The sequence below is a fragment of the Streptomyces sp. NPDC094034 genome, assembly GCF_040303865.1.
Taxonomy (GTDB): Bacteria; Actinomycetota; Actinomycetes; order Streptomycetales; family Streptomycetaceae; genus Streptomyces.
In genome coordinates this window covers 1-56,545 of record NZ_JBEOUD010000050.1, presented here as the reverse complement: position 1 = coordinate 56,545, position 56,545 = coordinate 1, and the positions used below count along the sequence as shown (strand labels likewise).

At 70.6% G+C, this 56,545-nt stretch carries 47 protein-coding genes and 2 tRNA genes; 32 read left to right on the top strand and 17 right to left on the bottom strand.

Annotation, left to right across the window (positions count from 1 at the left end; translation table 11 throughout):
* Window positions 1–129: 129 nt before the first annotated feature.
* Window positions 130–203, bottom strand: a tRNA-Pro gene (locus tag ABTZ59_RS31655).
* Between the two features lie 103 nt (window positions 204–306).
* On the opposite strand from ABTZ59_RS31655, the gene ABTZ59_RS31650 reads away from it, so the two are divergent.
* Entirely contained in the window at window positions 307–789 is a 483-nt protein-coding gene (locus tag ABTZ59_RS31650) for a DUF309 domain-containing protein (protein WP_351421143.1), read from the top strand.
* Here the strand turns inward: ABTZ59_RS31650 and ABTZ59_RS31645 are convergent.
* From ABTZ59_RS31645 to ABTZ59_RS31635, 3 genes are read right to left on the bottom strand one after another with little or no spacing between them, the layout of a single operon-like run.
* Window positions 779–1,483, bottom strand: coding sequence for a LutC/YkgG family protein (locus ABTZ59_RS31645; protein WP_351421140.1), 705 nt, complete (start codon window positions 1,481–1,483; stop codon window positions 779–781). The two genes, ABTZ59_RS31650 and ABTZ59_RS31645, sit on opposite strands and share 11 nt — an antisense overlap.
* Complete coding sequence (locus tag ABTZ59_RS31640; RefSeq protein ID WP_351421136.1) at window positions 1,480–2,937, bottom strand: LutB/LldF family L-lactate oxidation iron-sulfur protein; 1,458 nt, start codon at window positions 2,935–2,937, stop codon at window positions 1,480–1,482. Before ABTZ59_RS31640 ends, ABTZ59_RS31645 begins: the two co-directional genes overlap by 4 nt.
* Window positions 2,934–3,653 carry a (Fe-S)-binding protein gene (locus ABTZ59_RS31635; protein WP_351421131.1) on the bottom strand — a complete coding sequence of 240 codons (720 nt, stop codon included), beginning with the start codon at window positions 3,651–3,653 and terminating at the stop codon, window positions 2,934–2,936. Before ABTZ59_RS31635 ends, ABTZ59_RS31640 begins: the two co-directional genes overlap by 4 nt.
* A 136-nt stretch (window positions 3,654–3,789) precedes the next feature.
* Here ABTZ59_RS31635 and cobF point away from each other — a divergent pair, with 136 nt between their 5' ends.
* Complete coding sequence (cobF, locus tag ABTZ59_RS31630; protein WP_351421128.1) at window positions 3,790–4,635, top strand: precorrin-6A synthase (deacetylating); 846 nt, start codon at window positions 3,790–3,792, stop codon at window positions 4,633–4,635.
* A 178-nt stretch (window positions 4,636–4,813) separates the two neighbouring features.
* Here cobF and ABTZ59_RS31625 read toward each other — a convergent pair whose 3' ends face one another.
* Window positions 4,814–8,101, bottom strand: a complete 3,288-nt coding sequence (locus ABTZ59_RS31625; RefSeq protein WP_351421124.1) for a family 78 glycoside hydrolase catalytic domain — start codon at window positions 8,099–8,101, stop codon at window positions 4,814–4,816.
* A gap of 293 nt (window positions 8,102–8,394) precedes the next feature.
* On the opposite strand from ABTZ59_RS31625, the gene ABTZ59_RS31620 reads away from it, so the two are divergent.
* Window positions 8,395–10,752 carry a galactose-binding domain-containing protein gene (locus ABTZ59_RS31620; protein ID WP_351421118.1) on the top strand — a complete coding sequence of 786 codons (2,358 nt, stop codon included), beginning with the start codon at window positions 8,395–8,397 and terminating at the stop codon, window positions 10,750–10,752.
* A gap of 69 nt (window positions 10,753–10,821) precedes the next feature.
* Here the strand turns inward: ABTZ59_RS31620 and ABTZ59_RS31615 are convergent, their stop codons facing one another.
* From ABTZ59_RS31615 to ABTZ59_RS31600, 4 genes are all read right to left on the bottom strand, one after another.
* Window positions 10,822–11,583: a cupin domain-containing protein gene (locus ABTZ59_RS31615; protein ID WP_351421113.1), complete on the bottom strand. Its 762-nt coding sequence runs from the start codon at window positions 11,581–11,583 to the stop codon at window positions 10,822–10,824.
* On the bottom strand, window positions 11,577–12,557 hold the full coding sequence (locus ABTZ59_RS31610) for a DUF6807 domain-containing protein (RefSeq protein ID WP_351421110.1): 981 nt from the start codon (window positions 12,555–12,557) through the stop codon (window positions 11,577–11,579). The genes ABTZ59_RS31615 and ABTZ59_RS31610 overlap by 7 nt, the downstream gene beginning before the upstream one ends.
* Window positions 12,554–13,765, bottom strand: coding sequence for a Gfo/Idh/MocA family protein (locus tag ABTZ59_RS31605; protein ID WP_351421106.1), 1,212 nt, complete (start codon window positions 13,763–13,765; stop codon window positions 12,554–12,556). The genes ABTZ59_RS31610 and ABTZ59_RS31605 overlap by 4 nt, the downstream gene beginning before the upstream one ends.
* A 236-nt stretch (window positions 13,766–14,001) precedes the next feature.
* A complete protein-coding gene (locus tag ABTZ59_RS31600; RefSeq protein WP_351421103.1) occupies window positions 14,002–14,469 on the bottom strand; it encodes an ATP-binding protein in 468 nt (155 codons plus the stop codon).
* Window positions 14,470–14,779: 310 nt separating this feature from the next.
* Between ABTZ59_RS31600 and ABTZ59_RS31595 the strand changes: the two genes are divergently transcribed.
* Complete coding sequence (locus ABTZ59_RS31595; RefSeq protein WP_351421099.1) at window positions 14,780–15,064, top strand: STAS domain-containing protein; 285 nt, start codon at window positions 14,780–14,782, stop codon at window positions 15,062–15,064.
* Window positions 15,065–15,135: 71 nt separating this feature from the next.
* On the opposite strand, the gene nhaA is transcribed toward ABTZ59_RS31595, so the two are convergent.
* Window positions 15,136–16,971, bottom strand: coding sequence for a Na+/H+ antiporter NhaA (nhaA, locus tag ABTZ59_RS31590; protein WP_351421151.1), 1,836 nt, complete (start codon window positions 16,969–16,971; stop codon window positions 15,136–15,138).
* A gap of 365 nt (window positions 16,972–17,336) precedes the next feature.
* Here nhaA and ABTZ59_RS31585 point away from each other — a divergent pair, with 365 nt between their 5' ends.
* Window positions 17,337–18,515 carry a CaiB/BaiF CoA transferase family protein gene (locus ABTZ59_RS31585; protein ID WP_351421095.1) on the top strand — a complete coding sequence of 393 codons (1,179 nt, stop codon included), beginning with the start codon at window positions 17,337–17,339 and terminating at the stop codon, window positions 18,513–18,515.
* Between the two features lie 196 nt (window positions 18,516–18,711).
* Window positions 18,712–20,163, top strand: coding sequence for a cytochrome P450 family protein (locus tag ABTZ59_RS31580; RefSeq protein WP_503003793.1), 1,452 nt, complete (start codon window positions 18,712–18,714; stop codon window positions 20,161–20,163).
* Window positions 20,164–20,263: 100 nt separating this feature from the next.
* Here ABTZ59_RS31580 and ABTZ59_RS31575 read toward each other — a convergent pair whose 3' ends face one another.
* Window positions 20,264–20,530 (bottom strand): hypothetical protein, encoded by a 267-nt coding sequence (locus ABTZ59_RS31575; RefSeq protein WP_351421091.1) that lies wholly within the window; start codon window positions 20,528–20,530, stop codon window positions 20,264–20,266.
* A 49-nt stretch (window positions 20,531–20,579) separates the two neighbouring features.
* Entirely contained in the window at window positions 20,580–21,782 is a 1,203-nt protein-coding gene (locus ABTZ59_RS31570) for a cytochrome P450 (RefSeq protein WP_351421087.1), read from the bottom strand.
* Between the two features lie 300 nt (window positions 21,783–22,082).
* Between ABTZ59_RS31570 and ABTZ59_RS31565 the strand changes: the two genes are divergently transcribed.
* Entirely contained in the window at window positions 22,083–23,516 is a 1,434-nt protein-coding gene (locus ABTZ59_RS31565) for a M20/M25/M40 family metallo-hydrolase (RefSeq protein WP_351421083.1), read from the top strand.
* Between the two features lie 127 nt (window positions 23,517–23,643).
* Here ABTZ59_RS31565 and ABTZ59_RS31560 read toward each other — a convergent pair whose 3' ends face one another.
* Complete coding sequence (locus tag ABTZ59_RS31560) at window positions 23,644–24,225, bottom strand: superoxide dismutase family protein (protein ID WP_351421079.1); 582 nt, start codon at window positions 24,223–24,225, stop codon at window positions 23,644–23,646.
* A gap of 190 nt (window positions 24,226–24,415) precedes the next feature.
* Between ABTZ59_RS31560 and ABTZ59_RS31555 the strand changes: the two genes are divergently transcribed.
* The 10 genes from ABTZ59_RS31555 to ABTZ59_RS31510 all read left to right on the top strand — a co-directional run bounded on the left by ABTZ59_RS31555 (window position 24,416) and on the right by ABTZ59_RS31510 (window position 35,857).
* Entirely contained in the window at window positions 24,416–24,850 is a 435-nt protein-coding gene (locus ABTZ59_RS31555) for a hypothetical protein (protein WP_351421076.1), read from the top strand.
* A complete protein-coding gene (cseB, locus tag ABTZ59_RS31550; RefSeq protein ID WP_351421073.1) occupies window positions 24,847–25,608 on the top strand; it encodes a two-component system response regulator CseB in 762 nt (253 codons plus the stop codon). Before ABTZ59_RS31555 ends, cseB begins: the two co-directional genes overlap by 4 nt.
* A 2-nt stretch (window positions 25,609–25,610) precedes the next feature.
* Window positions 25,611–26,921 (top strand): sensor histidine kinase, encoded by a 1,311-nt coding sequence (locus ABTZ59_RS31545; RefSeq protein ID WP_351421069.1) that lies wholly within the window; start codon window positions 25,611–25,613, stop codon window positions 26,919–26,921.
* A gap of 237 nt (window positions 26,922–27,158) precedes the next feature.
* Window positions 27,159–28,400, top strand: a complete 1,242-nt coding sequence (locus tag ABTZ59_RS31540; RefSeq protein ID WP_351421063.1) for a cytochrome P450 family protein — start codon at window positions 27,159–27,161, stop codon at window positions 28,398–28,400.
* Between the two features lie 112 nt (window positions 28,401–28,512).
* Window positions 28,513–29,442 carry an AfsA-related hotdog domain-containing protein gene (locus ABTZ59_RS31535; protein ID WP_351421059.1) on the top strand — a complete coding sequence of 310 codons (930 nt, stop codon included), beginning with the start codon at window positions 28,513–28,515 and terminating at the stop codon, window positions 29,440–29,442.
* Window positions 29,439–30,086, top strand: coding sequence for a methyltransferase family protein (locus tag ABTZ59_RS31530; RefSeq protein WP_351421055.1), 648 nt, complete (start codon window positions 29,439–29,441; stop codon window positions 30,084–30,086). The genes ABTZ59_RS31535 and ABTZ59_RS31530 overlap by 4 nt, the downstream gene beginning before the upstream one ends.
* A complete protein-coding gene (locus ABTZ59_RS31525) occupies window positions 30,083–31,081 on the top strand; it encodes an NAD-dependent epimerase/dehydratase family protein (protein ID WP_351421051.1) in 999 nt (332 codons plus the stop codon). The genes ABTZ59_RS31530 and ABTZ59_RS31525 overlap by 4 nt, the downstream gene beginning before the upstream one ends.
* A complete protein-coding gene (locus ABTZ59_RS31520) occupies window positions 31,078–33,768 on the top strand; it encodes a PEP/pyruvate-binding domain-containing protein (protein ID WP_351421047.1) in 2,691 nt (896 codons plus the stop codon). Before ABTZ59_RS31525 ends, ABTZ59_RS31520 begins: the two co-directional genes overlap by 4 nt.
* Window positions 33,765–34,703 (top strand): hypothetical protein, encoded by a 939-nt coding sequence (locus tag ABTZ59_RS31515; protein ID WP_351421043.1) that lies wholly within the window; start codon window positions 33,765–33,767, stop codon window positions 34,701–34,703. Before ABTZ59_RS31520 ends, ABTZ59_RS31515 begins: the two co-directional genes overlap by 4 nt.
* A gap of 113 nt (window positions 34,704–34,816) precedes the next feature.
* Window positions 34,817–35,857, top strand: a complete 1,041-nt coding sequence (locus ABTZ59_RS31510; protein ID WP_351421038.1) for a glycosyltransferase — start codon at window positions 34,817–34,819, stop codon at window positions 35,855–35,857.
* Window positions 35,858–35,941: 84 nt separating this feature from the next.
* Here ABTZ59_RS31510 and ABTZ59_RS31505 read toward each other — a convergent pair whose 3' ends face one another.
* Complete coding sequence (locus ABTZ59_RS31505) at window positions 35,942–36,400, bottom strand: VOC family protein (RefSeq protein ID WP_351421034.1); 459 nt, start codon at window positions 36,398–36,400, stop codon at window positions 35,942–35,944.
* Between the two features lie 259 nt (window positions 36,401–36,659).
* Between ABTZ59_RS31505 and ABTZ59_RS31500 the strand changes: the two genes are divergently transcribed.
* The gene (locus ABTZ59_RS31500) at window positions 36,660–37,943 is read left to right on the top strand and encodes a geranylgeranyl reductase family protein (RefSeq protein ID WP_351421030.1); all 1,284 of its coding nucleotides are present in this window, start codon (window positions 36,660–36,662) and stop codon (window positions 37,941–37,943) included.
* 31 nt (window positions 37,944–37,974) lie between these two features.
* Here the strand turns inward: ABTZ59_RS31500 and mptB are convergent, their stop codons facing one another.
* Window positions 37,975–39,513 (bottom strand): polyprenol phosphomannose-dependent alpha 1,6 mannosyltransferase MptB, encoded by a 1,539-nt coding sequence (gene mptB, locus ABTZ59_RS31495; RefSeq protein ID WP_351421026.1) that lies wholly within the window; start codon window positions 39,511–39,513, stop codon window positions 37,975–37,977.
* A 662-nt stretch (window positions 39,514–40,175) separates the two neighbouring features.
* On the opposite strand from mptB, the gene ABTZ59_RS31490 reads away from it, so the two are divergent.
* Window positions 40,176–40,973: an AfsR/SARP family transcriptional regulator gene (locus ABTZ59_RS31490; RefSeq protein WP_351421023.1), complete on the top strand. Its 798-nt coding sequence runs from the start codon at window positions 40,176–40,178 to the stop codon at window positions 40,971–40,973.
* On the opposite strand, the gene ABTZ59_RS31485 is transcribed toward ABTZ59_RS31490, so the two are convergent.
* Entirely contained in the window at window positions 40,957–41,964 is a 1,008-nt protein-coding gene (locus ABTZ59_RS31485; RefSeq protein WP_351421020.1) for a bifunctional lysylphosphatidylglycerol flippase/synthetase MprF, read from the bottom strand. The genes ABTZ59_RS31490 and ABTZ59_RS31485 overlap by 17 nt on opposite strands.
* Before the next feature lie 196 nt (window positions 41,965–42,160).
* Between ABTZ59_RS31485 and ABTZ59_RS31480 the strand changes: the two genes are divergently transcribed.
* The 7 genes from ABTZ59_RS31480 to ABTZ59_RS31450 all read left to right on the top strand — a co-directional run bounded on the left by ABTZ59_RS31480 (window position 42,161) and on the right by ABTZ59_RS31450 (window position 49,032).
* Complete coding sequence (locus ABTZ59_RS31480; RefSeq protein ID WP_503003792.1) at window positions 42,161–43,870, top strand: aldehyde dehydrogenase family protein; 1,710 nt, start codon at window positions 42,161–42,163, stop codon at window positions 43,868–43,870.
* A 77-nt stretch (window positions 43,871–43,947) separates the two neighbouring features.
* Window positions 43,948–45,087 carry an acyl-CoA dehydrogenase family protein gene (locus ABTZ59_RS31475; protein ID WP_351421013.1) on the top strand — a complete coding sequence of 380 codons (1,140 nt, stop codon included), beginning with the start codon at window positions 43,948–43,950 and terminating at the stop codon, window positions 45,085–45,087.
* A gap of 21 nt (window positions 45,088–45,108) precedes the next feature.
* Window positions 45,109–46,449, top strand: a complete 1,341-nt coding sequence (locus ABTZ59_RS31470) for an aspartate aminotransferase family protein (protein ID WP_503003794.1) — start codon at window positions 45,109–45,111, stop codon at window positions 46,447–46,449.
* Entirely contained in the window at window positions 46,442–46,957 is a 516-nt protein-coding gene (locus ABTZ59_RS31465) for a type II toxin-antitoxin system RatA family toxin (protein ID WP_351421006.1), read from the top strand. The genes ABTZ59_RS31470 and ABTZ59_RS31465 overlap by 8 nt, the downstream gene beginning before the upstream one ends.
* A complete protein-coding gene (locus tag ABTZ59_RS31460; protein WP_351421003.1) occupies window positions 46,957–47,472 on the top strand; it encodes a hypothetical protein in 516 nt (171 codons plus the stop codon). Before ABTZ59_RS31465 ends, ABTZ59_RS31460 begins: the two co-directional genes overlap by 1 nt.
* 64 nt (window positions 47,473–47,536) lie before the next feature.
* Window positions 47,537–47,776 (top strand): acyl carrier protein, encoded by a 240-nt coding sequence (locus ABTZ59_RS31455; RefSeq protein ID WP_351420999.1) that lies wholly within the window; start codon window positions 47,537–47,539, stop codon window positions 47,774–47,776.
* The gene (locus ABTZ59_RS31450) at window positions 47,776–49,032 is read left to right on the top strand and encodes a beta-ketoacyl-[acyl-carrier-protein] synthase family protein (protein ID WP_351420995.1); all 1,257 of its coding nucleotides are present in this window, start codon (window positions 47,776–47,778) and stop codon (window positions 49,030–49,032) included. Before ABTZ59_RS31455 ends, ABTZ59_RS31450 begins: the two co-directional genes overlap by 1 nt.
* On the opposite strand, the gene ABTZ59_RS31445 is transcribed toward ABTZ59_RS31450, so the two are convergent.
* On the bottom strand, window positions 49,019–49,765 hold the full coding sequence (locus ABTZ59_RS31445; protein ID WP_351420989.1) for a GDSL-type esterase/lipase family protein: 747 nt from the start codon (window positions 49,763–49,765) through the stop codon (window positions 49,019–49,021). The two genes, ABTZ59_RS31450 and ABTZ59_RS31445, sit on opposite strands and share 14 nt — an antisense overlap.
* A 187-nt stretch (window positions 49,766–49,952) precedes the next feature.
* Between ABTZ59_RS31445 and ABTZ59_RS31440 the strand changes: the two genes are divergently transcribed.
* The 6 genes from ABTZ59_RS31440 (at window position 49,953) to ABTZ59_RS31415 (ending at window position 56,448) form a co-directional block, all read left to right on the top strand.
* Window positions 49,953–50,051, top strand: a tRNA-OTHER gene (locus tag ABTZ59_RS31440).
* Window positions 50,052–50,262: 211 nt separating this feature from the next.
* Window positions 50,263–50,943, top strand: coding sequence for a class I SAM-dependent methyltransferase (locus ABTZ59_RS31435; RefSeq protein ID WP_351420986.1), 681 nt, complete (start codon window positions 50,263–50,265; stop codon window positions 50,941–50,943).
* Between the two features lie 17 nt (window positions 50,944–50,960).
* Window positions 50,961–52,397 (top strand): cytochrome P450, encoded by a 1,437-nt coding sequence (locus tag ABTZ59_RS31430; protein ID WP_351420983.1) that lies wholly within the window; start codon window positions 50,961–50,963, stop codon window positions 52,395–52,397.
* 93 nt (window positions 52,398–52,490) lie between these two features.
* Complete coding sequence (locus ABTZ59_RS31425) at window positions 52,491–53,510, top strand: hypothetical protein (RefSeq protein ID WP_351420978.1); 1,020 nt, start codon at window positions 52,491–52,493, stop codon at window positions 53,508–53,510.
* 80 nt (window positions 53,511–53,590) lie between these two features.
* Window positions 53,591–55,933 carry an MMPL family transporter gene (locus ABTZ59_RS31420; RefSeq protein WP_351420975.1) on the top strand — a complete coding sequence of 781 codons (2,343 nt, stop codon included), beginning with the start codon at window positions 53,591–53,593 and terminating at the stop codon, window positions 55,931–55,933.
* Entirely contained in the window at window positions 55,933–56,448 is a 516-nt protein-coding gene (locus tag ABTZ59_RS31415) for an SRPBCC family protein (protein WP_351420969.1), read from the top strand. Before ABTZ59_RS31420 ends, ABTZ59_RS31415 begins: the two co-directional genes overlap by 1 nt.
* Window positions 56,449–56,545: the final 97 nt, after the last annotated feature.

Below are 56,545 nucleotides of genomic sequence, written 5' to 3'. Positions count from 1 at the left end.
CCGCCACCCACCCCTCCGGCCGCCCCACCAACCCCCGCCCTCACACCACCCCCCAAACCCGCTCCCGTGAAACGTCTCAGGGGCCATCCGAAGATAGCCCCTGAGCTGCGAAAATATCCGACATCACTGTCGGGACGACAGGATTTGAACCTGCGACCCCTTGACCCCCAGTCAAGTGCGCTACCAAGCTGCGCCACGTCCCGATGCGTGGCCTCGATGGGGAGAATCCCCGGTCGGCCGCGCAAGAGAAGATTACCCCACTCCGAGCGGCGCGAAGACGCGCCCTGTCCGCGCGACAATCGGCGTATGAAGGAGAACAGGCGGGATCGTGACGAGGAGGGGCGGGCGCGGAGTGCGCGGCCTCGCGATGGGCTGGGGCGGCCGTTGGCGTATGAGGTTCCGGGGGTGGAGCGGGGGCCCGAGGGGGTGGTGCGTACGCCCGGGGAGACGCTTCGGGAAGCGCAGCGGCTGCTGGACGCGGGGATGCCGTTCCATGCGCACGAGGTGTTCGAGGACGCGTGGAAGTCGGGGCCCGACGTGGAGCGGACGCTGTGGAAGGGGATGGCTCAGCTCGCCGTCGGGCTGACGCACGCCGCCCGGGGTAACGCGACCGGCGGGGCGCGGCTGCTGTTGCGTGGCGCGGGGGCGATCGCCGCGTACCCGAATCCGTACGGTGTCGATGTGGCCGGACTGATCGCCTGGGCCCGGGAGTTGGCGGCGCGGGTGGAGCGCGGGGAAGAGGTGGACGCGGCCCGCGAGGCTCCTCGGCTGGTGCCGCTCACTCACTGAGCAGGATGACTTCGAGGGTGCGCGGGCCGTGTACGCCCTCCACGCGGTCGAGTTCGATGTCGCTGGTCGCGGACGGTCCTGAGATCCAGGTCAGCGGGCGGGTGGGGTCGAGCCTGGGCATGGCCTGCGGTACGGAACCGACCACCTGGTCAGCGATGCGTACGACACAGATGTGATGGTCGGGCACGAGTGTGATGCGGCGCCTTCCCTGGTCGGGGGCGGCGTCGAGAACGAGTGTGCCGGTCTCCGCGATGGCCAGGGCGCAGCCGGTGATCACGCTGTCCACGACATCGAGCTCCCGGGCGGTGGCGTGGGGATCGTCCTCGACCCTGATCAGATCGGTGCCCACGGAAGCGAGGGCGGAGAGCCAGCGCGCCGGGAGCAGTGGGGGGACGAGGACGGTACGGGCGCCCCGTTCCGCCAGGAGGCGCGCGATGAGCGCGGGGAGCCCGTCGCTGTCCGTCCGGTGGACGAGCGCGCGGTAGTCGGTGAGGTTCTCGGCGAGCAGGTCGATGACGCGTGCGTCGGGGGTGTGCGTGTCCAGGTAGTCGCGCGCGGCTTCCGGGGCGTCGGGGGCGTCCGCGACGGCGGCGCGGATCCGGGCGAGGATCCGCTCCCGGGATCCGGGGCCGGGGAGAGGGTCGGGGAGGGGGTCGGGGCCGGGTCGCGAGGTCGCGGCTGCGCCGGTGCTCATGTCCCTGTGTCCTTACGGTCGTGAGGGCTGTTGTGGTCGTCGTGGTGCTTCTTCCACCAGTCACGGAACGACTCCGGCGGCAGCGCGGGCAGCTCGCGCGAGTCGGTCCACGCCCCCGTCCCGGGAAGCTTCGAGGGATGGAGCCGGCGCGTCTTCGACGCGGCCCGCTCCCCCGCCGCCAGCACGCGCGGATGGTCGAACACCCAGCCCGCCGCCTTCATCGCGGCCTTCTCCAGCCGATGTCCCTTGCCTCCCTGGTCCGCGACCCGCTCGCGGAGATGGACCAGCACCTCGGGGATGTCGATGGCGACGGGACACACGTCGTAGCAGGCGCCGCAGAGCGAGGAGGCGTAGGGCAGCGACGCGTCGATCTCGCTCTGGGTGCCCCGGAGTTGGGGGCTGAGGATCGCCCCGATCGGGCCCGGGTAGACGGAGCCGTACGCGTGCCCGCCGGCCCGCTCGTACACCGGGCAGACATTGAGACAGGCCGAGCAGCGGATACAGCGCAGCGCCTGTCGGCCGACCTCGTCGGCGAGGGTGTCCGTACGACCGTTGTCCAGCAGCACCAGATGGAAGGTGCTCGGTCCGTCCGCGTCATGGGTGCCGGTCCACATGCTGGTGTACGGATTCATCCGCTCCGCCGTCGAGGAGCGCGGCAGCGTCTGGAGGAAGACCTCCAGATCCCGCCAGCTCGGCACCACCTTCTCGATGCCCACCACGGAGATCAGTGTCTCGGGAAGCGTCAGACACATCCGTCCGTTGCCCTCCGATTCGAAGACCACGAGCGTGCCGGTCTCGGCGACCATGAAGTTCGCCCCCGAGATACCGACCTTGGCGCGCAGGAACTTCTCCCGCAGATGCAGCCGCGCGGCCTCGGCGAGTTCGCCGGGGGTGTCGGAGAGGCCGTCGGGCGCCGGCCGGCCCCAGGCGCCCATCCGGTCCCGGAAGATGTCCCGGATCTCGCCGCGGTTGCGGTGGATCGCCGGGACGAGGATGTGGGAGGGCCGATCATGGCCGAGCTGGACGATCAGCTCGGCCAGGTCGGTCTCGTACGCGGAGATGCCCTCGGCCTCCAGCGCCTCGTTGAGCCCGATCTCCTGGGTGGCCATGGACTTGACCTTGACGACTTCGGTCTCGCCGGTGGCCTTCACCAGCTCCGCGACGATGCGGTTCGCCTCCTCGGCGTCGGCCGCCCAGTGCACCACCCCGCCCGCCGCCGTGACCGACTCCTCCAGCCGCAGCAGATAGCGGTCCAGATGGCGCAGCGTATGGTCCTTGATCCGCCTGCCCGCTTCCCGCAGCAGCGCCCAGTCGTCCAGCTCCGCCACGGCCTTGGCGCGCTTGTCGCGGATGGTGTGGGTGGCGTGCCGCAGATTGCCGCGCAGGGTCTCATTGCCGACCGCCTCCTTCGCCGCCACCGGAAACGCCGGCATCCCCAGATACGTACCGCTCATGACCAGGGCTCCTCTTCCGTCGACGCCAGGATCTCCGCGAGATGTACGGGACGCAGTGGGGCACCCTCCCTGCGCACGATCCCGCCGATGTGCATCAGACAGGAATTGTCCGCGCCACAGAGCACCTCGGCCCCGGTGGAGACCGCGTTGCTCACCTTGTCCTGCCCCATCGCGGCCGAAACATCGGAGTTCTTCACCGCGAAGGTGCCGCCGAAGCCACAGCACTCGTCCGCGCCGGGCAGTTCCCGCAGCTCCAGTCCCCGAACCGACTCCAGCAGCTTGCGCGGCCGCTCCCCCAGGCCCAGCAGCCGCAGGCCGTGACAGGAGGGGTGGTAGGTGACGGTGTGCGGGAAGTGCGCCCCCACATCCGTCACGCCCACCACGTCGACCAGGAACTCGGTCAGCTCGTACGTCCGCGCGGCGAGCGAGGCCGCCGCCTCGTCGCCGATCCTGGGGTAGTGGTGGCGGACCATGGCGGCGCAGGACCCGGACGGCGTCACCACATAGTCGTATCCCTCGAAGGCCCGGGTCATCCGCCGAACCAGCGGCTCGGTCTCCCGCCGGTAGCCCGTATTGAACTGGGGCTGGCCGCAGCAGGTCTGCGCGTCGGGAAAGTCGACGTCGACGCCCAGACGTTCCAGGAGCCGTACGGTCGCGATGCCGGTGGCCGGATAGACGGCGTCGTTGACACAGGTGACGAAGAGGGCGGCGCGCATGGGCGGAGCATATGTCCGCCGCGAGGGTGCGCGGAAGTCCTTCGCAGCGAGTGACGGTTCATCAGACATCCGATGGATATGACCTTCCTCCGGGCGGTATCGGGGCGGCCGAGGAACATACGGCAGACTCGGCGGTGTGCGAAAGATCTATGTCATCGGTATCGGCGCGGGCGACCCCGACCAGCTGACCGTCCAGGCCGTCAAGGCTCTCCAGCGCGTGGACGTCTTCTTCCTGCTCGACAAGGGCGCCGAGAAGTCGGATCTGATCGGGCTCCGGCACGAGATCCTGCGCCGCCATGCCGGGGAGTCCTCGGGCGGCCGGGGCTATCGGCTGGTCGAGATCCGCGACCCGGAACGGGAGGGGACGGCCGACAGCGCCGGATACCCCGGAACCGTCGACGACTGGCGGAGCCGGCGCGCCGCCCTCTGCGAACGCGCGATCGCCGATGAGCTGAGCGGCGGCGAGGACCCTGACGGGACCGGGGACCCCGTCGGGACCGGGGACCTGGACGGGACCGGGGACCGCGGCAGGGGCAGGACCGGGGCGTTCCTCGTCTGGGGCGACCCCTCCCTCTACGACTCGACGCTCGCCGTCCTGGAAGAGATCCTGGCGCGCGGCTCGGTCCGGTTCGAGTACGAGGTGATCCCCGGCATCAGCAGCGTCTCCGCGCTGGCCGCGAGGCATCGCGTCGGACTGACCCGGGTGGGCCGTCCCGTACAGATCACCACCGGCCGCCGGCTCGCCGAGGGCTGGCCGGACGGCGCGGACGATGTCGTGGTGATGCTGGACGCGCACCAGTCCTTCCGCCACCATCTGGCGGCCGATCCCGTCATTCACTGGGGCGCCTATGTGGGGACCGAGGACGAGATCCTGGTCTCCGGCCGACTCTCCGAAGTGGCCGACCGGATCAGGGAGTTGCGGTCCGAAGCGCGCGCCCGCAAGGGATGGATCATGGACACGTATCTGCTGCGCCGGGACTGAGGCCCGCCAGGGCCGCTCCGAAACGTTCAAGGACACGCCCCCTCGGCTTCCTCTCGGCTCCTCTTGGGCTCCGGCTCCACTTGGGCTCCGGCTCCACCTGGGCTCCGGCTCCACCTGGGCTCCGGCTCTCCTTGGGCTCCGGCTCCTCTTGGGCTCCGGCTCTCCTTGGGCTCCGCCGTCAGCCGCGCCCCACGAAGTCCCAGGTCCCCTGCCCCGCCCGATAGACCACGAAGCCCGGTTCCGTACGGAGATACTCCGTTCCGCCCGGCGCCTTCACCTGCTCCGGGCGCTCGGCCGGTACATGGATCTCCGCCGCCGCGCCGACCGGCACCCGCACCGAGAGCCGCAGATCAGGGCCTATCGCGGACCAGGCCACCGAGGCCGTGCCACGTACGGTACGGATCGAGGTACGTGCCCAGGTGACTCCGGTCCGGCCGTCGGGCCGTACGGTGAAGGTGCGGTAGCCCCCGTCCCCGGGACGCAGGCCGGCCACGTTCTCGTACAGCCACTGGACGACCGTCCCCTGGAAGTAGTGGTCGCGCGAGCGCGAGTCCACGGGCCACATCTCCCACATGGTGTCGGCGCCGTTGTCGAACCAGTAGCCCCAACTCGGGTACGTACGCTGGGTGGCGATGGCGTGCGCGACCTCGGGGCGGCCGTGGGCGCACAGGACGCGCAGCAGCACGCTCGTGCCCAGTGCGCCGGTGTTGAGGTGGTCGCCGCGCGTCTTGATATCGGCGACGAGACTGTCGAGCACCGACGCGCGGGCGCCGCTCGGGACCAGACCGAAGGCGAGCGGCAGCGCGTTGGAGGTCTGCCGGTAGCCGGGGTCCTTCGCGGTCCGGTAATGGCCGGACGCGGGGTCGAGGAAGGTGGCGTTGAAGGCGTCCTTCAGCCCGGCGGCGGCCGTACGGTAGCGGTCCCCGACCTCGCCGTGGCCCAGCGGTTCGGCCAGCTCGGCCGTCTGGGTCAGCGCGCGGTGCAGATACGCCGTCGCGGTGAGGCGGGTGTCCTCGGGCGGGTTGCCGCCATATCCCGGTGGCAGATAGTCACCGAGCGCGGTGATGGCGAGACCGTCCACCAGCCGGTCCAACTCCCAGTCCAGATAACGGGTCAGGGTGGTCCAGTGCGCGCGCGCCACCCGGTCGTCACCGTAGATCCGGTACATCTCCCTTATCAGGAACGGGTATACGGTCGTCCACTCCGGGGAGGGCCCGAGATCGCCGTAGCCCCAGCCGCCGCTCGGCACGATCACCGGCAGCTGGCCTTCGGCGTTCTGACTGTCCGCCAGGTCGTCCAGCCATTTCGCCAGGAAGCGATGGACTCCGAAGGCGTACGCCATGATGGGCGCCCCGAGCTGGGCGTCCCCGGTCCAGCCGTTCTTCTCGTACATGGGGGTGTCGGTGGGTATGCCGTGCAGATTGTTGAGCAGGGTGCGGCGCATCGCCCGGTCGAGCTGCTCGTAGAAGGGCTCCGAGCAGTCGAAGGAGCTGACCTCGGTCACCTTCGTATGGACGACCCGGCCGAGCACATCGGCAGGCCGTGGGCGGCTCGGCAATCCGCTGATCTGGACATAGCGGAAGCCCTTGTACGAGAAGGAGGGCTCCCAGACCTCGGTCCCGCCGCCCGCGCAGATGTACTCGTCGCGCTGGAAGCGTCCCGGCACATGACCGGTCTCCGCGTGCACACTGCCGTCCGCCTTGAGTTTCTCGCCATGGACGAGCTGGACGAGGGTGCCCGCCGGGGCCCGTACGCTCAGCCGGGTCCAGCCCGCCGTTGTCCGGCCCATGTCGACGACATACACGCCGGGGCGCGGCTCCGTGATCGCGGTGGGGGTCAGAGTCTCGATGATCTCGATCGGGTCGTGCGGCTGTGCGCGCAGGGTGCCCTTGGGCGCGGTCTGGGGATTCGGGGAGCGCCAGGAGCTGTCGTCGAAGCCGGGCATCGTCCAGCCCTTGGGGGCCAGCCGGGCATCGTAGGTCTCCCCCGCGTAGAGGGAGTTGGTGAGCGTGGGGCCTTCGGTGATCCGCCAGTCGGTGTCGGAGACGACGGTGGTGCGGGAACCGTCGGGGTGCTCGGCCTCCAGCCGGCACAGGAGCCGGGGTTCGCCGTGCCAGGGCGGCTGGTGCCAGTTCCAGACGTTGGGGGTGGTCATGCCGTAGAAGCCACGGCCCAGGGTCACACCGATCGCGTTGTCACCGCGTCGCAGCAGTGAGGTCACATCGTGGACGGCGTACATCACGGTCTCGTCGTAGTCGGTGAAGGCCGGGTCGAGCACCTGGCTGCCCACTCGCTTCCCGTTCAACTCGGCCGTGTAGTAGGCGAGTCCGCTGATGTAGAGCCGGGCGCGGCTGACCGGCCCGGACACGGTGAACTCGCGGCGCAGCAGGGGCGCGGGCGCCTCGGGCGCCGGGATCGAGACTCCGCTTCCCCATGGGCCCTGGCCGTAGGGGGCCAGTACGGCCGCCGGGGCCCAGTCGCCGTCGTCGAAGTCCGGCTGCTCCCAGCCCTGTCGCCCGGTGTCCGCGGCGCGCCAGCCGGGGCCGGTGACCAGCTCGTGCCTGGCGCCCTGGGCGGTTTCGACGAGCAGCCGTACGAGCAGTCCCGCCGGGTTGACTGAGACCGCGCCGCGGTTGGTCGCGAGGGCGGCGAGGACGATCCGGCCGTCGGCGGCCGACCGTACGGCCTCGGTGATCTCGGCCGTGTGTCCGGTGCGCCAGCCGTCCACCCGCTCGGGCGCGTGGAGCGTCTGCCTGCCGTTGAGATGGAGGGTGAAGTCGTCGTCCGCCGTGGCGAGGAGTGTGGCCCGTGCGATGTCCTCGCCCCTGGCGCCGGGCGGGAGTTCGAGGCCGCCGCGGAACCATCTGGGGCCCACGGGGGCGTTGCCGGTGGTCGCCCCCTCGGTCCAGATCCAGGACGCGCCATCGAAGCCGGGCGGCGGTGGCGCCTGGTCGGCGCCTATCCAGCGCGCCCGCCACGGCTCGGCGCCGAGCGCGGTCTCCCACCAGCCCGCCGTGCTCCACGGTGAGACGTGTCCCTCGGCGTCCCAGACACGGACCTGCCAGTGGCAGCGGGTACGGGGTGGCAGTTGTGGGCCCGCGTAGGGCACGGCGACGCTCCGGTCGGAGGCCACGCGGCCGGTGTCCCAGAGGAGTCGGTGGCCGGACGTAAGCGCGCGCGGATCGGTCGCGGCCCGGATCTGATAGGCGCTCTGGCGGGCGTCCCTGGCGCCCTCTTCGCCGCTCAGTTCCCAGGACAGCAGCGGGGCCGCGGCATCGGTGCCGAGGAGCCGCTCGGTGTATTCGACCGTGGCGGTGGTGACATGGAGCCGGCCCTGCCGCCCGCCCGTTCCCGGCGAGCCGCCGGACGGCGCGGCCGCGGCGGGGGTGGCGGCGGCGAGCCCCGCGATCCCCATCCCGGCGCCCGCCACGGAGGTGTGCAGAAGACCTCGGCGTGTCCAGCCCATGCCCATCGCGGCTCCCTTGAATTGAAACGTTTCATGTCCCTGTCGGGCATCGTAGGGCCGACCGCGTCCGCGCTACAAGAGGTGTGCGCGGGGCGCCCGGCACGGCGCCTTCGCGACCTGTCGGCACCCGGCCTCACCCCTTCCGCCCCAGCCCCTCCACCGGATCTGTCGGGCCGCGAGCAGGTCGTGGATTTTTGCGTGTACCTCTGAAATTTGCGCGGATTCATAGACTTCTTGTAAGGCAACTTCTAACCTTTTCGCGTCCGCAGAGTCCCCACGAGCCGCAAGGACGTATGTCTGTGACACTCCCCACCGGACCCCCACGAGCCCGCCTGCTCCGGCGCGGCATCGCCGCATCCATATCCCTCGCACTCACCGTGGCCGGGACGGCCGCGGCGGTGGTGCTCTCCACCGCTCCCACCGCGCAGGCGGCGGCGGTACCCGCCCCCTCACCCATCAATGTCCCCGGCCGCGGCGCCACGGTGCCGTTCAAGGAGCAGGAAGCCGAGTACGCCGCCACCAACGGCTCCCTGATCGGCCCCAACCGCCTTTACGGCACGCTGCCTTCGGAAGCCTCGGGCCGACAGGCCGTGACACTCGACGCGGTCGGTGAGTATGTGGAGTTCACTCTCACCGCACCGGCGAACGCGATGTCGTTCCGCTACTCGCTGCCGGACAACGCGGCGGGTACCGGCCGGGACGCGACCATCGATCTACGGATCAACGGCACCTCCCTCAAGAGCGTGCCGGTGACCTCCAAGTACGGTTGGTACTACGGCGGTTACCCGTTCAACAACAACCCGGGTGACACCAACCCGCACCACTTCTACGACGAGACCCGCACCATGTTCGGGTCGACACTGCCGACCGGTACGAAGGTCCGGCTCCAGGTCTCCTCGACCGCCGCGTCGCCCACGTTCACGATCGATCTCGCCGACTTCGAGCAGGTGGCCGCGCCGATCGGAAAGCCCTCTGGCGCGCTCGACGTGGTGAGCGACTTCGGCGCGGACCCGAGCGGCGCCGCCGACTCGACGGCCAAGATCCAGGCGGCGGTCGACGCGGGACGTACGCAGGGCAGGGAGGTCTATGTCCCGCAGGGCACCTTCCAGGTGCGCGACCACATCATCGTCGACAAGGTGACCCTGCGTGGCGCGGGTCCCTGGTACAGCGTGCTGACCGGACGTGATCCGTCCGACCGCAGCAAGGCCGTCGGTGTCTACGGCAAATACGCCAACGCGGGCGGCAGCAGCAATGTCACCCTCAAGGACTTCGCCATCATGGGCGACATCCGTGAGCGTGTGGACAACGACCAGGTCAACGCCATCGGCGGCGCCATGTCCAACTCGGTCGTCGACAACGTCTGGATGCAGCACACCAAGTGCGGCGCCTGGATGGACGGTCCGATGGACAACTTCACCATCAAGAACAGCCGCATCCTCGACCAGACCGCGGACGGCGTCAACTTCCACATAGGTGTCACCAACTCCACGGTCACCAACACCTTTGTGCGCAACACCGGTGACGACGGACTGGCCATGTGGGCCGAGAACATCCCGAACGTGAAGAACAAGTTCACGTTCAACACCGTGATCCTGCCGATCCTGGCGAACAACATCGTCACGTACGGCGGCAGGGACATCACCATCTCCGACAACGTCATGTCGGACACCATCACCAACGGCGGCGGGCTGCACATCGCCAACCGCTATCCGGGCGTCAACTCCGGTCAGGGCACGGCGGTCTCCGGGACCACCACCGCCGCGCGCAACACCCTGATCCGGGCCGGAAACAATGACTACAACTGGCGCTTCGGCGTCGGGGCGATCTGGTTCAGCGGTCTCAACGAACCGATCAACGCCACCATCAACATCACCGACAGCGAGGTCCTGGACAGCTCCTACGCCGCGATCCATCTGATCGAGGGCGCGACGAACGGGCTGCACTTCAACAACGTCCGGATCGACGGCGCCGGAACGTACGCGCTCCAGATCCAGGCTCCGGGCACGGCCTCCTTCACCAATGTGACCGCCACCCATATCGCGCAGTCCAACCCGATCCACAACTGTGTGGGCAGCGGCTTCCAGATCGCCCAGGGCGCCGGGAACTCGGGCTGGTACGCCAATCCGCCCGCGTGCACCGGCACTTGGCCCGACCCGGTGTGGACCAACGGCGGTGTGCCCGGCGGACCCACCGACCCGCCGACGGATCCGCCCACCGATCCGCCGACGGACCCGGGCAATCTCGCTCTCGGCCGTCCGGTCACGGAGTCCGGCCATGCCGATGTGTACGGCGCGGCCAACGCGGTCGACGGCAACGCCACAACGTACTGGGAGAGCACCAACAACGCGTTCCCGGGGACCATCACCGTGGACCTCGGCGCGTCGAAGGCGGTCAAGCGGGTGGTGCTGAAACTGCCTCCGGCGTCGGCGTGGACGACCCGCACCCAGACGCTCAGTGTGTCGGGGAGCACCGACAACTCCTCGTACAGCACGCTCAAGGCGTCGGCGGGCTATACCTTCAACCCGGCGAGCGGTAATACCGCGACGGTCGCCCTGGACGGGACCCCGATCCGCTATCTGCGGCTGACGGTCACGGGCAACACCGGCTGGCCGGCCGCCCAGCTCTCCGAACTGGAGGCCTACACCAGCTGAGCCAGGAACAGAACACACGGAACGCCCGGCCGGGAGACCCAGCCGGGCGTTCTCGCGCGCGGGCTCCGGTCAGGAGCCTCCCGCCCGACCATCGCCGTCCGGGCCATCGATGTCGTACGTGTTCAGCCGCCCGCACATGCCGAACCTGCCGTGGTGCGCCGGGATTCGGGCGTGCAGGCGCGCCTCGGCCAGATGCGCGGCGTCACCGGCGGCCAGCCGGTCGAGCTGGGCTCCGGTCTGCCGGGCCGCCTCGGCAGCGCCGGCCTCCCAGCGCGCCCGCCACTCGGACACCCGGGGCCGCACGAGCGCGGCGGCCGACCGCTGGAAGTCGAGCAGAGGCCGCTGGTCGCCCGCCTCCCACGCGGTACGCAGCACCATGAATCCCTCGATCGCCAGATCACGCCGGCGGCGCGCGGCGGCGGCCTGCTCGGGCTCCGGCGCGTCCGGGATGCGTACGGCCCGCGCGTAGGTGTCCGGGTCGGTGAGGTAGGGGGGTGGCAGGGTCAGTACGGCGTCCCCTGCCTCGGGCAGACCGTTGTTCTGCATCAGGACGACGATCCGCAGCCCGTCCTCGTTGACGAGCCGGTGGATGGTGCCGGGGGTGAACCACACCAGCGCCCCCGGCGCCAGCGGTGTGGTGTCGAGGCCCGTGGGACTGAGCGTCTGTACGGAGCCCCGGCCCTCGGTCACCACATACGCCTCGGAACAGGTGAGATGCAGATGCGGAGTACCACCGCTCGCTCCGTCGGCGGACTCCCAGTCGTACACGCTCAGATGCGAGACCGCGACCGCCCCCGGGAGTCCGGCGAACCCGGCCGCCGGGCTCACCACGACTGCCGCTCAAGGTACGTGGCGATGTCCTCGCGCTCCCAGCCGCCGTCGGCCACGATCACCCGCCAGCGCCGGGTCAGTGTGTCGCCCGGCTGGAGGACCAGTTCCTCGAAGAAGGCCCAGGAGGGAGCGACCGCCGCGAACGGTTCGCTGCGTACGAACCAGTGCGCGGGGTGCTGTCCGCCCGACCCGGTGTGATCGTTCTCCGGCGCGTGCGCGAAGACAAGAGTGGCCTGGCCGTCGATGCCGTCGAACTCACCGCTGTACGCGACCCATGGGGCCTGGCTGCCCATCAGCTCCTCCCCCGCCAGCTCGGGGCCGATCAGCCGCCCGCTCCGGAAAGCACGCGGTCCGCGCCAGAAGAGACCGGTGTAGCCGGCCATCTCGCGCCCCGCGGTGGTGGGACTGCCGAGGCGCAGTGGCTCGTCCCGCCGGTTGGTGATGGCGGCGGACCAGGTCAGCGTCCACGCGCCGGCCTCGGTGTCGACGTCGTGGACTTCGATACGGCGGGACTCGTCGGCCCACGCGTCGCCGTCGTGGTTGCGCCACACCAGCCGCTCGGCGATGACGGCGCGCCCCGAGTCGGCCGTTACCTCGTCGAAGCCCTCGTGACTCATCGAGCCGACGCGCTCCGGCAGCGGGCGGTAACCCTCGCCGTGCACATACGTGTTGCCGCCCCACAGGTTCTGTCCCGACAGATGGGAGGCGGTGAGCTGGAGGCCCTTGTGCCAGCGGTGGTCATGGGGGCGGTAGTCGGTGACCACACCGCCGGACAGCGTGCGCAGCGGATGCATATACGGCTTGGGGGCCTCCCATGCCGCCTCGGGCCGGTAGACATACCGGATCAGGGTGACTCCACCGAAGCGCAGATCGATGCGGTCACCGTGTGTGTGGGCCAGCCGCAGTCCTGGCGCGGTGATGTCCGCCACCGTGACAGGCGCGTCCAACGTGTCCGGCGTTCCTGAGATGGTCATACGGGGATCTCCGTGATGGGGACGGGGCGCGATGGTGCCCAGCCGGGGGCTCCGCCGTGCAGGGCCGTGTGGAAGGGGTCGCCAGGACCGATCTCGCCGGCCCTGACGGTCGTGTCGGTGAACGCCGACTTGTACAGCGCGCTGATCAGTTCGAGGCTGGTGCGGCCGTCGGCCCCACTGGCGCGCGGCCGGCGTCCCGCCCGTAGGTCGGCGACGAGCGAACGGAGCTGGGCCAGATGCGAGCTGGGTACGTCCTCGCCCGGATCACGCCAGCGGGCCAATTCCCCGGCGTCCACATCGGGGGCCGGGGTGATCCGCCAGTCGTCATTGGTGTAGCCGTAGAGATGCGTCAGTTCGACGGTCGCGCGCTCGCAGTCGATACGGATACGGCTCACCTCGTCGGGGCTGAGCACGCTGTTGACGACGGTGGCCAGCGCGCCGTTCTCGAAACGTACGAGCGCCGTGGACACATCCTCGGTCTCGACGTCGTGCACCAGCCGGCCCGCCATGGCGCGTACCTCGGTCCAGGGCCCGAGCAGTTCGAGCAGCAGATCCATCTGGTGGATGCCGTGGCCCATCGCCGGGCCGCCGCCCTCGCCGGCCCAGTTGCCACGCCACGGCACGGCGTAGTAAGCGGTGTCGCGATACCAGGTGGTCTGGCAGTGGGCGACCAGCGGACGGCCCAGCGCCCGGCCGGCGATCAGGGAGCGCATGTGCCGGGCCCCGGAGCCGAACCGGTGCTGGAAGACGATCGAGGCGTACGGTCCACCGCCGCCCGCGCCCGCCGCGGACATCTCCCCCGCCGCCGGGGAGTTCTCCGCCGCTGCCGCCTGCCGCTCGGCCGCCTCGATGGCGTCGAACTCGGCGAGCGAGGGGCACGGCGGCTTCTCGCACCACACCCAGGCGCCGGCGAGCAGCGCGGCCACGGTCTGCTCGCGGTGGAAGACCGGGGGCGTACAGATGGAGACCAGGTCGGGGCGCTGTTCGTGGAGCATGCGGTCGAGATCGGTGTAGGGACGCGGAACGCCGCCGTCGGCGCAGAACGCCCGTACGGCCTCCTCGTCGATGTCGAAGGCGGCGACGATCTCGATGTCGTCGCGCAGAGCGCGCAGGGCCGGGAGATGCGCTCCCCTGGCGATCCCTCCCGTGCCGATGACGGCGGCGCGGATCCGCCGGTCTGTCAGGTTGCGCGGAGACGTCGCGAACACTCCCTTTCGCACTCCTGGAACTCGCAGCGGCCAGCAAGCGCTGACAGCAAGCGCGGTTGCCGAGCACCGATGGCGAGCACCGATAGCAAGCGCTTTCCAGCAGAAACGTAGGATGGGCCCCCGGCGATGTCAACGGGTGGGATCGGGCCGGGCGGGTCCGGCGGGGGTGGTCAGGACAAGCCCCCCGGAGCTTCCCTCCGGGGCAGCCCTCCGGGGCAGCCCTCCAGGCCTCCGCGTCAGGACGAGACCCGGCGGCGTTCCAGGTCGAAGACGGCCTGGACGCGTTTGCCGACGGGGACCCGCTCGGCGCCCAGGCGGTCGGCCAGCGCGTGGACGATCTCCAGACCGTGACCGCCCGGCCGGCCGGGGTCCCGGTCGTAACGGTGCGGGAGGGTCGAACTGCTGTCGTACACCGTCACGAGCACCTGTCGGTCCGTGCCCTCCAGCTCCAGCAGATACGGGCCATGGCTGTGCCGCTCGGCGTTCGTGACCAGTTCGGTGACGACCAGCAGCAGATCACCGGCGGTGCGGTCGCCGAGCACCGCGAACCACTCCGCCTCCAACCGTTGCAGGAACCGCAGGGCGAGTTGCCTGGCCTCGGCCGCGCAGCCGGGGGCCCCGCTGAATTCGGCGGCCTTGCGCAGGGGCCGCACGGAATCCGAGAGGGCCGCGAGGGCGGTACCGATGATGGACCGTTCGTTCATAGCTCCTGCCCCGCCCACCGATGAGGACGTTCGGGGGCCCTCTTCCCGGATCCCCTTATGCCCATACACGCCCTCGGTATGCCGGCCGGTTTCGTGAAGGGCGTCACGTACGTCCGGGACGCCCGGCGGCCGCGGGCCTCGGCGGCGCGCCGTACCGTGCACAAAGGCCAGGTCAGACCTGGTTCGCTCGCGGACGGATCCTCCCTGGAGGGGATTGCGCCGCGCGCTGGGGAGGAGGACCGTTGCGTACGACCACGGTGCTGGGCCGCGGTGCCGAGCATCACCTCGTCAGGACCTCCGGTATGCCCCTATGACCTCTTCTTCTCCTGATCCGCTGACCATCGTCGTCACCACCCCCCGGTCCGACACGGTCGAGATCAGGCTCGACGGCGAGATGGACGACGAGACCTCATACGAAGTGGTGGACACCGTACGGCAGTTGCTGCGCGCCCACCGGGGGGTGAGCCGGCTGGAGCTGCACTGCGGGCCCAGCGTGGCGGGAGACCCGACGGGGCTGGCCGCGCTGCTGATGATCAGACGTCTGGCGGAGGCCGATGACGTAGACCTCGTCCTGACCGGCCAGGCGGGCCTCTGACGGCACGCCCGGGGGCGTGTCCGCGGCGCCCCCGGCGGGCGGGGCCGGGTCAGGAGGGATCGGGGGTGCGGTCACGGGGGATCGGCCAGTGCGGCGCGTGCTTTCGCGGCGCGTACGGCGGCGGTGAGGGCGTCGATGTCGTACGCGCCGTGATGGCGCCGTCCGTTGACGAAGAACGTAGGGGTGCCCGACACGCCGTACGTATCCGCGCTCTCGACATCCTCGGCGACCCGCGCGGCGCCCTTGTGCGACCGCAGATGCCGGTGGAACCGGTCGGTGTCAAGACCGATCTCCTCGGCGTACCCGAGCAGATCGGCGGGCCGCAGCGCGCCCTGGTGGGCGAGCAGGAGGTCGTGCATCTGCCAGAAGGCGCCCTGTTCCGCCGCGGCCTCGGAGGCCTCCCCCGCGAGCTGGGCGTTCGGGTGGACGTCGGTGAGCGGCAGATGGCGCCAGACGTACCGGACGTCCCCGAAATCGGCGAGCAACTCGCGGATCACGGGTTCGGCCAGCCCGCAGTACGGGCATTCGAAATCGCCGTACTCGACCACGGTCACCGGCGCCTCCCGCGGTCCCCGCACATGGTCGCGGGCCGGGTCCACCGGTTCGACGAGATCGACGATCTGCTCGGCGCTGCCCAGCAGGGCCCGGATCCGCCGCCGCCGGGGCAGTGCTCCGATGACGCGCGTGACGAGCCAGGTGGCGGCGAACGAGCAGACGGCCGCGGCGAGAATGCCGATCTTGGCCTGCTCCAGTTGTTCGCTGTCGAAGGCGAGGGTGGCGATCAGCAGCGAGACCGTGAAGCCGATACCGGCGATGGTGCCGCCGGCCGCCGTGGCGCCCCAGCCGACCGACGGGCGCAGCCGGCCGTGGCTCAGCCGGGTCGTCAGCAGCGAGGCGCCGAGGATACCGACGGGCTTGCCCAGCACATAGCCGCACAGGATGCCGAGGGTGATCGGCGACGCGAAGGCCCGTGCCAGCAGGTCGCCGCTGATGGTGATACCGGCGTTGGCGAGCGCGAAGACGGGCACGACCACATAGCTCGTCCAGGGGTGGTACATCCGCTGGAGCCGTTCGTTCGGTGAGAGCGCCGAGGCGATCCCGCGCCGCGCCGTCCGTTCCAGCTCCGGTGTCGGCTGTTCGCGGAAGAGCCGGAACAGTCCGCTCGCCCGTTCCAGATCGCTGCGCGAGGCCGGGTACGCGAAGGTCGCCAGCCCCATCGCCAGACCGGTGACGACCGGGTCGACCCCCGACTCCAGCATCGCCACCCAGATGGCCACCGCCAGCACCCCGTACGCCACACCCCGGCGCACTCCCCAGGCGCGCAGCAGCAGCGCGAGCCCGAAGATCAGCACGGCCACGACCAGCGGGACCATACGGACGTGCCCGCTGTAGGCGATCGCGATCACACCGAGCGCCACGAAGTCGTCCACGACGGCGACGGTCAGGATGAAGACGCGCAGCCCGCGTGGCAGCCGGGTACCGAAGACGGCGAGCACGCCCAGCGCGAACGCGGTGTCCGTGGACATGGCGACACCCCAGCCGTGCACCGAGGTGTGTCCGGCGTTGAAGACGAGGAAGACAGCGACCGGTACGAGCATTCCGCTGACGCCGGCGATCATCGGGAGGGCGACCCGTTTCCGTTCGCGCAGTTCTCCCATGTCGAACTCGCGGCGGGCCTCCAGACCGACGACGAAGAAGAACAGCGTCATGAGTCCGCTGTTCACCCATTCGCGCAGCTCCAGCGAGATTCCGGCGGAGCCGATCCGGACCGAGAGCACGGTCCGCCAGAACTCCTCGTACGTTCCAGGACCCGCGTTGGCCCAGACGAGCGCCGCGAGGGCCGCGGCGAGCAGGACGGCCGCGCTGCCCGTCTCCGTACGCAGGAAGTCGCGCAACGGCGTGCGCATGTCGGCGCGCTCGGTCTGGCCGGAGAGGTTCGGGGTCGCCGGGTCAGCGGTCACCTCGCCATTCTCCTGCGGCGCGGGCGCCATGGCTCAGTGTCCCGGCCCCAGTGGCTCAGCCGCGCCGCGGTCCAGCCGGGCCGCGGTCCAGCCGCGCCACGGTCCAGCCGCGCCACGGTCCAGCCGCGCCACGGTCCAGCCGCGCCGCGGTCCAGTGGCGACGGGGACCTCCGGGGGCGGCGCTCTCCGGAGGGTCGGCCGTGTTCAGGGCGGGATACGGTCGCGAGGAGGACGATCGTAGGGCCTCCCCCGCCTCCGGGGCGGGCGCGGGCGGGTGGAACCCCGTCCGGCCCCGTTCGAAAGGACCTCCCGTGCTCCCACTGGACGGCATCACCGTGATCTCTGTCGAGCAGGCGGTCGCGGCCCCGTTCGCCACCCGCCAGCTCGCCGACCTGGGCGCCCGCGTCATCAAGGTGGAACGGCCGGGGACCGGCGACTTCGCGCGTGACTACGACGAGACGGTCCGGGGCATGTCCAGCCACTTCGTCTGGCTCAACCGCGGCAAGGAATCCATCGCCCTCGATCTGAAGCGGCCCGAGGACGCCGAGGTGCTCCGGCGGCTCGTCGACCGGGCCGATGTGTTCGTACAGAACCTCACCCCTGGCGCGGCCGACCGGCTGGGCCTGGACGCCGCGACCCTCATCGGCGCCAACCCCCGGCTCGTCGTGTGCGCCATCTCCGGCTACGGAACCGGTGGCCCCTACACGCACCACAAGGCGTACGACCTGCTGGTGCAGTGCGAGTCCGGGGCGATGTCTCTGACGGGCACGGCGGAGACACCCGCGAAGATCGGTATCCCGGTCGCCGACATCGCCGCCGCGATGTACGCGTACAGCGGCATCCTCACGGCGCTCTACGAACGCGAACGCACCGGCCGGGGCGGGGCCTTCGAGGTGTCGATGCTGGAAGCGCTCGGGGAGTGGATGGGGTATCCGGGCTACTTCACGCGCTACGGCGGCGTCCAGCCGCGGCGTTCGGGCGCCGAGCACGCGGCCATCGCCCCCTACGGTCCGTACGCCACCGCCGACGGGGTACGGGTCTTTCTCGGCGTCCAGAACGAGCGCGAGTGGGAGGACTTCTGCGCGCGGGTCCTGGACGCGCCCCGCCTCGCCGCCGACCCGCGGTTCGTCAGGAACTCCCTGCGGGTGGCGAACCGTGACGCGCTGCGGACCCGGATCGAGGAACGTTTCGCCACCCTGAACGCGGCCGAGGTCGAGCGGCGCCTCGAATCGGCGCGGATCGCCCATGCCCGGCTGCGGGACGTGGCGGAGTTCGCCGAGCACCCGCAGCTCGCCGCCCGGGACCGCTGGCGCACCGTGGACTCCCCGGTGGGGCCGCTGGACGCGCTCCTGCCACCGGTCACCGTCGCGGGCCGGGAGCCCAGGATGGGTCGCGTACCGGCCCTGGACGAACACCGCGAGCGCATCCTGGCCGAACTGAACTCGACGGCGACACGGCGCGCGGTCGCCCAGGGCGCCCAGGGCCGGTAGTCCGGTCCGCCCTGACGGCCTTCTCCGGTGGTTTTGTTGTCCAAGCCTTTGATGTCGCCGGGCTTGGCAAGGAGGCCCTGCCGGAGCACCGTGTAGGGCGACTGGGCGGCCGGTGGTGATCACACTGAACCGGACTCGTGTACTCGCTTGTTGAACGCTGCGCAGTTCGCCGCGCCGCCAGTCGACCCCCGGTGCGGTGAGCCGCACCGAGGGAAGAGTGGAAGAGACCGGCGTGGAACGAGGCAGCGGGGGATACTCCCCGTACAACACTCTGGAGTCACTGACGACGGAGCCTCTGCTCGGACGGGAGTATCAGGACCACCCGGAGGCCGTGCACGAACGGTTACGGAGCCGGCACGGGGCGGTGGCTCCCGTGGATCTGCTGGGTGTACCCGTCTGGCTGGTGCTGGGATACCAGGAGGCTCTGCACATACTCCAGAACGACGCGATGTGGCCCAAGGGCATCCAGCACTGGCGCGCCCGCAACGAGGGTCGCGTCCCTGCCGACTGGCCGGTCGCTCCCGCGCTGGAGGCCGGCAACACGATGGCGCGCGGTGGGGCCGACCACTCCAGGTACCGGACGGCGTGGGACGCGGCGCTGAAACCCTTCCAGGATCCTGGTCATCCGGGGACCCGCCGGCTCAAGAGCAACATCCGCGGAACCGCGAACGAACTCGTCCTGCTCCTCGCCCAGGAGGGCAGGTCGGGTACGGCGGATCTGGCCGCCCGGTTCTCCCGGCCGCTGCCGCTCATGGTGGCGGGCGAGCTGCTGGGCGCCTCGGGATCCCAGAGCGAGCGGACCATCATGGACATCTGGCGGATCCTGGACGCCGGACCCGACTCGGCCGTGGCCTCCGAGCGCGTACACACCGCCATGGGCGCCCTCGCCGAGGAGAAGCGGCGCCGGCCGGGCGAGGACTTCCCCTCCTACATGCTGGCCGCGCAGCCCCAGCTCACATCCTCGGACCTGGCCCACGAACTCACCATGCTCATGGGGATGATCTCCGACCACGCGGGCATCCTCATCGCGAACGCCTTCGTCGAGATCATCACCGGCGATGGCCGCGCACGCGCGAGCCTGTCGGCGGGCATGATCCGCGAGACCGTCAACCAGGTCGTCCTCCGGAAGCCTCCGTTGGCCAACTTCATGCCACGGTTCCCGCTCAGGGACCAGCGGCTGGGCGGGTACGTCATCCGGGCGGGCGAGCCGGTATGGATCGCCACCGCGGCCACGAACGCGGACCTGCGCTCGGCGGCCGGTACGTCACCGGACCGGGCGACGAGCACGCGCGCGCATCTCTCCTGGGGAGCGGGGCCGCGGCAGTGCCCGGCGCGTGAGCTGGCGACCACGATCACCACGCTGGCCCTTGAGTGTCTGTTCGAGCACTTCGCGCTGCTGGAGCTGGCCGTACCGGCGGACCAACTCCCCTGGCGCTCCTCACCGTTCGTACGGGGCCTGCGCTCCCTGCCCATCAGATACGAGCTCAGGGCCGACTACGAGATCTCCGCCCCCGACCGGTCGGCGGCCGACGAACGGGCGACGGGCGACGAACGGGCGGCGGGCGAGGAGCGGCCGGCCGAAGGCTCCACGCTGCGACGGCTTCTCGCCGGCACGGTCACCGGGAAGGTTGATCCGTACTCGTTCTAGACGTGCCGGAGCGGTCGGTGGGTGAGTGAGCGAGCGAGTGGGGTGCGTGGGTGAGTGAGTGGGGTGCGTGCGTGGCCGAGTCGGGTAGTGCGTGGCCGAGTCAGGGGGTGTCGCCCCGCCAGTCCCACAGCCACGGGTCCGCGGGGCCGGGGCCGTACAGCGCGTGGCCCCCGGGTCCGTACGCGCCGATCTCGGTGGTCAGCGCGGCGCCTTCGCGCAGCTGTCCGGCCGTCCAGCCGGTGACATCGAGGAGCAGGCCGTCCAGCGGACCGGCGACCAGCTCACGGTAGACATGGCCGGGCCGGGGCCCCGGGTCCGGGTCGTCGTGGTCGGCGCCGTACACCCGCCGCCGTATCAGTTCGTCCATGACAGCCAGCGTCCCACCCACCACTGACACTCGATGGCCGCGCCGTCCCTCAGACCGCGACCGGCAGCCCTTCCAGTCCCCGGATCACGAAGTTCGGCTTGCGTACGGGCTCGGCGGCCGGCCGCAGTCCGGGGGCCAGCTCCAGCACCGCGGCCATGGACGCGGCCAGTTCGATACGGGCCAGTGGCGCGCCGATGCAGTAGTGGATACCCGCGCTGAACGATATGTGCGGATTGTCGCGACGGGCCAGATCCAGCCCGTCCGGATCGGCGAAGACCGCCGGATCGCGGTTGGCCGAGCCGAAGAGCAGGGCGACCTCGGCCCCGCGCGGCACGGTGGTTCCGCCGATCTCGACCGGATCGAGCACCCAGCGCTCGAAAAGCTGGAGCGGTGTGTCGTAGCGCATCAGCTCCTCCACGGCGGTGGGCAACAGGGCCCTGTCCGCGCGCAGCGCGGCGAGCTGTCCGGGGTGCCGGAACAGCGCGTACCACCCGTTGACGGTGGCGTTGACCGTCGCCTCGTGCCCGGCGTTCAGCAGCAGCGCGCAGGTGGCGACCATCTCGGCCTCGGTCAGCTTCTCGCCGTGGTCATGGGCCGCGATGAGCCCGGAGACCAGGTCCTCTCCCGGCTTCTCGCGCCGTACGGAGATGAGGTCGCGCAGATACGCGGAGAACTCCTGGGACGCGACGACCGCGCGGCGGGCGGTCTCCTCCGACGGGTTCAGCTCGTACATGCCGACGATCGCCGCCGACCACGGCCGCAGCAGCGGCCGGTCCCGCTCCGGGACGCCCAGCATCTCGGCGATGACGGCGACCGGCAGCGGTTCCGCGACGGACTCCAGCAGGTCGCCCCCGCCGCGCTCCACGAGCCGCTCCACCAACTCTCCGGCGAGCCGCCGCACATACGGCTTGAGCCGGTCGACCGTACGCGGGGTGAACGCCTTCGACACCAGGCGCCGGATCCGGGTGTGGTCCGGTGGCTCCAGCTCCAGCATGCCGTGGTCGTTCAGCTCGTGGAACGGTTCACGGCCGGGCGGCGGCGGGGTCTTCCCGAACTCCTGGTGGCTGAACCGGTGCCCGTAGGAACGGCCGAGCCGCCGGTCCCGGAGCAGCGCCGACACATCCGCGTGGTGCGGGACGAGCCATTGATCGCTCGGCTCGTAGTAGTGCACCCGACCGCGGGCGCGCAGCTCGGCGTAAGCGGGGTAGGGGTCGGCGAGGAACGCGCTCGACCGGGGGTCGAAGTCAGGCATTCCAGGAAGGTATCCGGCGGCGGGGACGAAGACCAGTACGGTCCCGCGGCGACGGGCGGGGGCCATGGGGCCGGGCCCTGGGACCGGGGTCACGGGGCCGGGGTCACGGGGCCGGGGCGACGAGGCCGGCACCGGTGAACTTCGGCCGGATGGCCTTGATGTCACGGAGCGGAGCGCGCTCCTGGGACGCCAACCCCCGTGCCCTGCGGCCCGTTCGCGGTTCGCCGTCCTTGTGCCCCGTGGGCCCGTCCATGACCATGGAGCGCCGGATCATTCATGGAGCCGTGGAAGGGACTCGCCATGTCGCAGCACCCCACCGGAATACCTCGAAGAACCGCCCTGTCCGCCACCGTCGCGACCGCCGTGGTGGGAGTTCCCGCACTGGCGTCGACGGCGTCCGCGGTCCCCGCGAGCGCGTCCGCCGAGCGGGGATCCAGGGACCGTCCCGCCACCGCGCAGGCCCCCAGCCGGGAGTTGCGGGAACTGCTCAAGGAGATCGACCGTGACCGGATCGAGGCGACCGTACGCCGGCTCGCCGCCTTCGGGACACGGCACACACTGTCCTCCCAGGACGATCCCGAGCGCGGGATCGGCGCCGCCCGGGACTGGATCCACGCCGAGCTGAAGCGGTACGCGGAGGCTTCCGGCGGCCGGATGACCGTGGAGCTCCAGTCGTATATGCAGGAACCCGCCTCACGGATCCCGGTCGAGACCCGGATCACCAACGTCCTCGCGACGCTGCGAGGTTCGGTCGACCCCGATCGTGTCCATGTCGTCTCCGGCCACTACGACTCGCGTGCCTCCGACGTCATGGACGCGGTGAGCGACGCGCCGGGCGCCGATGACGACGCCTCCGGGGTCGCGGTGGCGATGGAGCTGGCCCGGGTGATGGCGAAACGGCGGCCCGCCGCGACCATCGTGTTCGCCGCCGTGGCCGGTGAGGAGCAGGGGCTGTACGGGGCCACGCATCTGGCGGACTGGCTCAAGACGGCGGGCACCGACGTCCGGGCCATGTTCACCAATGACATCGTCGGCAGTTCCCGGGCCGACGACGGCAGCCGGGACCCGTACACCGTGCGGCTCTTCGCCGAAGGTGTGCCCAGCTCCGAGACCCCGCAGGAGGCCGCCACCCGCCGCTCGGTCGGCGGTGAGAACGACTCGGCGACGCGCCAGCTCGCGCGCTTCGTCCGGGACGTCGCGAGCAACGACGCCACGGGCATGGACGTCCGGGTGGTCTACCGCCGGGACCGCTACCTGCGCGGCGGTGACCACATCCCCTTCCTCGAACGCGGCTACAGCGCTGCCCGGTTCACCGAGCCGGCCGAGGACTTCGCGCATCAGCACCAGGACGTCCGGGTCGAGGACGGCACGCAGTACGGCGACCTGCCCGAGTTCTGCGACTTCGGTTATATCGCCCGCGTGGCGCGCGTCAACGCCGCGGTGCTGTGGACGCTCGCCCAGGCCCCGGCCGCGCCGAGCGGGGTGAAGATCGTCACCAGCTCGCTGACCAACTCCACCGAGCTGGTGTGGGAGGCCGGTACCGCGCCCGATCTGACCGGGTACGAGGTGGTGTGGCGCGAGACCACCGACCCGGAGTGGACCCATGTGATCAGGGCCGGTAGCGGTACGAGCCACACCGTGGACCTGTCCAAGGACAATGTCTTCTTCGGCGTCCGCGCCGTGAACCGGGCCGGTTACCGGAGCCCGGTGGCCTTCCCCGTACCCCAGCGCTGACGGACTCCCCCTACGTAGAACGACCACGGGCCTAGGCCCCGGGGCCACGCTCCCCCGGCCCCGGGGCCTCGGATATCCCGCGTACGTCAGTGCCGCGGGCCCGGCATCACGCCGCCCCCGCCGCGCCTCAGACGAAGGGCACGGTGAGGCAGGCGAGCCGGGCGCCCGCGGTCCCCGCCTCGCCCGGACCCGTCATCGTCCCGTGGTCATGGATCACCACGGAACGCGCCTCACCCCGCCGGAAGCGCCAGTCCTGCGTGGACTCGGCGACGGCCTGCCCCAGGACATTCGTGGTGATGTCCAGCCAGACCTCGTTGGCGGCGTTCGCGTAGGCGGGGTCGGTGGAGGGCTGGTGCGGGTCCTTGATGTGCTGGTAGTGCGGTCCCGCGTCCTCCGGGGCGCGGCCACAGGGCTTGGTGTGCACATGCGCCCCGTACACGCGGTTCGGGAGCAGCCCGTGCACGGCGAGTTCGACCCCGGTGGTGCCGGCGCCAATGCGCTCGACCACGGTGGCGTGCGCGCCCGGGGGCACCTTCGTCCGGTCGTATGTCACCGCGTCCGGCGGGAAGTACGGGGACGGCGGCAGGAATCGTCCTTCCGCCGTCACCGTGGCGGAGCCGTCTCCCGCCGACGCCACCGTGGGCGGCATCGCGAGCAACGCGGTGACGGCGAGAACGGCTGAAGCCGAAGCCTTGGAACGGAACTTCACGAGCGGCCTCCTTCGACGGGTCTGATCACCCTGTCAACGGAGAAGAGCGGGGGGAGGATGTGCGGAAATCCGAACGAATTGAGGCCGGCCGGCGGCCGGCACGGGGCGAATGTCTATGTCTTCCCCTAATCCGAATCGTGCTATTCGCGCGCAGGGCCCCGGTATGGGGCCTACCGCTAGGCTCCGCTCAATGCGCTCCCCATCCTTCGTACTCCTGCGTCTGGGCGCGGCGCGGCGTCGCCATGGAGGCGGCCGTCGTCGGCCGCCGCGGCATGGGACGGAGCGGGGCCGGGCCGTCGGAATCATGGCCGCCGCGGCGATCGTGCTGGGCGTGGCCCTGACCGGATACGCGTCCGACACGGGGGTACGGGACGCGGGCGCGGCGGCGGACCTGCCGCCACCGGCGGAGCCGGCTCCGCGGGGGCCGGACGAGACCGCGTCGGGTGATCCGGCGCCGGTCGCGCCCGCGCCGTGCTCGCCACCCGCCGGTGTCATCCTCTCCCGGCATGACGCCCCCGGGGGCCCGCCGGCCGCCGCCTTCGGCCGTATCGCTCTGCCCGCTCTCCCCCGTACGTTCATCGACGGCCTCCCGTCCCGTGCCGGAACAGCGAGGACCCTGCCATGACCACCGCGCGTGCCTTTCTCGACGAGCCCGCCGAACCGCACATCCTGTTCGTGGAGGACGACGCGGTGATCCGCGACACCGTCCGGATCGCGCTCCAGCGCTATGGCTTCACCGTCTCCACGGCGGCCGACGGCCTCACCGGCCTTGAACTCTTCCGGAGCGCGCAACCGGATCTGCTGCTGCTCGACGTCATGCTGCCGGAGCTCGACGGCATCGGACTGTGCCGGAGGATAAGGGAGTTCAGCCTCGCGCCGATCCTCATGGTGACGGCGCGCGGCGACGACCTGGACATGATCTCCGGTCTGGAGGCGGGCGCCGACGACTATGTGGTCAAGCCGTGCGAGACCGCGGTGCTCGTCGCGCGCATCCGGTCGCTGCTGCGCCGTGCCTCCTTCGCGTCCGCGCGCGAGGAGCCCACGCGTGAGGTGCGTGAGGACGGCGGGACGGCGCGTGCCGGGGCGCCGGACGGCGGCGGCGTCCTCGCCTTCGGCGACCTGACCATCGACACCCACGGCATGGAGGTACGGCGCGCGGGCGAGCTGGTGGCACTGACCCCTACGGAGCTGCGGCTGCTGCTGGTCTTCGCCGCGTCGCCCGGCGTCGTACTGGAGCGCCGGACGCTGCTGAGGAAGGTGTGGGACCACGCCTGGGACGGTGACGCCCGGGTGGTCGATCTGCATGTGAAGCGGCTGCGCGCCAAGATCGACGCCGAGCGGATAGAGACCGTACGCGGCTTCGGATACAAGCTGCGACGCTGACCATGGCCGAACCCCGGCCGAACCCGCCGGCCGCCGGATTCCCGCCGCGTTCCTTGCAGTGGCGCATCGCGGGGCTGGTGGCCGCGGCGACCTGTCTGGCCGTTGTCGTCCTGATGGTGCTGGTCCACCGGGCGTCGCGCGCCTTCGAGTTGGAGCAGTCGCGCTCGGTCGCCATGCTCACACTGGAGCGGGCCTCGGTGTCCTACTCGCGTACGGGACTGGTCAGCGGTACGGGCGCCGAGCTGGACGCGGCCGAGGTGCCCGGCGAGCTGCGGTCGCTGGTGGGTCAGGGTCGGCACGGTACGCAGTACGCGGAGGGTCCCGACGGTCCCGCGATGTGGGCGGCGCGCCCCGCCGGCCCGCGGATCCTTTCGGTGCGGCTCGCGTTGAGCACCACGCTGGGCGATCTGGAGGCGTTCAACAAGAGCATTCTGCGGGCGGGCCTGCTGACGACGGTGGTCGTACTGCCGCCCGTCTGTCTGGTGGCCCGTGGGATGAGCCGCAGACTGCGCACGGCCGCGGGCATCGCGCGGCGGATAGCGGCCGGTGATCTGGACGCCCGGATATCGGCGCGGCCCCGCCCCTTCGACGAGATAGCCGAGATCTCCGGCGCGGTCGACTCGATGGCGGCCTCGCTCCAGGCGCGGCTGCGCGGCGAGCAGCGCTTCACCGCCGATGTCGCCCATGAGCTGCGCACACCACTGATGGGTCTGGTCACCGCCGCCGAACTCCTGCCGGACGGTGAGGCGGAGCGTTACGTACGGGACCGGGTACGCACGCTGTGCGCGCTGGTGGAGGATCTGCTGGAGATCTCCCGGCTCGACGCGGGCGTGGAGCGGGCGGACCCGCAGCACTGCGCCCTGGTGGAACTGCTCGAAGAGACGGTGGAGCGGGTCGCTGTCCCGGCCGCGGTGCTGGTCCGTGGGGCGGCGGGCCCGGCGGACGTACGGGCCTGGACCGATCCGCGCAGGCTGGAGCGTATCGTCGCCAACCTCGTCGTCAACGCGCACCGGCACGGCCGGCCGCCGGTGACGGTCATGGTGGGCGTGGACGCCGACACCGGCGTACCGACGGTCTCCGTGCGCGACAACGGCCCCGGCTTCCCGGCCGGGCTGCTCGACGACGGTCCCCAGCGGTTCCGTACGGGCGCGCGTGAACGCGGTACGGGACACGGTCTCGGGCTGACCATCGCACTCGGACAGGCGCAGGTCGTCGGCGCCACGCTGACATTCGGCAACGCCCCCGACGGCGGGGGCGCCGTGGTCGTCGTACGGCTGCCGCGCGGTCCGGCGGCGGCGAGGATACCGGACTGACACTCCGTCGACACCGTACGGACGAACGGCCGACGTGCTGTGGCCGCACAGCCGAACGCGTCCCGACCTCCCGCCCGGCCCGGGGCGGACACATTCGCGGCCCAGGATGAACCCACTCCACAGGCCAGGACCGGGCGTCGGCGTCAACCGGCGGAGGGTCCCTCATGAGCCATGGTCATGGGCCATGGGCGGTGGAGCGCACCTGAACTGACGACGTTCCAGGGAAGGACCGCCGCAATGGACGCGAACACCACGCGAGAGGAAAACGCCGTCGACAAGACCGTGGTCGACGAGACCGTGGTCGACCTCGCCGCGTACGGCGCGCGATTCGTCGAGAACCCCTATCCCGTGTACGAGGAGTTGCGCGCGAAAGGACCGGTGCACCGGATCCGGCTGCCCGGCCAGGAGCGGGAGTGGTGGCTGGTAGTCCGCCATGAGGAGGGCCGCCTCCTCCTCGCCGACGCGCGCTTCAGCAAGGACTGGCGTTCCTCGGGGGTCTGGCCGGCCGACGCCCTGCCGATCAACGAGAACATGATCGAGAGCGATCCGCCCACGCACACACGTCTGCGCGCCCTGGTGACCCGTGAGTTCACCTCGCGACGGATCGAGGCACTGGCCCCCCGGGTCCATGAACTGACCGCGGATCTCCTCGACTCGATGACCGCGGCCCCGGACGGGCGGGCCGATCTTGTCGCCGCCCTCTCCTTCCCGCTCTCCATGTCGGTGATCTGCGAGCTGCTCGGCGTACCGGACCTGGACCGGCGCTCGTTCAAAGGGTGGTCCAACGAAATCGTGGCCTCCACCTCTCCTGAGGCGACCGTCGAGGCCGTTCAGGCGGTCACCGCCTATCTCACCGGCCTCATCGGGCACAAGCGCGCCGAACCGGGCGACGATCTGCTGAGCGCCCTCCTGCGTACGACCGACGAGGAAGGGGACAGGCTCAGCCCGGACGAACTCGTCGGCATGGCCTTCCTGCTTCTCGCGGCCGGGCACGAGACCACCGTCGGGCTCATCTCGAACACCGTGCTGGCGCTGTTGCGCCATCCCGACCAGCTCGCGCTGTTGCGTGCCGACCACTCCCTCGCCGGCAACGCGGTCGAGGAGACGCTGCGATACGACAGTCCGGTGGAGAACTCGACGTACCGGTTCGCCACCGAGGACATGGACTTCCGCGGCGCCCGTTTCCAGAAGGGCGATCCGGTCCTCGTGTCGCTCGCCTCGGCCGGGCGCGACGGCGAACGCTTCGAGGACGCCGATCGCTTCGACATCACCCGCACCGCGCGTGGACATCTCACCTTCGGCCATGGCATCCACTACTGCCTGGGCGCCCCGCTCGCCCGGCTGGAGGCCCGTGTCGCGGTCCGGGCCCTGCTGGAGCGCTGCCCGGGCCTGCGGCTCGACACCTCGGAACCCCTCGTTTACCTCCCGGGGATGCTCGTCCGCGGTGTGCGCCGGCTGCCGGTGCGCTGGACCGCGTGAGCCCCGCCCGCTTCTTCCTGTCCCTGTTCCGAGCGCCCCATGCACCCCATGCGCTCTATGCGCCCCAGGCACCCCGAGCATCCCAGGCATTCCGAGCACCCCGGAGCACTCCATGAGTACCCATACGGTGAACCCGGCACCCGACACGGCACGCGGCCTGATCAGCAAGATCAGCGCGGACGACGGCCACACCTTCTTCTTCGACCACCCCCTCGACCACATACCGGGCATGCTGGTCGTGGACACCGCCCTGCGTCAGGCGGAGGACCTGGCCGCGCGCGGCGGCCGGGGCGCCGCCAAGCCGCTTCGGGTCCGGGCCCTCGACCTGGCGTTCAACGGGCTGTGCGAGCGGAGTTCCGACGCCTTCGTCCATCTCGCGGAGCGTGTGCCCGGTGGGCGCGCGCTCGCGGTGGACGTACGCCAGGACGGCACGAGCGTCTGCTCGGGCTCGCTGCGGCTGGAGCCTGCTCCACGGCGCGAACTCTTCGCGGAGGATCCCCGGCGGGAGGGCCGCCCCGCGCGCGCCCCGGCGGAGCTGGTCCACAAGCGGTCCGAGGACAATGTGCTGATCGGGCCGCTCACCCGGACCGGCGAGCACGCCTACACCACCGTGATGCTCGGGCCGCCCGCCCACCGCTGGCCGGATGTGCATCCCGCGACCGTGCTGGTGGAGGCGATCCGGCAGACCGCCACCGCCACCTCGCACACCGCGTGGGACATACCCACGGACTGGCAGTACATCCTGATGGCGATCCGGCTGACCCTCTCCGACACCCGCACCTGGCCCGCCGCTCCCGAACTGGTCTGCCGTATCAGCCCGTTGAAGGGCCGCGCCCGGGGCGGGATCGACATCGACGTCCTGGTGCGCGGGGCACAGGTCGGCCATCTGCGCCTGGAGGCGCGCGCCGTCCCGCCGGCCGCCTACCGGCGGATGCGCGAGGCGCGCAACAGCCCGTCCCAGAACGGCGCGTCCCGCAACGCCCCGGCACGCACCGGCCCGACGCGCAACGGCCCGACGTGCAAAGGGGAGGCCGCGCGATGAGGCGGTGGATCACCGAGAAGTTCCCCGCCCTCTTCTTCGTCACCGGATTCCTGGCCGGCGCCGGCGCTCTCGTCCGGGCCGCGGCGGACAGCGCGAGCCCCGCCTTCCCGCTGCCCGCGGTGATGATCGGCGTCTATCTCTGCTGGGTCCTGCTGGAGGCGCGGATCACCTTCCGTACGGCACGGATGGGGGACACCGAGGACGACCACGGTACGGAGATCCTCTACGGTCTGTCGCGATTCGCGACGGTCCTGGCCGCTCTCTACGGTCCGCTGCCGGACGGGACGCCGCTGTCGGCGACCGGCCCGCTGCTGCTCCTGCTGGCCGGGATCGCGCTGCGGCTCGTCTCGATCCGTACGCTCGGCGCGTTCTACTCGCACCGCGTACGGAAGGACGCCGACCACCGGGTCGCCACCTCGGGCCCGTACCGCCTGCTCAGGCACCCGGCGTACGCGGGGATGCTCCTGGCCCATGTCGGACTGGTGGGGTACTTCCTCAATCCGTTCAGCGTCGCGCTGTTGCTGCTGCTGTTCGTCCCCGCGGTCGTACGCAGGATCTCCGTCGAGGAGAAGGTGATGTCGACCGTCGTCGGCTATCGCGACTTCATGGCGGGCCGCAAACGGCTGGTGCCGTTCCTGTGGTGACGGGGGTGAGGGGCGCGGACCGGCTGCCGAGGATCGCGCTGACCGGGGCCACCGGATATGTGGGCGGCGCCTTTCTGCGGCACCTGTCGGGGATGTCGTCGCCCTGGCCGGTCACCGCGCTGGTGCGCCGGCCGCCACGGCACCCGCTCCCGTTCGTCACCTACGTGCAGGGCGACATCCCCCGGCGGCTGCCCGTCGGATTCCCGCCGCCGGGCACCGACGTCCTGGTCCATCTCGCCAACGAGAACCGGAGCCGCGACCGGGAGGTGCTGCACGCCGTGAATGTGGCGGGCACCCGCGCACTATTGGGCGCGGCCCCCGACTCGCTGAAGGGCGTGCTGCTCGGCAGCTCCATGTCCGTCTACGGCAGGGGCGCGCAGATCAGAGTGGCCGAGACGGCGCCCGTCCGGCCGTCCACCGCGCTGGGCCGCGCCCGGCTGGGCGCCGAGCGCGCGGTCGCCGAGAGTATGCGGCGCGACGGGGGAACGGCGTATCTGCTGCGGCCCCGGTTCATCACCGGCCGGGACGACCTCGCGTTCCTGCCCGGCATCAGCAGGCTCAGGAAGCTGCCGCTGCGGGTGCGCGCGGACCGGACCCACTTCAGCGTGATCGATGTCGAGGACTACGGCTCGGTGATCGCCCAACTCGCCCGCCGGGTGATGGAACGTGCCGCGCGCAGCACACCCGTACGTACGGCGGTGAACATCGGCTACCGCAGGCCCGTGGCCCTCCAGGACCTGTTCGACCTGCTGGCGCCGCCACCCGGCCCCGCTCCGCTCCGCTGGCTGCCCGCCGCTCCGGCGCGTGCCCTGTGTTCCGTCCTGCCGGGGCACGGGGCGTCCCGGCTCGGCGAACGGCTGGACCTGGTCACCCGCTCGCACTGGGCCGATGTCGGCCTCCTGGAGGGCGAGATCGGAACCGCCCTCACCGCGAAATCACCGGAAACGGTGGTGCGCTCCTACCGGGCGTACGAACCCGAACAGGAAACCTCATGATCGAGACACTTGGCGACGCCATGTCGCACGACACCGTCGGCTGGAAGTTCGCCCGGCTGAAGACCCTCCATGACCAGGGCGTCCGGGTCCCCGAGCTGTTCTGCCTCACCGGTGCGGCCTTCCACCGTGCGGTGGCACCGGTCGCGGACACCATCGACGCGCTGGTGCGGGACACCGACCTGGACGACTGGGAGCGGGTGTGTGCCACCAGCGCCCGGATCCGCGAGGTCATCGCCGGGGCGGGACTGGGTCCCGAGGTGGAGCGGGCCCTCGACGAGCGGCTGGCCGCCGACTTCCCCGAGGGTCCGCTGCTGGCGGTGCGCGCCTCCGTCATCGGCGCCGGGGGCCAGGGCGAGGACTCGGCGCGGAACCCGTTCGCGGGCATGAGTGACAGCTTTCTCCATGTCCCGCCGTCCGGGGTCGGGGAGGCCGTACTCATGTGCTGGGCGTCGGCGTTCAGTCCGGAAGGCCTGCTCTACCGGCACCGTCAGCACCTGCCGTTCTCCGGGCTCTCGGTCGCGGTCGGCGTCCAGCGGATGGTCTTCGGGGAGCGCTCCCTCGTCCTGTTCACCTGTGATCCCACCAGCTACGCGCGCGACACGGTCATCAGCGCGAGCTGGGGCATCGGCGAGGGCGTCGTCCAGGAGAAGGCCCCGGTCGACCACTACTTCGTGCACTCGCGCACCGGGAGTGTCGAGAGCGTCGTGGCCCGTAAGACGACGATGCTCACGCTCGACGCCGAGCGGGGCCACGGCACCGTCGAGAGCGCCGTGTCGAGCGAGCGCGTCGATGTCCCCGTCCTGAGTGACGAGGAGGCGAGGTCGCTGGCCGCGCTCGGCCGCGACATCGAGAAGGTCTTCGGTGAGCCGCAGGACATCGAGGCGACGATCACCGCGGACGGACTCGTGCATGTGGTGCAGTCCCGGCCCGTCACCATCGAGGCCGACCGGCACCGCGTCTGGAGCAGCGCGAATGTGTCCGAGAGCTTCCCGGATACGACGACCCCGATGACGTACTCGGTGGCCCGGCGCTTCTACTGGCTGCTCAACTACGACTATCTGCGCCGCAGCGGGGTCCCCGAGAGCGAGCTGCACGATCTGCACGAGACGATGACCCGGCTGCTCGGCTTTCTCGACAACCGCATCTACCACAACATCAATTCCTTCATCACGATGCTGTCCGCCGTGCCGATGTTCGAGGGCGTCCGGCGCGACTGGGAACGTCTCGTCGCCGAGCTCGACACCTTCTACCACCACGAGTCCGAGAGGCCCACGGGCCTCGGGGCGCGCGGGCGCCGGGCGGTCCGGCTGGTCACCGGCTGGGGCCGGGTGGCACGCGGCTACCGCACCCTGCCGCGCGACTTCAAGGACTTCCAGGAGCGGTGGAGCGCGCTGCTGCGGGAGGTGCGGACCGGTACGACCGCGAGCGAGCACCCGCTGAAACTCGTCGCCGACTACCGGCACACCTGGCGCACCGCCGGTCGGCTGTGGGGCATCACGCTGGTCAACTACCAGTTCATGGTGGTGTTCCACAAAGCGGTCGAGCTGGCCATGGACCGCTGGGGCATCGATGAGCAGGAGACCCTCTTCAGCCAGCTGCTATGCGGCGGCCGGCAGCTCAAGGGGGCGGAGATCGCGCTGAGCGCGGTGCGACTCGCCGAGTTGGTACGCGCCGACGCCGGACTCCACGACCTGTTCCTCGGCGGACGGCCGGGGCCGATCTGGGACCGCCTGGAGGCCGGAAAGCTCCCCCCGGACTTCACCGCGGAGGTGCGCCGGCACATCGAGCGGTACGGCGACCGCGGCATCGCGGAACTGAAGCTGGAGAAGTCCAACCTCCGCGACACCCCGTGGGAGCTGATCCGGCTCGTCCAGCAGTACGCCGCGAGCGATCTGACCGTCGCGGACATGGAGGAGGTCGAACGGACCACGCGGCTGGCCGGCGAGGAGTTGCTGCGCGGCAAACTACCGCGTGCCAGGCTGCGGCGCGCCGTCCTGCTGGGTCTGTTCGACCGGCTGCGCACCACCCTGTACTACCGGGAGGTGGGCCGGTACATGCGCAGCGAGCTGTTCGGCTACAGCAAGCAGGTGATCCGCGCCCTGGGCGTGGAGCTGCACCGCCGCGAGGTGCTCGGCGACCCCGAGGACGTCTTCTTCCTCGACCTCGACGAACTCTTCGGTTTCGTGGACGGGACCGGCTCCACCCGTGATCTGGCGGGGCTGGTCGCGATCAGACGGCGCGATCTGGAGAAGTCCCGCGCGCTGCGGCCGTCGCGGGAGTTCGCCACCGGCGATGTGGTGGCCCTGTCCGTACCGCGGGAGTTGGAGGTGTCGCCCGCCGACGCGGAGCGGGGTCCCGCGCTGCGCGGGCTCGGCTCGTGCCCGGGAAAGGTCCGCGGCTACGCGCGGGTCCTGTCGAACCCCGGTCTGGACGGGGACTTCCCCGCCGACAGCATCCTCATCACCCGCGAGACGGACCCCGGCTGGCTCTATCTCATGCTCGCCTCGAAGGGGATCGTCGTCGAACGCGGCAGCCTGCTGTCGCACACCGCCATCACGGGCAGGAAGTTCGGCATTCCGACGATCGTGGGTGTGCCGGACGCGACGCGGCGGATCCCCGACGGAAGCCTGATCGAGGTCGACGGGGGCACCGGGGGCATCGTGATCCTGGACGAGGCCCCGCGGTGAATCCGGCGCGCGCGTTCTGGCGGTTCCTCACCGGACGCTTCCCGGCCCCCCGCTATCTGGCGTACGTGGTGCTGTGGCCCGCCGGCATCCTGGGGGCGCTCGCCCCGCTGCGTCCGCCGGGCGCGGCGGTGGGGCCGGGCGTGGCCGCGCAGGTGTGCGGCGCGCTGGCCGTGTTCGTGATCCTCTTCTTCATGCGGGCGGTCGACGAGATCAAGGATCTGGACTACGACCGGGAGTTCAGCCCGGACCGCCCGCTCGTGACCGGCGAGACGGAGATCGCGGCCGTACGGGTCTATCTGGCGGGGTCGGCGGTGGCCGCGGTGGCGCTGAGCGCGGTCGTGGGCGCGGCGGCGGTCGTGGGCGCGGTGCTGATCATGGCGTACAGCCTGTTCCTGCTTCTGCTGGAACGGGTCTGCGAGCGCTTCCGCGAGAGCGTCTGGGGAAACATCGTCATCACCATCCAGCTCAAGACCGGACTGGTCTGCTACGTGGCGCTGCTGCCCCGGTCCGGCGACGCCGGGACGCCCGCCCTGCCGACGGCGCTCGTCGCGCTCTCCTTCGTACTGGCCTATCTCCACTGGGAGATCGCGCGCAAGACGGTGCGTGCGCGGTTCGCGCTGCCCGGCGAGAAGCTGTACTCGACGGCACCCGGGGCCGCGTGGAGCCTGGGCGTGGCCGTGGCGCTGATGCTCGCCGCCTGTGCGCTGCGCGTGTCGGTGGCCCTGGGGCCGGACGCCGCGGAGGTGCGGCCCGCCGCGCTGGCGGTGCTGGCGGTGCCGCTCGCGCTCGTGCTCCGCACCGTCCTCGGCTTCCGTGCGCACGGCGAGGCGCGGCGTAGCGCCGGGGGCCCGGCGTTCGCGGCCTATCTGGCCTTTCTCGCGGCGGGCGCGGTGCAGCCGGCGCTGATGGGCTCGGCGCCGGCCTGGTTCGGCTGAGGCGGGGCGCGCCTGTAGGCGTCGCTCCCCGGAGCCGCTTTCGCACCTTCTCCCTCGTCCACCCCTTCGGTTTCCCTCCGTCTGTTTCCCTCCGTAGAAATGTGTGGTGAGTCATGAACGGACGTGTGATCTACGCCGACTTCGAGTACCCCATCCCGCTGGGCGGCGCGCGCATCCTGTCGGCGCATGTGAAGCTGCTCGCGGAGGCCGGGGTGGATGCCTACCGGTGGTCGCCGACGCCGGGGTTCCGGTACGCGTGGTTCGACGACAGTGGCGTACCGACCCTCTCGGGCATGGAGATCGACCTGACGGCCGACGATCTGCTGGTCGTTCCGGAGATCTCGGTCCTGCCGGGCCATGACCCGGCGCCGGGTGCCCGCAAGGTCGTCTTCAACCAGGGGCACTTCCTCACCTTCGTCACCAGCGGCGCCGTCGACCGGTATCCGGGCTTCACCCCCGACCCCGGCATCTGGACGATCTCCCGGGAGAGCGTCGACATCCTCGGCCGCGCGCACCCGTATCTGCCGACGCCCCTGCTGATCCCGAACCCCATCGACGGCGAGGTGTTCCGGCCCGCCGCGCGCCGGGTGGCGAGCATCGCGTGGATGCCGCGCAACCGGCCGGCCGAGTCACTGCTGCTGGAGCGGCTGCTGCGCAATGATCCGCGCCGCGAGGGTGTCGAGCTGCGGCCGATCCGGGGACTGAGCCATGAACAGGTCGCCGCCGTCCTCGCGGACACGTCGGTCTTCGTCGCGCTCGGCTCACCGGAGGGGGAGGGGTTCGGGCTGCCCGTCGCCGAGGCGCTGGCGAGCGGTTGTCTTGTCGCCGGATATCCGCTGGGCGGCGGTGAGGAGCTCTTCGAGGCGCCCTCGGCCTGGCGCGTACCTGATCTGCGTACGGGCCTGCTGGCCGACCGTGCCCTGGAACTCGTCCGGCGGCCCGAGGACGGGGTACGCGCCGAGGGGCGCCGGTGGCTGCTGGAGCGTTACCACCGCAAGACGACCACGGACGCGCTGCTGGAGGCGGTCGCCGCGGCACGGACCCTGCCGGGCGGCCCGGGGCGTGCGACGCATTTCCTGGCCTGGTCGGAGGAGTACCGACCGTTCTTCGTGTCGCAGGTGGCGGCCATGGAGGCGGCGCACAGGGCGAGTTGACCACATGCCGTCGCCCCCGGGTGCTGTCCTGGGCCCGGCCGGACAGGACCTGAGTCCTGTCCGCTCGACCGGCGGCGTGAACGCTTAGGTCCTGTCCGCGGGCGAGGGGTCGGCGAAGACGCCGTGCAGCATGCCGGTCGCCTGCCCCACCTCCACCAGATAGCCATCGGGATCGCGCAGATAGCAGCGCAGCTCGGCCTTGCGGTCGATCGGTTCGGTCAGGAATCGCGCGCCCTTGGCGGTGGCCCGCTCGTAGAACGCGGCCAGATCGGCGACCCGCACATTGAGGAACGACGAGACGGGGTCGCCGGGCTCGGGCGCGGTGAGGACGACCTCGGGTTTGTCCGGGGTCGGCCCGCCACCGGGGTTCATGATGATCCAGCCGTTGGCGATCTTCACGATGCCCGGGTTCTCCGCGAGCACCACCTCGCCGCCGAGGATGTCCGCGTAGAAGCGGCTGGAGACATGAACGTCCCGAACGGTCAGGAAGTGGGTCAGCACCAGCCCTTGGTCAGGGGCGGGCAGATCCTCTCGCTTCGCCATGGGTATCGCCCTCTTTCGGCCCGCGGGGAGTCGGGGCAGTCCTCTCCACCCTGCTGGCAGCGGAGTACCCGGGCAACTCGGCGTCCGGATTCGGGCATGTGTGAACATCCGCGCCGGCCGTCCCGTAGGGACCGCGCGGTGCTGGTCCGCGCGCCGGACGCGCCGGAGGCGAGGTTCCGCATCGGCTCCTCCTGACAGATGATGACGTGCAGCGCTGCCCTCTTCGGTGCGGCACCGGTTCTCCAGGAAGGGTTTCCCGATGGACGAAGCCGAGGTGATCGTGGTGGGGGCCGGGCCGGCGGGCTCGTCCGCCGCCTACCATCTGGCCACGGCGGGCGTCGATGTCCTGTTGTTGGAGAAGACCCGCTTCCCCAGGGAAAAGGTGTGCGGCGACGGCCTGACCCCTCGCGCGGTGCACCAGCTCGTCCGGATGGGCGTCGACATCAAGGCTCCGGGATGGATGCGCTCACGCGGAATGCGATGGGTGGCCGGGGAGCACCGGGTCCATATCGACTGGCCCGGCCTGGGGAGCTATCCGGACTTCGGTCTCTCGCGCAGCCGGCACGATTTCGACGACATCCTGGCCCGTCGCGCGGTCGCCGCCGGTGCCCGGCTGCGCGAGGGTGTGAAGGTGACGAGCCCGGTGACCGATCGCGCCGGCCGGGTCACGGGCGTCACCGCGACGGGACCGGCGGACGCGGCCCGGGCCGACGAGAGCGCGGTCTACCGCGCACCGATCGTCATCGCCGCCGACGGCGCCTCCGCCCGGCTCGCCCTCGCCATGGGCCTGCGGCGCGATCCGAAGAGGCAGATCGCGACAGCCGCCCGCCGTTACTACCGCAGCCCGGAACGCTCCCAGGACGAGTATCTGGAGCTGTGGGCGGATCTGCGCTATCCGGGGAGCGATCACTACCTGCCCGGCTACGGCTGGATCTTCCCCATGGGGGACGGCCGGGTCAATGTCGGTCTCGGCGCGCTGCCTCACCGGCGCCACGGGAACGCGGATCTGCGGACCGCGCTGGACCACTGGCTCGCCCGTACCCCGCACGCGTGGGGACTGCGTGCGGAGAACGCCGAAGGCCCCGTCAGAAGCGCTGCTCTACCGCTGGGGTTCAACCGTCATCCGCTGTACACGCGCGGGCTGCTGCTGGTCGGTGACTCGGGAGGGATGATCAGCCCCTGGAACGGTGAGGGCATCGCTCAGGCCATGGAATCCGGCGAGGTCGCCGCCGAGAGGGCCGCGCTCGCCCTGGCCCTTCCCCAGGGGCCGAGGCGTGAGCAGGCGCTCCTCAACTACCCCGTGGAGATGAACCGTCGCTGGGGGCGCTACTACCGTCTCGGCAACGCCGCCGCCGACGTCGTCTTCAGCCGATCGGGTTTCCAACCGATCCTGAACCGCTACGTCATGGGCTCGCCGTTGCTGCTCAACACGCTGGCCCGGCTGCTCGCCAACCTCACCGACACGCCCTCGCGGGACATGATCGACCATCTGCTCAACACCGTCGTCCGCCTCGTCCCGGCACCGGCCGTACGTCGCCGCTGAGGCCGGCGGCCGTCCGCGACCCCGGGGTGTCCTACGTACGGTGCGTGGCGACAGCCGGCTCGTGAGCGGGTGCCGGGACCTCGCCCGACGCGTTCCATTCGCGGCGGACGAGCAGTGTGCCGATCACACACGCGACGCCCGTCAGGACGAATCCGTACCAGGGGGTGGCCCCGGAGGGATGGGTCTCGTACACGAGCGCGGCCGACAGCACGGTCAGCACCCTGCCCGTGCGGCCGTACGGCGCGGTGGCGGCGATCACCGTCGTACCCCAGAGCAGGTACCACGGCTGCACCATCGGAGAGAGCGCGACCAGTGCCAGCAGAGCCAGCCCGAGGGCGTGGGCCGGATCCAGCGCGGGAGCGGGGTGTGCGGCAGGGTCCGGCCCCGGGGTACGGGCGGAGTCCGATGACCGGGCGGGGACCGGGCCAGGAGCCTGGTCCGGGCGGCCGCGTACCGTCCGCCAGGCCAGGCAGGCGGTCAGTACGAGCGCCACCCCCAGCCCCAGATTCCGCACGGCGTCCTTGACCGGGTCCGGGTCGGTGCCCACGAGGAGGTGCAGCAGTTCACCGAGGCCGAGACCGAGATCGCTGGTGGCCGACAGCGCGGTATGAATGGTGCCCGCGACGCTCTGGGTCCGGAGCCAGCCGAAGCCGGTGCCGCCGAGCAGCGACGCCACGAGAGCGACCGCCACCGCGACCAGGCCGGGCGCGAGCCCCTTCGCCACCCGTCGTACGAGCGGGCCGGTCGCCGCCCTGCCGACGAGCACGCCGATGAACAGCAGCGCCATCCCCGCAGGGGACTTGACCATCATGGCGAGCCCCACGAGCGCGCCGCCCGCGATCCATCCGCCGCGCAGGGCGAGCACCACGCCCGCCAGCATGAGACCGATCATCAGCCCGTCGTTGTGCATGCCGCCGACCACATGCATGAGCAGCAGCGGGTTGAGCGCGCCGAGCCACAGCGCGCCGCTCTCGCTCGTTCCGCGCTCCCGCGCGAGCCGGCGCAGAGCCCACACGATCAGCACCAGCGCGGCCACGGCGATGAGGCGCATCCCCAGCACGGCGGGGACGATGGTCCCGCCCGTCGCCCAGGTCACGGCGCGCGCGAGGATCAGGAAGAACGGACCGTACGGCGCGGGGGCTTCGGTCCAGTTCCCTCCGACGCTCGCGGCGGCGTCGCCGCCGAGTCCCGCGGGGTCGAGGACGGACGGCCCCGCGCCGTAGACGTCGTGTCCTTCGAGGACCATCGCGCCCTGGGCGATATAGCTGTACACGTCGGCGCTGTAGAGCGGCGGCGTCAGCGCGAGCGGCGTCGCCCACCAGACGAGGGTGACGAGCGTATGGCGCGTGGAGGCCCCGGTTCTGCCGTACCGCCACCAGGCGACGACCAGCAGCGTCAGCCCGACGTAGGCCAGGACGGCGCCGGCCACGCTCACCGCGGACCCGTGGGACACCCAGAGCCCCCACGGATCACGGGCCGGCAGCGTACCGGCGACCCAGCCGCCGGCCGCGGCCGCGACGGAGCCTGCCGCGCCCAGCCGTCGGTATCCACCGGCGTTCAATGCCCACATGACCAGCCAACCTACCGAACCGGTCCGCGGCCCGTGTGCCGGGGAGACCGTCCGCGACCGACCGCCCGAGTTCCTCGGCGGCGCCCCGCTGGACACCCTCGACTCGCTTTCGGCGAACGGGCGTTCCAGGGCGCCGCGCGCTTCCCTCTCCACGGAGCCCGGAATATCGGCACCGGGCGGGCGGCGCGCCCCCTTGCCCGCGGGCCGACCGGAAAACGACGGCGTATTGAACCACTCGACTCGGCATGCGCAGGGGGGCGATCCGAACACAATCGCCTCACCGAACACCGGCCGTTTCGGGCGGCTCAGGGCCGCCCTCGGTACGAAGCCCGCTGGAGCAGGGCCAGTTCGGGGATGTCTCACCCAAACGGAACGCCAGGCTCGACCATCGACGGCACCCGGCCGACCTTTCGGTATCTTTCCATCGTCGTCAGAGAAATCTTTACGCACCGTGGCGCACACTCGTCGCGCGCTGGCGTGATACCTGGCATGGAACGACGAGAACGAGCCAAGTTTCAGGGCTAACGCATCTGACGTGTCGTGCCGCACCCTCTTACCTACGAGTAAGGCGTCACTATCGCTAGGTACGTAGGATCGGCCCCGGGGGGACGCGTTCCACGCGCCCGCTCCCCCGGTCGCATGAGAAAGGCAACGGGCGACAATTGCAGATCAATCTTCTGGGACCGCTGGAAGTAATCGATGACGGGGTTCAGGTCCGGATACCGGGAGAGAAGTTACGCTCAATACTGGCAGCCCTCTCGTTATCAGTGGGCCGCTCCGTCTCACGCGGTGAACTCATCGACGAGCTCTGGGGCGAAGAGCCACCGAACAGCGCCGAGAATTCACTGCACGGCCATATCGCCCGGCTGCGCCGGGTACTGGTCGCACACGGTGGGAAGGCAGCCCTGCGCAATGTCATACAGACGTCGCCGACCGGATACGTCCTCGAACTGACCGAGGAGAACGTCGACGCTTCCCGGCTCCTCCATCTGGTTTCCCGGGCCGACGCGGCATGCACCCACAATCCCCAAGAGGCCGTCGATCTGCTGAACGAGGCGGTTTCCTTATGGCGCGGCCCGGCGCTGATCGACGCCGGGCACGGAATGATCTGTCAAGTGGCCTACACCCAGCTGGAAGAGGTCAGACTGGGAGCCTACGAAAGGCTTTTCGACATCCGGCTCCGACTGGACCACCCCCGGGCCGTCATCCCCGGGCTGGAACAACTGCACGCCAAGTACCCGCTCCACGAGCGCTTCTGTGAGCAGCTCATCACCGCGCTGTACCTGTCGGGACGGCAGGCCGACGCCCTCAACACCTACCACCGCACCCGCGAGTACCTGTCGCAGCATCTGGGACTCCAGCCCGGACACGGACTGAGAGACAGGTTCCAGGACATCCTCCGGCAATCTTCCCATCTGTCCATATCGGGGGCCGGGGAAGAGGTCATACCGATTTCGTGACCCGCAGGATCTGCCAGATGGCTCCCAGCCTGGCCCGCCCGTGGAACGCCAGATACTCGGGAAGCACCAGTTGGGGGCCCCACTTCTCCTTGTAGGCGAGCTGGCTGGCCGCGGGATAGACCTTGTCACCGTGGTCGGCCAGCAGCCGCATGATCCTGCGTGTGGCCCCGCTCGCCCCGGCCGGATCGTGCTCCTCGGACAGTCCGGTGAACGGCGTGAAGCCGAAGTGCAGCCATTCCGCGCCCTCCTGACGGAACGTCTCCAGCGCGGTGAGGTTGATCGCCTCCATCACACCGGGAGGCGCGTCCGGGAGCCGACGGCTCAGATCGTGCAACCACCCGGGGCGCGAGCCGTACGCGGGCGAGTACGAGATATACGCGATGGGCACCCCGTCGAGCCGGCCCAGCATCAACCGGCGCGCGTGCTGCACGGGCCCGCCCAACTCGCCGACCAGGAACTCGATCTCCTTGACATGACGGCCCTTGCTCCGCAGCCAGGCGCCGTCGATACCGGCGATTTCCGCCGCGCACTCCTCGTGGGAGACCTCCGTCACCTCCAGCCCGCTGCGCCGCGCCCGGGAGATTTTGTTGCGGAGTTTCATGAAGCGCGTTCCGCGCAGGGCGAAGTCGGGCAGCCGCACCGAGTACGACGAGCCCACCTGATTGACCGTGAAACCACATCGTTCGTAGAGCTCGACGTCCGATGTGAGGACCTGTACGGCGACGACCTTGCGGCGCCGCCGGCGCGCGTGCGCGAGGAAGGCCCGCAGCAACGCCTCCCGTTGTTCCGGTGGGGCGTAGACGCCGCCGAACTGGATCAGATACGCGCCCGCCTCGCGATAGGCGACGACTCCGTCCGTCGCCGGATCGGTGAAGTACGCGTTACCGGAGTTCAGCGCGAGGAAGGCGCTGGGGTTGTCGCCGTCCTTACGGAGCCTTTCCAGGACGTCGAGTACTTCTTCGTCGGATACCTCTCCGCTGCGCGTGGTCATCTCACTCCCGTTGCCTGAGGCGTCGAGTTTCCGGGCCGGGTGCCCGGGGACATGCTCCTCACACTCTCTTCCATTTCCCTGAAACGGCCGTCTCAGCGGCGTCTCAGTGCCGTCTCAGTGCCGTCTCCGTGGATTTTCAGGGCGCTCTGTGAGGGTGATAGCCGCCACTTGGAACTGCGAACATTCCCATCGACCGATGGGAAGTGGAGAGCGGAGGGGCTGCGTGAGCAGCGATATCGCGACGCCTTCGGCGTCAGGAAAAGAAGATTCCGGAGCACCTCGTCCGGAAATCCCCACCTACCTTTCCCTCATTGACGGAAAGGCCGTTCCGAGCGGGGCCTGGGTATACGTGGTCGACTCGGACGCCCTGCTCGACGACGCCTTTTCGACGCTCACCATGAAGCGAAAGCTGGAGAGCGGCCGCATTTCCGCCGAGAATCTGCCGGCCACCATCGTCGGCCGGGTGGCGAGAGCGGACCGCCAGACCACGGATCTGGCGATCGAGGCGGCGGCCGCGGCCGCCGTGCCCTGGGCGGCGTTCCCCCCGGAGACCCGGATCGAACAGTTCGGCACCCTGCTGTACCGCAGGCTCGCCGAGCAGGCCGAGCGGATCACCGAGGTTCTCGTCCAGGAGGGACACCCGCTGGCGCTCGCCCGTTGGCAGGTGTCCGGGGCGCTTGAGGTCTTCGGGCCCGAGTCGCTGGGCTTCTACCGGAGCCAGATGCTCCAGGAGTACCGGCACGGCGAGCGGACGATCTCGGTGCGCCGCCGCCCCGACGGGGTGGTCTGCCTCAATCCCCCGCAGAACGCCCCGCTCTCCAGCGCGCTGCTCGGTGTGACCGCGATCATGGCAGGCAACTCCCTCGTCGTACGGGCGCCGCGCAGCGCCCCGCTGGGCGTCATGTACGTACTGCAGGAAGTCGTGGCGCCGGTACTGGCGGAGCTGGGTGCTCCCCCGGGCACCCTCGGCGTGGTGTGCGGGGACCCGGCTCCCATGCTGGACGCCTGGCTGGAGAGCCCGCTCGTCGACGACATCATGTACTTCGGCAGCAGCGAGAACGGGATGCGCTTCCAGGAGCGCTGTATCGCGGCGGGCAAGAAGCCGATCCTCGAACTGGCCGGCAACGACGTGGTGCTGGTGTGGAAGGACGCCGACCTGGACCTGGCGGCCGAGGCCATCACGGAGAGCTTCTACGGCTCGGGCCAGCTGTGCATGATCCCCAACCAGGTGGTGGTCCACCCGGACGCCCGCGACGAACTGGTCGCCCTGCTGGCCGAGAAGGCCGCGCGGATCAGGCCCGGCCGCTCGTCGCAGGAGGGCGTCCTGCTCACTCCGGTGCTGCGCAACGAGAAGTTCTTCTCGTGCCTGCGCGACGCACTCGACCGGGGCGCGGAGCTGGTCTGCGGCGGACATGCGATCCAGGAGGACGGAACCCGCGACACAGCCGGGATCTTCCTCGAACCCACGGTGGTGCTGGTACAAGGGCTTGAGCAGGCCAGGGAGGTCCAGGCGGTCCGCGAGGAGACGTTCTTCCCGCTGCTGCCGGTGATCGTGGCCGAGCCCGCCCCCGACGATGTTCTGCTGGACCGGTTCATCGACTTCGTCAACAGCAACGCCTACGGGCTGCGGAACTCGGCGTGGGCCCGGGACCCCGAGGTGGTCGACCGGATCGTGACCCGGATCACCCAGGGCGGGCTGCTCAAGGTGAACGACTCCCACATCGGGTTCCTGCCCTATCTGCCGACCCACGGCGGGACCGGCCTCACCGGGGGCGTGTTCGGCGAGGCCAACTACCCGATTCTGCGCACCTCCCATATCCAGGGCGTGAGCGTCGCCTCCGGCGCGCGTCCCTCCGAAGCGGTGTTCGGCGCCTGGCAGGCCCTCCAGGCCGCCGCCAACGGCTGACCGCACCGCGAAACCGTCGCGCCACCACACCAGAACGCCAAGAACGCCAGAACGAACGACAGAACAGAGGGGGATCCATGCGCTCGTTGGAAGCCGCACGCGAGACGTGCGAAGCATTCCTGCCCGGCCTGCTCGATCAGCTCTCCGGCACCCCGCTGGAGGAACTGGAAGCACCGAAGAACCCCGCGCTCGACCAGTTCCGCGCGGCCGGCGGCCCGGGTCTGGTCATCCCCAAGACCTATGGCGGGGCGGGCGCCGATCCGCTCCAGGCACTCGCCGTGGTCCAGGCCCTGGCCTCCCGGGCGCCGTCCCTGGCGATCGCCACCACGATGCACCACTTCTCGGTCGCGACCCTGTTCACCCTGGCCGACTCCATCCAGAGCAGCGGCATGGAATGGGCGCTGCTCGAAGGGATCGCGGAACAGCGGCTGCTGGTCGCCTCGGGCTTCGCGGAGGGCCGGCCCGGCCGGGGCATCCTCTCGCCGATGATGTCGGCGTCGAAGGCGGACGGCGGCTATGTGATCAACGGCTCCAAGAAGCCGTGCAGTCTGTCGCACTCCATGGACCTGCTCACCGCCAGCGTGGCGCTGCCGGCCGACAGCGGTGAGCCGAGGATGGCCGTGCTGCTGATTCCCCGGGAGACCGAGGGGCTCAGCGTCCATCCCTTCTGGGGAAGCCGGACGCTCGCGGGCGCGGAGAGCGACGAGGTGCGGCTCACGGACGTCCTGGTCGACGAGCAGTTGCTGATGCGCACCGATCCGCGGGGCGACGCCGGGAATCTGGACGATCTCCAGACCGTGGGCCTGATCTGGTTCGAACTGCTCATCTCCGCCTGTTATCTCGGCATCGTCAGCGCGCTGGTCGAGCGGGTCGTCGACGGGGGCCGGGGCAGCGACTCCGACCGCGCCCGGGTGCTCACGCGACTGGAGACGGCCGCCCTGCTGCTTGACGGCACTGCCCGGATGATCAGGGACGGCGAGACCGGCAACGCGGCGCTGGCCCGCACGCTCGTCGCCCGCTACGCCGCCCAGGACGCGCTGGGGGACGCGCTGAACCAGGCCGTCGAACTGCTCGGCGGCACGGCCTTCATGTCCTCCTCCGACGTGGCCTACCTGGCCGGCGCCGCGCACGGTCTGTCGTTCCATCCGCCGTCGCGGTCGAGCTTCACCGGTCCGTACCTCGACCACGTCGCGGGCCATCCGCTGCGCCTGACCTGATGAGGGAGATCCATGACATCCATGACATCGGCGTCCACGCTGCCACCGAGCGTGCCTCCGGCCGCGCCGCCGGACACCCCCGCCACCGCGCCCGCCCTCGGGCGTGAGGAGCTGGGGGGGCTGTACCGGGCCCGGCTCAGCAAGGGCCGGGCGACCCTCGGCGAACTGTTCGGCGGGCACATCGAGGTGGCCTCGGAAGGTGCCTGGGTCACCACCTCGACCGGCGAACGCTTCCTGAACTGCGGTGGATACGGCGTCTTCCTGATGGGCGCCCGGCATCCCACCGTCATCCGGCATGTCGCCGAGCAGCTGGCCACCCACCCCGTCGCCACCCGGCTCTTCCTCGAACCGCAGGTCGCGCTGGCCGCCGACGCCCTGGTGTCGGTGGCGCCGCGAGGACTTGAGCGGGTGCACTTCGCCGGTTCGGGGGCGGAGGCGGCCGAAACGGCCATCAAGCTGGCCCGTACCCGGGGCCATCACCGGCTGATCGCCATGGAGAACGGCTATCACGGCAAGACCATGGGCGCGCTCAGCCTCACCGGCAAGAGCGTCTTCCAGGACCCGTTCCGGCCGCTGCTGCCGGAGACCAGCCATGTGCCGTACGGCGACGCCGCCGCTCTCGAATCCCTGCTGGCGACGGTGCCCGGCGAGGCGTGTGTGTTCGTCGAGCCCGTGCAGGGCGAGGCCGGTGTGGTGCTTCCGCCCGCGGGCTATCTGCGCGCGGTGCGGGAACTGTGCGACCGGTACGGGGCCTTCCTCGTGCTGGACGAGATCCAGACCGGTCTGGGCCGGCTGGGCTCCTGGTGGGGCGCCGACCGGGAGGACATCGCCCCCGATGTGCTGCTCGTCGGCAAGGGGCTCAGCGGGGGCGTCGTACCGGTGTCGGCCGTCGTCGCCACCCGCGAGGCGTTCAGGGCCTTCGACCGGGACCCGTATCTGCACACCTCCACGTTCTCCGGGGCGCCGCTGGCGATGGCCGCCGTACGCGGGGCGCTCGCGGCGATGCACGAGGACGATCTCGTGACCCGCTCCCGCGATCTCGGCGCCGAGATCCTCCCGGAGCTGGCACGTATCGTCCGGTCGCACTACGGCGACGCCGTGCGTGAGGTGCGGGGCCAGGGGCTGCTGCTGGGGATCGAGTTCGCCGGTCCCGGTCCCGCCGGCGATCTGCTGATCGAGCTGATCATGAACGGCGTCATCGCCAACCACTCCCTCAACTCCCATCTGGTCCTGCGCTTCACCCCGCCGGCGGTCCTGACCAGAAGCGACCTGGACTTCTTCTACGAGGCGGTCGACCGCGCGTGCCGCGCGCAGGGCGCCCGGTACGCACCCACAGCGGAAGGTGACACGATCCATGCGTAGCGTGCAAGTGAGGGTCCGCGTCCACGGCGTGGCCGCGGAGGCGGCTTTCGACCAGGTCGGCGCGTTCAGCCGGTACTCCGAATTCACCGAGGTCATCCGTTCGGTGACATCCCGTCGGGAGTCGGGTACGGAGGAGGTCAGCGACTGGGAGGTCTACTTCCGTAACGGCGTCCTGTGCTGGACCGAGGCGGACCGGTTCGACCGGGACGCCCTGACCATCACCTTCGAGCAGATCGACGGTGACTTCGCGGAGTTCGCCGGTGTGTGGCGGCTCGTCGCGGACGGCGAGGACTGCGTGGTCGACTTCAGCGCCGAGTTCGACTTCGGTATCCCCAGCCTCGCGGGGATTCTCGACCCGGTCGCGGAGCGGGTCTTCAAGGAGACCATCGCCCGTGTCGTCATCAGCCTCTTCGCGGGCAACGCCTCGGTGGTCGGCGACGAGGCGGTCGCCCGCGCCGTCGCCGAGGTGACGGCCGCGCCCGTCGTCGCCGCGTCGGGATCCCACTGATGGACGGCAAGAACCTCTTCGAGACGCGGACCACCTACCGGCTGATCCGGCTGGAGTACGGGCTCGGCCTGGTGATCGCCGCGGCCTTCTTCTTCACCCATCTCGACGAGGTCAGATGGCTCCCCGCGATCGGGCTGTTCGCGTATATCGACCTCATCGGCTACATACCGGGGGCGATCGCCTACCACCGCAGCCCGTCCAAGCGGATTCACCGGGCGTACTACGTGCTCTACAACGTCATGCACAGCCTGGTCACCCAGACGCTGGTGGTGCTCGTGTGGATCTGGCTGTGGGGCCCCGAATGGGCGCTGCTGGTCATCCCCATCCATCTGTTCGGCGACCGCGCGCTGTTCGGCAATTTCCTCAAGCCCTTCGCGCTGGACTTCGAACCGGTGGCCCATCCCGCCTACTCCCGCTTCACCGACCAGTTCGACGCCGCGTCGGCCGCGCGCCCCGGACCCGCCGACGGTGTCGCCGGTGTGGCCACCGCCTCCCGGCAGCCGCAGGGCGGCTGACGCGCCCGCCGGCGCCGGACACCCGCACACCCACGAACGCTCACGCTCCGGAAGGGAACCCCTCATGGAAGACGTCTACCAGCGCCTGCTGGAACTGCTGACCAGCACCTTCGGCCTGGACCCCGAGAGCATCGAACCGACCAGCACGCTCAGCGCACTCGAACTCGACTCCCTCGCGCTCGTGGAGCTGTCCGTCGCCGCCCAGGAGGAGTTCGACGTACCGCTCGAAGACAGCGAGCTGGGCCCCGAGTCGACCGTCGGCCAGGCCGCCGAGCTCATCTCGGGCAAACTGGCCACCGTCTGATGGGCCGTCCACGGACGACGGCCCCGGCAGCGGCACCGTTCGACGCCGCGATCACCGGAGTCGGCATGGTCACCGCCGCCGGGGTCGGCGTGGAGCGGAGCTGGGAGCGGATCCGCGCCGGGGCCGGTACGGCGGCGACCGACGTACCGGCGCTGGCCGGCATCCCCGCCGACTTCGCGTGCGCCGTCACCGATTTCGACCCCGGCGGGCTCATCGAACGCAAACAGGCGTGGCGGCTGGACCGCAGCAGCCAGCTCGCGCTGGTCGCCGCCCACGAGGCGGTCACCGACTCCGGCCTCGACATGGACTCCTGGGACGCCACCAGGGTCGGTGTCATCCTCGGCAACGGCATCGGCGGCGCCGCCACCTGGGAGAAACAGCACAAGGTGCTGCTGGAACGCGGGCCGCGCAAGGTCTCCCCACTGCTCGTCCCCATGCTGTCGCCCAATATGTGCGCGGGATACGTGTCCATGATGCTCGGCGCCCGGGGACCCAGTCTGGTCACGGCGACGGCCTGCGCCTCCGGGACCACGGCCGTGGGCATGGCGCGCGAACTGCTGCGCTCAGGGGCCTGTGACGTGGTGATCACCGGGGGCACCGAGGCGCCCCTGGTCCCCTCGCTGATCACGGGTTTCGGCCAGATGCGGGCCCTGGCCGGCCGGCGCGACGAACTGTCCGCCACCTCCCGTCCCTTCGACGCCGACCGGGACGGCTTCGTGCCGGCCGAGGGCGCGGCCGTACTCGTCCTGGAGCGCGCCGAGGACGCCAGGGCGCGCGGAGCCACCGTCCGGGCCATGGTCAGCGGGTACGGCGCCGCCGCCGACGCGTACCACGCGACCGCTCCTGATCCGGACGGCGGGGGCGCCGAACTCGCCGTGCGCGCCGCGCTGCGCGACGCCGGGGTCGGCCCCGGCGAGGTGGACCATGTCAACGCGCACGGCACGGCGACGGTACTCAACGACGCCACCGAGGCCCGCATGATCCGCCGGGTCCTCGGGGAGCGGCCCGCCGTCACCTCCGTCAAGGGTGTGGTGGGCCACTCCCTGGCCGCCGCCGGGGCCATCGAGGCGGTGGTGACGGCGCTGACCCTCCAGGAGGGACACATCCCGCCGACCGCCAATCTGGAGAGTCTGGACCCGGAACTGGAACTGGACATGGTGTTCAAGGCAGGGCGCGATGTGCGCGCCGAGGTGGCCGTCAGCAACTCCTTCGGATTCGGCGGTCAGAATGCCGTACTGCTGTTCACCAGGGCCTGACCGGTCCGTGGTCGGCACCGGCCGTGGGCGCGGCGGCCGTCCGGGCGCCGAGTGCGCGCACCACGGCGGCGGCCGCGACCGCGTGGCCGAGGCTGTTCGGCCGCGCCCGGTCGCGGCTCCACACGGCAGCCACCTCGGTGTCGGAGTAGTGGGAGGCGAGGTCGATGTAGAGCGTGCCATGGCGCAGGGCGACTGCTCTGGCCTGTTCGGACACCCTTTTCTGCTGTTCGGCCACCTGTTCCCGGCGGCCGGCCGGCAGCCCGGGCCAGCCGGCCACCTGGTAGGAGCCGAGCAGCGCCACGTCGTACCCGGCGTCGCGCAACGGTGTGACGATCCTCACCAGTTCGGCGGTCAGTCCGTTCACGGCGAGCGTCTCGTCCGTTGGGTACGCGGTGCCGCAGCAGACCAACGCGAGGTCGCCCCGGAAGGCGAGCGCGGCCGGGAGCTGCCCGGAGCGCACCTGCGCGGCGCGCAGTTCCCGCCGGCCGAGGAGGTTGAGGTACGCGAAGCCCTCGGCGGCGTCGCCCAGGGCCGTCGCGACCCTGTCGTACCAGGGCCTCGGTCCGTACCCCTCGACCTGTTCCGCGGCCCGCTCCAGCGCGATGTCGCCCAGCACCACCAGGCGGCGCCAGGGGGCCCCGGCGAGGAGCCTTCCGGCCTCGCCGGGCCGCAGGCACCGGGGGTCCGCCCCCTCCCGGACAAGGGACATTCGCCGGCCGGTCGTGTCGCTCATGGTGTTCCCCTCCTTCCGAACCCTTCCTTGCTGCCCGCTTCGATTCCGGTCCACTCCCGCGATGTGCCCACGTCCGGGGCGCGACGAGCGGTCTCAGGAAGATCTCAGCGCGATCTCAGGATGCTGCGGCAGCATCGGTCGAGCAGCGGGAGCGGCCGGAGCGGCGGCCACCTCGCGCGCGAGGCCGGGAGAGGTACCCGAAGTGGTCCAACGGGGTTCCGGGGCAACCCGGATCGGGTCGCCGGACAGGCATCGGCCCTCGCAGGTTCGAATCCTGCCCTCTCCGCCGACCGTCCGATGCCGTGCCGCGGCGCCGCCCCCGTGGGTGAGGGGACCGCGCCCAGGGCCGTCGGGCAGACGGGACACCGGTGTACCGCTCCAGGTACGCGCCATGGCCCGCGTACCCATTCCCGGAAGTCGCCGGGCCCGCCCTCCGGGGCCGGCGGCCCATTCCGTGGCACCACCCGAGACGTTGCGATCCGCGAAGGGAAGTCCGGATGATCGACAAACTGCTGAAGAGGCCGCTGGAGTTGGTGGAGGACAACTTCCGGCAGCCGAACGGGCGCGCCGGTCGGCTGATCGGCCATGTGATGGCGAAGCAACACCGTACGCTCACCGTGTGGGCGATCGAGCACATGGAGGTACGGCGCTCCCAGCGTGTGCTGGACATCGGCTGTGGCGGCGGAATGGCCGTCAAGCTGCTGTCGGAGCAGGCGAGTCAGGGGTTCGTCGCCGGAGTGGACTACTCCGCGGAGATGGTCCGTCAGTCGGTGCTCCGCAATGTCGACGGCGTCGCCGCGGGACGGGTGGAGCTCAAGCAGGGCGACGCGGGCGCGCTGCCGTACGGCGACGCGTCCTTCGACCAGGTCAGCGCCATCGAGACGTTCTACTTCTGGCCCGACCCGATGCAGGGGCTCAGCGAGGCGTACCGGGTGCTCAAGCCCGGCGGGCAGGTGTCGATCACCCTGGAGATGAGCCGGGAGGCCGCCGAGAAACCCACGGCGAAACAGCGTTACCTCGGGCGGCGGTTCACCGAACGGTCGGAGCGCGAGGGCCTGCGCATCCTCTCGGGGGCCGATCTGACGGAGATGCTGGGCAAGGCCGGTTTCCGGGAGGCCCGGTATGTCGCGGAGCCGACCCGCTCGTTCGGCTGGGTCTGCGCCCTGGCGCGGAAGTGAAGGGGAGGGACCCTCGAATGACGGCAACACGCTCCGCCGCCGGCGCACCGTCCCTGTCCGGGGCGTCGGCCCCCTCGGCGCCCGAGGCGCGCGGGCTGCCCGTGCTGGGCAGTGTGCTGGACTTCCGCAAGGACATCCTGGACGCCATGCACCAGGGCTGGCGCGACCACGGCGATCTGGTCCGCTACCGACTCGGTCCGGTCGTCGTCCACGGCGTCTCCAGCCCCGAGCTGGCCGGTGAGGTCCTTACCGACAGCGCCACCTACGGCAAGCTCGGCCCGGACAACCCGCTCCGGCTGATCCTCGGGGAGGGGCTGCTCACCAGCGACGATCACGAGAGCTGGATGCGCAACAGGCGCATGATGCAGCCCATTTACACCAAACAGGCGATCGCGCGCATGTTTGACTCGATGTCCGAGTCGACCGCGAATCAGGTCACCCACATGGCCGCGACGTATCGCAGCGGCGATGTGGTCGATGTGCACGAGGAGATGATGCGGGTCACGCTCGACATCGTCAGCCGGTGCATGTTCAGCACCGATGTCGAGCAGACCAGGGACGGCATCAGCCCGGAGGCCGTCGACGTCGCCATCAACTACGCCTTCGACCGTCTGCAGAACCCCTTCAGCCCGCCCACCGAGTGGCCCACACCGCGCAACCGCCGCTTCCAGGAGGTGATGAAGGGGATCGACGAGATGACGTACGGGATCATCGCGGAGCGCCGCAAGGCGGCCGCCGACGGTGTCTCCCGGGGCGACGGGCCGCCCGATCTGCTCGACATGATGCTGGACGTACGGGACGCCGACACCGGCGAGGGCATGAGCGACCGCGAGGTGCGCGACGAGGTCATCACCACCTTCGGCGCCGGGCACGAGACCACCGCGATCACTCTCACCTGGGCCTTCTATCTGCTCTCCGGCAATCGCGCGGCGATGCGCCGGGTGCAGGACGAGGTGGACGAGGTCCTCGGCGACCGTATGCCCACCATGGACGACCTGGCGGCCATGCCGTACGCGCTCCAGGTCTTCGAGGAGGCGCTGCGGCTGTACCCGTCCGCGCCGATCGTCCCCAGGCTGGTGCTCAAGGACACCGTGCTGGGTGGCCACAGCGTGCCGGCCGGCTCACGGCTGCTGGTCAATCTCTACAACATCCACCGCCATGAGCGGCACTGGACCGATCCGGAGCGCTTCGATCCGGATCGCTTCTCCCCCGAGGGCAAGAAGGGCCGGCACCGCTTCGCGCACATGCCCTTCGGCGCGGGTCCCCATCTCTGCATAGGCAAGCACTTCGCCCTGATGGAGGCACATCTGCTGCTCGCCGCCCTGGTACGGCGGTACGAGTTCCGGCACGTGCCCTCACACCGGGTGGTCAACCAGGCCTCGATCACCCTGCGGCCGCGCTACGGGATGTCGATGACCGCGCACGCGCGTACGGGAGCGTCCGGCGCTCCGTAAGGGTGGCGCACCGGCGCCGGGCGCCACCACGGGCACGGCGCGGCACAGCACAGCGCACAGCAAGTACCGGTATCGGATGGGAAGACGGACCCGATGAACTTGGACCCCAGCACAGCGGACGCGGAGCGCCTGAACTGGACGCAGTACCGTCCGGGCCAGGAGGCCGGCCATTACGAGAGCTTCTACCAGCGGGGCAACCACCCGACGGAACCCCGGGCCTTCTGGATCCGGTACACGATCTTCAGTCCCGCCGGCATGCCCGAGGCCGCCATCGGTGAACTGTGGGCCATTTACTTCGACGGGACGACCGGCCGTCATGTGGTGGCCAAGGAGGAGTACCCGATCTCCGAGTGCCACTTCAGCCCCGACTCGTTCAGCGCCCGGGTGCATGACCGGGTCCTGGAGGCGGGCGCCCTGAAGGGCGAGGCGGCCGGTACCAACGGTCATATCGGCTGGGACCTGACGTACGAGGGCTCGGAACCGCCGCTGCTCCTGCTGCCGCCGGGCATGTACACCGGAAGTTTCCCCAAGGCGAAGAGCCTGGTCGGGGTCCCGCTGTCGACCTACAGCGGCAAGCTGACGGTCGATGGCGAGACGATCGATGTCGACGGCTGGACCGGCAGCCAGAACCACAACTGGGGCAGTCGGCACACCGATCACTACGCCTTCGGTCAGGTGGCCGGGTTCGACGAGCACCCGGACAGCTTCCTGGAGATCGTCACCGGCCGTACGAAGCTGGTGGGCCCGGTGAAGACTCCCAAGATCACTTTCCTGGTGCTCCGCCACGAGGAGCGGGAGTACTCCTTGTCCGCGCCCCGGCAGGCGCTCAAGGCCAAGGCCGACTTCGGCTACTTCTACTGGGACTTCACCAGTTCCGACGAGACCGTCGCCATCCGGGGCCGCTTCACCGCGGCGCCCGAGGATTTCGTCGGACTCAACTACTACAACCCTCCCGGTGGCATCAAGCACTGCCTGAACACCAAGATCGGCAGGTGTGAGCTGGAGATGGTCAACAAGGCGACCGGCAAGCGCCGGCGTCTCACCACGAGCAACCGCGCGCTGCTGGAGATTCTGACGGACGACCGTGAACACGGAATCGCGATCCGCGCATGAGAGACCGTCACGACCCGGCCCGCGAGGGACCTGTGGAGGAGTCTCCTGGCGGGTCGCGGTTGCCGACGCGGCTGTCCCGCGTGACCAGTCGTCACCGGGGGCCGCTCGCCGTCCTGTGGCTGCTGCTGCTCGTGGTCGCCGGCTGGCTGGCCGCCCCGCTGCCCGGTCTGCTCAGTGGCGGCGGGTGGTACGTGCCGGGCTCGGGCTCCGCCGTCGCCGCCGAGCGGCTCACCGACGGGTTCGACGGGCGCGGCGCCTCCTCCCTGACCCTGGTGATCAAGGACACCCGGTACCGGGCCGGCGATCCGGCGTTCGAGACGCGGGTACGGGACGCCGCCGAGGCCGTCCTCCGGGACGACGGCCTCAAGGCCACGGGCGGCTACGGATACACCACGCTCACCGGGGACCGGGCGCGCGCCGCCTTCCTCGGCGACGACGACCGCACCGCGCTGGTCCGGGTCGGCTCCGAGCTGGACGACGGCACCGCCCGCCGCCTGCTGCCCGACATCCAGGACAGGCTCAGCCAGGAGTACGAGCCGCGGGGACTGCGGGTGTCCCTGGTGAGCCAGGCCGCGCTGTGGGGCGAGGTGAACCATCTGAGCGAACGCGGGCTGATCCTCGCCGAGTTGGTCACCCTGCCACTGATCCTCCTGGTCCTGCTGCTGCTCTTCCGCAGCGTGGCCGCCGCGCTCGCCGCCCTGCTGGTCGGCGTCACCTCGGTGGTCTTCGCCCTCGCGGTGCTCGCGCTCGTCGCCCGGCAGACCGAGCTTTCGGTGTTCGTGCAGAACGCCGCCACGATGCTCGGTCTCGGCGTGGGCGTGGACTATTCGCTGTTCATGATCATGCGTTTCAAGAGTGAGCTGCCTCCCGGTGGCGGGCCGCTCTCCCGGCAGGACCGCGAGCGCGCGCTCGCGCGGACGCTGCGTACCTCGGGCGAGACCGTCGTGGCCTCGGGCATCACCATCGTGGCCGCCATGTCCACCCTCTTCCTGGTGGATCTGAGCGTCATCCAGTCGATGGCTCTCGGCGTCGTGGTGGTGGTCGCCTTCTCCGTGCTCACCAGTGTGCTGCTGCTGCCCGTACTGCTGCATCTGCTGGGATCGCGGATCGAGTGGGGCCGGATCGGCCGCCGCGGGGCGGGCACCGCCCGGTCCGGTGGCGGCTGGGTCGCCGTGACCCGCGCGGTCATGCGCCGCCCGGTGCTGTTCCTGGTCGTCGGTGTCGCGGCACTGACCGCGCTCGCCGTCCCCGCCGTGCGCCTGGACACCTTCACCCCGGATGCCCGGGTCGTACCGGCGGACGCCGCGGTGCGCCAGGGGTACGACACGGCCAGGGACGAGTTCGGGGTCGGCAGCGCCGCCCCGATCCAGGTGGTCGTCGAGTCGGGCGACCCCCTCCAGCGGCGCTCCGACGCGGACGTGGCGCGGCTGCTGCGGTTCCACGACAGCGTCGCCGGACTGCCCGGGGTGGTACGGACCGACTCGGCGATCGACACGCTCCGCCAGGCCGGCCGGGACCGGCCGTTCGCGGTCCTGACCTCGCTGGACCGGCTGCCCGCCGACGCCCGTGGCACGGTCGGGCACTTCGTGTCCCGGGACGGCAGGACCGCGCTCATCGAGGTGGTGGGCGACGACACCGCCTCCTCCGACTCGGTGCGGGACCTGCTCACGTCCGTACGCGCCGAGGCCGCCGCACTCACGGCCGGCGGCGGAGGCTGGCGGGTGAACGTCGGCGGGGAGACCGCCGAGGGCGTCGACGCGAACAAGGTGATCGAGGACAGGCTGGTGCCGGTCATCGCGACCATGCTCGCCGTCATCTATCTGCTGCTGCTTCTGACCTTCCGCTCCCTGTTCCTGCCGCTCAAGGCGATCGCCATGAACCTGCTCTCCGTGGGCGCCACCTACGGGGTGCTGGTCCTGGTCTTCCAGGACGGGCTGGGAAGCGGGCTGTTCGGCTTCGACGTGGACGGCCACCTCACCAACTTCGTCCCCGTACTGCTGGTCACCCTGCTGTTCAGCCTCAGCACGGACTACGAGGTCTTCCTGCTCAGCCGGGTCCGCGAGGACTACCTCGCCACCGGGGACGACATCGGCAGCGTGGCGCGAGGCATGTCCGCCACGATGCCGCTGATCTCCGGCGCGGCGGTCCTCATGGTCGCGGTCTTCGCGGCGTTCGCGTTCACCGGCATCCTGCCCATGCAGCAGCTGGGCCTGGGCATGGCCCTGGCGATCGCGCTCGACGCGACCGTCATCCGGCTCCTGATCGTCCCGGCGTCCATGCGTCTGATGAGCCGCTGGAACTGGTGGCTGCCCGGCCGTGAGCGCGCCCCGGGACCCGCCTTCGCCGGTCAGGGCACCACCGACGACACACCCGTATCCGTACCGGCCGAAAGTACGGTCAGCATGAAAGGAACGACCCCGTAGTGACCGACCAGACCGCCTCGATACCACCGGAGTCCGACTCCCTCTCACGGATATCCGAGAGCATCGTCATCCGCGTGCCGCCGGAGACCGCCTACGCGGCGGTCAGCGATGTGGCGCGGATGGGTGAGTGGAGCCCGGAGTGCCGTGGCGCGTGGATCATCGGACGGGGCGGCCCGGCCAGGCCGGGCATGCGCTTCATCGGGCGCAACCGTGCCCGCTGGCTGCCGTGGCCCACCCTGTGCCGGGTGGTCGAGGCCGAACCCGGCCGCGCCTTCGCCTTCCATGTGAGTTTCCTCGGTATCGCGGTGGCGGGCTGGTCGTACCGCTTCACGCCGTTGCCCGAGGGATGCGAGGTGCGGGAGGAGTGGCGGGACCGCCGCTCCGGCCCGTTCGGCATGCTGCTCACGGCCGTCACCCCGCTGGTGACCGGTGTCGTACGCCGCAGAGCCCGCAACAGGGCGACGATGCGCACCACGCTCGTCGCGCTGCGGGACGCCCTGGAGTCGGGCCACTAGGGCCTGTCCGGTCGATCTTCGCGGATAAGCCCGCGGCGTCTGGTGCCGTGCATCGCAAGGCGGAGGATCGCCCATGTACTGGACGTACTTGGGCGAC

Coding starts and splice junctions, on each gene's coding strand:
- ABTZ59_RS31425 (WP_351420978.1), top strand. CDS start 52,491: ATGAACTTGGACCCCAGCACAGCGGACGCGGAGCGCCTGAACTGGACG.
- ABTZ59_RS31455 (WP_351420999.1), top strand. CDS start 47,537: ATGGAAGACGTCTACCAGCGCCTGCTGGAACTGCTGACCAGCACCTTC.
- ABTZ59_RS31445 (WP_351420989.1), bottom strand. CDS start 49,765: ATGAGCGACACGACCGGCCGGCGAATGTCCCTTGTCCGGGAGGGGGCG.
- ABTZ59_RS31540 (WP_351421063.1), top strand. CDS start 27,159: ATGGACGCGAACACCACGCGAGAGGAAAACGCCGTCGACAAGACCGTG.
- ABTZ59_RS31565 (WP_351421083.1), top strand. CDS start 22,083: ATGTCGCAGCACCCCACCGGAATACCTCGAAGAACCGCCCTGTCCGCC.
- ABTZ59_RS31465 (WP_351421006.1), top strand. CDS start 46,442: ATGCGTAGCGTGCAAGTGAGGGTCCGCGTCCACGGCGTGGCCGCGGAG.
- ABTZ59_RS31545 (WP_351421069.1), top strand. CDS start 25,611: ATGGCCGAACCCCGGCCGAACCCGCCGGCCGCCGGATTCCCGCCGCGT.
- ABTZ59_RS31510 (WP_351421038.1), top strand. CDS start 34,817: ATGAACGGACGTGTGATCTACGCCGACTTCGAGTACCCCATCCCGCTG.
- ABTZ59_RS31625 (WP_351421124.1), bottom strand. CDS start 8,101: ATGGGCTGGACACGCCGAGGTCTTCTGCACACCTCCGTGGCGGGCGCC.
- ABTZ59_RS31460 (WP_351421003.1), top strand. CDS start 46,957: ATGGACGGCAAGAACCTCTTCGAGACGCGGACCACCTACCGGCTGATC.
- ABTZ59_RS31570 (WP_351421087.1), bottom strand. CDS start 21,782: ATGCCTGACTTCGACCCCCGGTCGAGCGCGTTCCTCGCCGACCCCTAC.
- mptB (WP_351421026.1), bottom strand. CDS start 39,513: ATGTGGGCATTGAACGCCGGTGGATACCGACGGCTGGGCGCGGCAGGC.
- ABTZ59_RS31500 (WP_351421030.1), top strand. CDS start 36,660: ATGGACGAAGCCGAGGTGATCGTGGTGGGGGCCGGGCCGGCGGGCTCG.
- ABTZ59_RS31480 (WP_503003792.1), top strand. CDS start 42,161: ATGGGAAGTGGAGAGCGGAGGGGCTGCGTGAGCAGCGATATCGCGACG.
- cseB (WP_351421073.1), top strand. CDS start 24,847: ATGACCACCGCGCGTGCCTTTCTCGACGAGCCCGCCGAACCGCACATC.
- ABTZ59_RS31475 (WP_351421013.1), top strand. CDS start 43,948: ATGCGCTCGTTGGAAGCCGCACGCGAGACGTGCGAAGCATTCCTGCCC.
- ABTZ59_RS31645 (WP_351421140.1), bottom strand. CDS start 1,483: ATGAGCACCGGCGCAGCCGCGACCTCGCGACCCGGCCCCGACCCCCTC.
- ABTZ59_RS31520 (WP_351421047.1), top strand. CDS start 31,078: ATGATCGAGACACTTGGCGACGCCATGTCGCACGACACCGTCGGCTGG.
- ABTZ59_RS31435 (WP_351420986.1), top strand. CDS start 50,263: ATGATCGACAAACTGCTGAAGAGGCCGCTGGAGTTGGTGGAGGACAAC.
- ABTZ59_RS31430 (WP_351420983.1), top strand. CDS start 50,961: ATGACGGCAACACGCTCCGCCGCCGGCGCACCGTCCCTGTCCGGGGCG.
- ABTZ59_RS31600 (WP_351421103.1), bottom strand. CDS start 14,469: ATGAACGAACGGTCCATCATCGGTACCGCCCTCGCGGCCCTCTCGGAT.
- ABTZ59_RS31575 (WP_351421091.1), bottom strand. CDS start 20,530: ATGGACGAACTGATACGGCGGCGGGTGTACGGCGCCGACCACGACGAC.
- ABTZ59_RS31635 (WP_351421131.1), bottom strand. CDS start 3,653: ATGCGCGCCGCCCTCTTCGTCACCTGTGTCAACGACGCCGTCTATCCG.
- nhaA (WP_351421151.1), bottom strand. CDS start 16,971: ATGCGCACGCCGTTGCGCGACTTCCTGCGTACGGAGACGGGCAGCGCG.
- ABTZ59_RS31485 (WP_351421020.1), bottom strand. CDS start 41,964: ATGACCACGCGCAGCGGAGAGGTATCCGACGAAGAAGTACTCGACGTC.
- ABTZ59_RS31535 (WP_351421059.1), top strand. CDS start 28,513: ATGAGTACCCATACGGTGAACCCGGCACCCGACACGGCACGCGGCCTG.
- ABTZ59_RS31530 (WP_351421055.1), top strand. CDS start 29,439: ATGAGGCGGTGGATCACCGAGAAGTTCCCCGCCCTCTTCTTCGTCACC.
- ABTZ59_RS31470 (WP_503003794.1), top strand. CDS start 45,109: ATGACATCGGCGTCCACGCTGCCACCGAGCGTGCCTCCGGCCGCGCCG.
- ABTZ59_RS31505 (WP_351421034.1), bottom strand. CDS start 36,400: ATGGCGAAGCGAGAGGATCTGCCCGCCCCTGACCAAGGGCTGGTGCTG.
- ABTZ59_RS31640 (WP_351421136.1), bottom strand. CDS start 2,937: ATGAGCGGTACGTATCTGGGGATGCCGGCGTTTCCGGTGGCGGCGAAG.
- ABTZ59_RS31650 (WP_351421143.1), top strand. CDS start 307: ATGAAGGAGAACAGGCGGGATCGTGACGAGGAGGGGCGGGCGCGGAGT.
- ABTZ59_RS31610 (WP_351421110.1), bottom strand. CDS start 12,557: ATGACCATCTCAGGAACGCCGGACACGTTGGACGCGCCTGTCACGGTG.
- ABTZ59_RS31595 (WP_351421099.1), top strand. CDS start 14,780: ATGACCTCTTCTTCTCCTGATCCGCTGACCATCGTCGTCACCACCCCC.
- ABTZ59_RS31555 (WP_351421076.1), top strand. CDS start 24,416: ATGCGCTCCCCATCCTTCGTACTCCTGCGTCTGGGCGCGGCGCGGCGT.
- ABTZ59_RS31450 (WP_351420995.1), top strand. CDS start 47,776: ATGGGCCGTCCACGGACGACGGCCCCGGCAGCGGCACCGTTCGACGCC.
- ABTZ59_RS31620 (WP_351421118.1), top strand. CDS start 8,395: ATGTCTGTGACACTCCCCACCGGACCCCCACGAGCCCGCCTGCTCCGG.